The sequence below is a fragment of the Deinococcus sp. Leaf326 genome, from assembly GCF_001424185.1.
Taxonomy (GTDB): Bacteria; Deinococcota; Deinococci; order Deinococcales; family Deinococcaceae; genus Deinococcus.
This window is the reverse complement of record NZ_LMOM01000026.1, coordinates 1-55574: the sequence shown is the minus strand read 5'-3', so window position 1 is coordinate 55574 and position 55574 is coordinate 1. Positions and strand designations below refer to the sequence as shown.

59 protein-coding genes and 3 pseudogenes (1 of these 62 running past the window's edge) are annotated in these 55574 nt (G+C 63.5%); 50 read left to right on the top strand and 12 right to left on the bottom strand.

Annotated features, from left to right (window positions below):
- A protein-coding gene (gene recQ / locus ASF71_RS10035) for a DNA helicase RecQ (protein ID WP_056299031.1) crosses the window boundary here: on the bottom strand, positions 1-1796 show its 5' portion. It extends 598 nt beyond the left edge of the window; only the first 1796 of its 2394 coding nucleotides appear in the window; its start codon is at positions 1794-1796; its stop codon lies beyond the left edge, outside the window.
- 533 nt (positions 1797-2329) lie between these two features.
- On the opposite strand from recQ, the gene ASF71_RS10030 reads away from it, so the two are divergent.
- A complete protein-coding gene (locus tag ASF71_RS10030; protein ID WP_056299028.1) occupies positions 2330-2536 on the top strand; it encodes a hypothetical protein in 207 nt (68 codons plus the stop codon).
- 37 nt (positions 2537-2573) lie between these two features.
- Positions 2574-2840, top strand: a complete 267-nt coding sequence (locus ASF71_RS10025; protein ID WP_082505893.1) for a helix-turn-helix transcriptional regulator — start codon at positions 2574-2576, stop codon at positions 2838-2840.
- 89 nt (positions 2841-2929) lie between these two features.
- Here the strand turns inward: ASF71_RS10025 and ASF71_RS10020 are convergent, their stop codons facing one another.
- A complete protein-coding gene (locus ASF71_RS10020; RefSeq protein WP_235514303.1) occupies positions 2930-3328 on the bottom strand; it encodes a hypothetical protein in 399 nt (132 codons plus the stop codon).
- Positions 3329-3520, bottom strand: a pseudogene (locus ASF71_RS25730) (TetR/AcrR family transcriptional regulator); the annotation flags it as partial. It abuts the gene before it with no gap.
- A 102-nt stretch (positions 3521-3622) separates the two neighbouring features.
- On the opposite strand from ASF71_RS25730, the gene ASF71_RS10015 reads away from it, so the two are divergent.
- From ASF71_RS10015 to ASF71_RS09940, 16 genes are all read left to right on the top strand, one after another.
- On the top strand, positions 3623-4630 hold the full coding sequence (locus tag ASF71_RS10015) for a hypothetical protein (RefSeq protein ID WP_056299021.1): 1008 nt from the start codon (positions 3623-3625) through the stop codon (positions 4628-4630).
- A gap of 333 nt (positions 4631-4963) precedes the next feature.
- On the top strand, positions 4964-5344 hold the full coding sequence (locus ASF71_RS10010) for a hypothetical protein (RefSeq protein WP_056299018.1): 381 nt from the start codon (positions 4964-4966) through the stop codon (positions 5342-5344).
- A gap of 42 nt (positions 5345-5386) precedes the next feature.
- Positions 5387-7135, top strand: coding sequence for a hypothetical protein (locus ASF71_RS10005; RefSeq protein ID WP_056299016.1), 1749 nt, complete (start codon positions 5387-5389; stop codon positions 7133-7135).
- Between the two features lie 72 nt (positions 7136-7207).
- Positions 7208-7429 carry a hypothetical protein gene (locus tag ASF71_RS23655; protein ID WP_156372715.1) on the top strand — a complete coding sequence of 74 codons (222 nt, stop codon included), beginning with the start codon at positions 7208-7210 and terminating at the stop codon, positions 7427-7429.
- Positions 7426-7839 (top strand): type II toxin-antitoxin system VapC family toxin, encoded by a 414-nt coding sequence (locus ASF71_RS09995; protein ID WP_056299008.1) that lies wholly within the window; start codon positions 7426-7428, stop codon positions 7837-7839. The genes ASF71_RS23655 and ASF71_RS09995 overlap by 4 nt, the downstream gene beginning before the upstream one ends.
- Positions 7840-7874: 35 nt before the next feature.
- A complete protein-coding gene (locus tag ASF71_RS09990; RefSeq protein ID WP_056299005.1) occupies positions 7875-8252 on the top strand; it encodes a hypothetical protein in 378 nt (125 codons plus the stop codon).
- A complete protein-coding gene (locus tag ASF71_RS09985) occupies positions 8249-8485 on the top strand; it encodes a hypothetical protein (protein WP_056299002.1) in 237 nt (78 codons plus the stop codon). Before ASF71_RS09990 ends, ASF71_RS09985 begins: the two co-directional genes overlap by 4 nt.
- A gap of 40 nt (positions 8486-8525) precedes the next feature.
- Complete coding sequence (locus tag ASF71_RS09980; protein ID WP_056298999.1) at positions 8526-8996, top strand: single-stranded DNA-binding protein; 471 nt, start codon at positions 8526-8528, stop codon at positions 8994-8996.
- A 262-nt stretch (positions 8997-9258) separates the two neighbouring features.
- Complete coding sequence (topA, locus tag ASF71_RS09975; RefSeq protein ID WP_056298995.1) at positions 9259-11322, top strand: type I DNA topoisomerase; 2064 nt, start codon at positions 9259-9261, stop codon at positions 11320-11322.
- A gap of 40 nt (positions 11323-11362) precedes the next feature.
- On the top strand, positions 11363-13051 hold the full coding sequence (locus ASF71_RS09970; RefSeq protein ID WP_056298992.1) for a UvrD-helicase domain-containing protein: 1689 nt from the start codon (positions 11363-11365) through the stop codon (positions 13049-13051).
- Between the two features lie 264 nt (positions 13052-13315).
- Positions 13316-13636, top strand: a complete 321-nt coding sequence (locus ASF71_RS09965) for a helix-turn-helix transcriptional regulator (protein WP_056298988.1) — start codon at positions 13316-13318, stop codon at positions 13634-13636.
- A gap of 9 nt (positions 13637-13645) precedes the next feature.
- Positions 13646-14107: an arsenate reductase ArsC gene (locus ASF71_RS09960; protein WP_056298982.1), complete on the top strand. Its 462-nt coding sequence runs from the start codon at positions 13646-13648 to the stop codon at positions 14105-14107.
- Positions 14108-14110: 3 nt separating this feature from the next.
- Positions 14111-15412 (top strand): arsenic transporter, encoded by a 1302-nt coding sequence (locus tag ASF71_RS09955; protein WP_056298980.1) that lies wholly within the window; start codon positions 14111-14113, stop codon positions 15410-15412.
- 26 nt (positions 15413-15438) lie between these two features.
- A complete protein-coding gene (locus ASF71_RS09950) occupies positions 15439-15876 on the top strand; it encodes an arsenate reductase ArsC (protein WP_056298978.1) in 438 nt (145 codons plus the stop codon).
- Positions 15873-16589 carry a metallophosphoesterase gene (locus ASF71_RS09945; protein WP_056298977.1) on the top strand — a complete coding sequence of 239 codons (717 nt, stop codon included), beginning with the start codon at positions 15873-15875 and terminating at the stop codon, positions 16587-16589. Before ASF71_RS09950 ends, ASF71_RS09945 begins: the two co-directional genes overlap by 4 nt.
- 1 nt (position 16590) lies before the next feature.
- Positions 16591-17445: an NAD(P)/FAD-dependent oxidoreductase gene (locus tag ASF71_RS09940; RefSeq protein WP_056298975.1), complete on the top strand. Its 855-nt coding sequence runs from the start codon at positions 16591-16593 to the stop codon at positions 17443-17445.
- Here ASF71_RS09940 and ASF71_RS23650 read toward each other — a convergent pair.
- The 3 genes from ASF71_RS23650 to ASF71_RS09930 are packed head-to-tail and all read right to left on the bottom strand — an operon-like array spanning position 17437 to position 19129.
- Positions 17437-18042 (bottom strand): hypothetical protein, encoded by a 606-nt coding sequence (locus tag ASF71_RS23650; protein ID WP_156372714.1) that lies wholly within the window; start codon positions 18040-18042, stop codon positions 17437-17439. The genes ASF71_RS09940 and ASF71_RS23650 overlap by 9 nt on opposite strands.
- A 60-nt stretch (positions 18043-18102) precedes the next feature.
- Positions 18103-18615 carry a restriction endonuclease gene (locus tag ASF71_RS09935; RefSeq protein WP_056298969.1) on the bottom strand — a complete coding sequence of 171 codons (513 nt, stop codon included), beginning with the start codon at positions 18613-18615 and terminating at the stop codon, positions 18103-18105.
- A 28-nt stretch (positions 18616-18643) separates the two neighbouring features.
- Positions 18644-19129, bottom strand: a complete 486-nt coding sequence (locus ASF71_RS09930) for an arsinothricin resistance N-acetyltransferase ArsN1 family A (protein WP_056298966.1) — start codon at positions 19127-19129, stop codon at positions 18644-18646.
- 91 nt (positions 19130-19220) lie between these two features.
- On the opposite strand from ASF71_RS09930, the gene ASF71_RS09925 reads away from it, so the two are divergent.
- From ASF71_RS09925 to ligA, 6 genes are all read left to right on the top strand, one after another.
- The gene (locus ASF71_RS09925) at positions 19221-19679 is read left to right on the top strand and encodes a MarR family winged helix-turn-helix transcriptional regulator (RefSeq protein ID WP_056298964.1); all 459 of its coding nucleotides are present in this window, start codon (positions 19221-19223) and stop codon (positions 19677-19679) included.
- Positions 19664-20128 carry an arsenic resistance N-acetyltransferase ArsN2 gene (arsN2, locus tag ASF71_RS09920; RefSeq protein WP_056298961.1) on the top strand — a complete coding sequence of 155 codons (465 nt, stop codon included), beginning with the start codon at positions 19664-19666 and terminating at the stop codon, positions 20126-20128. Before ASF71_RS09925 ends, arsN2 begins: the two co-directional genes overlap by 16 nt.
- 39 nt (positions 20129-20167) lie before the next feature.
- Positions 20168-20494, top strand: a complete 327-nt coding sequence (locus ASF71_RS09915; protein ID WP_056298955.1) for a helix-turn-helix transcriptional regulator — start codon at positions 20168-20170, stop codon at positions 20492-20494.
- 154 nt (positions 20495-20648) lie between these two features.
- Positions 20649-21200, top strand: a complete 552-nt coding sequence (locus tag ASF71_RS09910) for a DUF6428 family protein (RefSeq protein ID WP_056298953.1) — start codon at positions 20649-20651, stop codon at positions 21198-21200.
- Between the two features lie 299 nt (positions 21201-21499).
- Positions 21500-23245, top strand: coding sequence for an ATP-binding protein (locus ASF71_RS09905; protein ID WP_056298949.1), 1746 nt, complete (start codon positions 21500-21502; stop codon positions 23243-23245).
- Positions 23246-23314: 69 nt separating this feature from the next.
- Complete coding sequence (ligA, locus tag ASF71_RS09900; protein ID WP_056298947.1) at positions 23315-25363, top strand: NAD-dependent DNA ligase LigA; 2049 nt, start codon at positions 23315-23317, stop codon at positions 25361-25363.
- 597 nt (positions 25364-25960) lie between these two features.
- On the opposite strand, the gene ASF71_RS23645 is transcribed toward ligA, so the two are convergent.
- Complete coding sequence (locus ASF71_RS23645; RefSeq protein ID WP_156372713.1) at positions 25961-26434, bottom strand: hypothetical protein; 474 nt, start codon at positions 26432-26434, stop codon at positions 25961-25963.
- A 61-nt stretch (positions 26435-26495) separates the two neighbouring features.
- The gene (locus tag ASF71_RS09890; protein ID WP_056298940.1) at positions 26496-27368 is read right to left on the bottom strand and encodes a DUF4394 domain-containing protein; all 873 of its coding nucleotides are present in this window, start codon (positions 27366-27368) and stop codon (positions 26496-26498) included.
- A 245-nt stretch (positions 27369-27613) separates the two neighbouring features.
- On the opposite strand from ASF71_RS09890, the gene ASF71_RS24505 reads away from it, so the two are divergent.
- From ASF71_RS24505 to ASF71_RS23640, 22 genes and pseudogenes are all read left to right on the top strand, one after another.
- Positions 27614-27886: a hypothetical protein gene (locus tag ASF71_RS24505; protein WP_056298936.1), complete on the top strand. Its 273-nt coding sequence runs from the start codon at positions 27614-27616 to the stop codon at positions 27884-27886.
- A 2-nt stretch (positions 27887-27888) separates the two neighbouring features.
- A complete protein-coding gene (locus ASF71_RS09880; RefSeq protein ID WP_056298932.1) occupies positions 27889-29100 on the top strand; it encodes a histidine kinase in 1212 nt (403 codons plus the stop codon).
- A complete protein-coding gene (locus ASF71_RS09875; RefSeq protein ID WP_056298930.1) occupies positions 29097-29717 on the top strand; it encodes a response regulator transcription factor in 621 nt (206 codons plus the stop codon). Before ASF71_RS09880 ends, ASF71_RS09875 begins: the two co-directional genes overlap by 4 nt.
- A gap of 247 nt (positions 29718-29964) precedes the next feature.
- On the top strand, positions 29965-30222 hold the full coding sequence (locus ASF71_RS09870) for a BRCT domain-containing protein (RefSeq protein ID WP_056298926.1): 258 nt from the start codon (positions 29965-29967) through the stop codon (positions 30220-30222).
- A gap of 134 nt (positions 30223-30356) precedes the next feature.
- Positions 30357-31562 carry a PRTRC system protein E gene (locus ASF71_RS09865; RefSeq protein WP_056298923.1) on the top strand — a complete coding sequence of 402 codons (1206 nt, stop codon included), beginning with the start codon at positions 30357-30359 and terminating at the stop codon, positions 31560-31562.
- A 79-nt stretch (positions 31563-31641) separates the two neighbouring features.
- Positions 31642-32199: a hypothetical protein gene (locus ASF71_RS09860; RefSeq protein WP_056298920.1), complete on the top strand. Its 558-nt coding sequence runs from the start codon at positions 31642-31644 to the stop codon at positions 32197-32199.
- Between the two features lie 46 nt (positions 32200-32245).
- On the top strand, positions 32246-32467 hold the full coding sequence (locus tag ASF71_RS09855; protein ID WP_056298917.1) for a PRTRC system protein C: 222 nt from the start codon (positions 32246-32248) through the stop codon (positions 32465-32467).
- Positions 32468-32701: 234 nt separating this feature from the next.
- Positions 32702-33736: a hypothetical protein gene (locus ASF71_RS09850; protein ID WP_056298914.1), complete on the top strand. Its 1035-nt coding sequence runs from the start codon at positions 32702-32704 to the stop codon at positions 33734-33736.
- Between the two features lie 98 nt (positions 33737-33834).
- Complete coding sequence (locus ASF71_RS09845) at positions 33835-34320, top strand: hypothetical protein (RefSeq protein WP_056298911.1); 486 nt, start codon at positions 33835-33837, stop codon at positions 34318-34320.
- Between the two features lie 44 nt (positions 34321-34364).
- On the top strand, positions 34365-35063 hold the full coding sequence (locus ASF71_RS09840; protein ID WP_056298906.1) for a PRTRC system protein B: 699 nt from the start codon (positions 34365-34367) through the stop codon (positions 35061-35063).
- Between the two features lies 1 nt (position 35064).
- The gene (locus ASF71_RS09835) at positions 35065-36069 is read left to right on the top strand and encodes a PRTRC system ThiF family protein (protein ID WP_056298903.1); all 1005 of its coding nucleotides are present in this window, start codon (positions 35065-35067) and stop codon (positions 36067-36069) included.
- 634 nt (positions 36070-36703) lie between these two features.
- A complete protein-coding gene (locus ASF71_RS09830) occupies positions 36704-38143 on the top strand; it encodes a replication initiator protein A (protein WP_235514302.1) in 1440 nt (479 codons plus the stop codon).
- A 72-nt stretch (positions 38144-38215) separates the two neighbouring features.
- Positions 38216-40567 carry a UvrD-helicase domain-containing protein gene (locus ASF71_RS09825; protein WP_082505885.1) on the top strand — a complete coding sequence of 784 codons (2352 nt, stop codon included), beginning with the start codon at positions 38216-38218 and terminating at the stop codon, positions 40565-40567.
- Between the two features lie 308 nt (positions 40568-40875).
- Positions 40876-41067: a hypothetical protein gene (locus ASF71_RS09820; RefSeq protein ID WP_056298894.1), complete on the top strand. Its 192-nt coding sequence runs from the start codon at positions 40876-40878 to the stop codon at positions 41065-41067.
- A gap of 791 nt (positions 41068-41858) precedes the next feature.
- Positions 41859-42251 (top strand): annotated as a pseudogene (locus ASF71_RS25070) (hypothetical protein); the annotation flags it as partial.
- Positions 42252-44056: 1805 nt separating this feature from the next.
- Positions 44057-45067 (top strand): annotated as a pseudogene (locus ASF71_RS25065) (hypothetical protein); the annotation flags it as partial.
- Positions 45068-45183: 116 nt separating this feature from the next.
- Entirely contained in the window at positions 45184-45696 is a 513-nt protein-coding gene (locus tag ASF71_RS09805; RefSeq protein ID WP_056298882.1) for a phage tail protein, read from the top strand.
- 1 nt (position 45697) lies between these two features.
- On the top strand, positions 45698-46213 hold the full coding sequence (locus tag ASF71_RS09800) for a phage tail protein (RefSeq protein WP_056298879.1): 516 nt from the start codon (positions 45698-45700) through the stop codon (positions 46211-46213).
- A gap of 36 nt (positions 46214-46249) precedes the next feature.
- Positions 46250-46765, top strand: coding sequence for a phage tail protein (locus ASF71_RS22555; protein ID WP_082505870.1), 516 nt, complete (start codon positions 46250-46252; stop codon positions 46763-46765).
- A gap of 38 nt (positions 46766-46803) precedes the next feature.
- Positions 46804-47970 (top strand): ABC transporter substrate-binding protein, encoded by a 1167-nt coding sequence (locus tag ASF71_RS09795; protein ID WP_056298877.1) that lies wholly within the window; start codon positions 46804-46806, stop codon positions 47968-47970.
- A 4-nt stretch (positions 47971-47974) separates the two neighbouring features.
- Entirely contained in the window at positions 47975-48460 is a 486-nt protein-coding gene (locus tag ASF71_RS09790; RefSeq protein ID WP_235514301.1) for a GNAT family N-acetyltransferase, read from the top strand.
- A gap of 268 nt (positions 48461-48728) precedes the next feature.
- The gene (locus ASF71_RS23640; RefSeq protein ID WP_156372712.1) at positions 48729-49061 is read left to right on the top strand and encodes a hypothetical protein; all 333 of its coding nucleotides are present in this window, start codon (positions 48729-48731) and stop codon (positions 49059-49061) included.
- Here ASF71_RS23640 and ASF71_RS09785 read toward each other — a convergent pair.
- The gene (locus tag ASF71_RS09785) at positions 48994-49401 is read right to left on the bottom strand and encodes a hypothetical protein (RefSeq protein WP_056298869.1); all 408 of its coding nucleotides are present in this window, start codon (positions 49399-49401) and stop codon (positions 48994-48996) included. The genes ASF71_RS23640 and ASF71_RS09785 overlap by 68 nt on opposite strands.
- Positions 49402-49490: 89 nt before the next feature.
- Between ASF71_RS09785 and ASF71_RS09780 the strand changes: the two genes are divergently transcribed.
- From ASF71_RS09780 to ASF71_RS25725, 3 genes are read left to right on the top strand one after another with little or no spacing between them, the layout of a single operon-like run.
- Complete coding sequence (locus ASF71_RS09780) at positions 49491-50120, top strand: hypothetical protein (RefSeq protein WP_056298865.1); 630 nt, start codon at positions 49491-49493, stop codon at positions 50118-50120.
- Positions 50105-51217 (top strand): hypothetical protein, encoded by a 1113-nt coding sequence (locus ASF71_RS23635; RefSeq protein WP_056298861.1) that lies wholly within the window; start codon positions 50105-50107, stop codon positions 51215-51217. Before ASF71_RS09780 ends, ASF71_RS23635 begins: the two co-directional genes overlap by 16 nt.
- A 2-nt stretch (positions 51218-51219) precedes the next feature.
- On the top strand, positions 51220-51369 hold the full coding sequence (locus tag ASF71_RS25725) for a hypothetical protein (RefSeq protein WP_369814988.1): 150 nt from the start codon (positions 51220-51222) through the stop codon (positions 51367-51369).
- A gap of 37 nt (positions 51370-51406) precedes the next feature.
- Here the strand turns inward: ASF71_RS25725 and ASF71_RS09770 are convergent, their stop codons facing one another.
- Both ASF71_RS09770 and ASF71_RS09765 read right to left on the bottom strand, forming a co-directional pair.
- Positions 51407-52147: an SDR family NAD(P)-dependent oxidoreductase gene (locus ASF71_RS09770; protein WP_056298858.1), complete on the bottom strand. Its 741-nt coding sequence runs from the start codon at positions 52145-52147 to the stop codon at positions 51407-51409.
- Entirely contained in the window at positions 52144-53466 is a 1323-nt protein-coding gene (locus tag ASF71_RS09765; RefSeq protein ID WP_056298853.1) for a family 1 glycosylhydrolase, read from the bottom strand. The genes ASF71_RS09770 and ASF71_RS09765 overlap by 4 nt, the downstream gene beginning before the upstream one ends.
- 443 nt (positions 53467-53909) lie before the next feature.
- Between ASF71_RS09765 and ASF71_RS22545 the strand changes: the two genes are divergently transcribed.
- A protein-coding gene (locus ASF71_RS22545; RefSeq protein WP_200939690.1) for an IS5 family transposase occupies positions 53910-54697 on the top strand; the annotation gives its coding sequence in 2 pieces (ribosomal slippage) (positions 53910-54270 and positions 54270-54697; 789 coding nt in all).
- A 304-nt stretch (positions 54698-55001) separates the two neighbouring features.
- Here the strand turns inward: ASF71_RS22545 and ASF71_RS25720 are convergent.
- Positions 55002-55418 (bottom strand): DUF5984 family protein, encoded by a 417-nt coding sequence (locus ASF71_RS25720; RefSeq protein WP_369814987.1) that lies wholly within the window; start codon positions 55416-55418, stop codon positions 55002-55004.
- Positions 55419-55574: the final 156 nt, after the last annotated feature.

Genomic DNA, 55574 nt, shown 5'->3' with positions numbered 1-55574 from the left:
GAGCGCACGATCCGCAACACCTCCGACCCGTACTCCGCTAGTCGGCGCTCCCCGATTCCGCTGATCGTGCTCAGCGTCTGCAGGCTGCCGGGGCGCAACTCCGCGACCGCCTTCAACGTCGCGTCACTGAAGATCACGTAGGGCGGCACCTTCAGTTGCCCGGCCCGCTCCGCTCGCCACGCCCGCAAGGCCAGGAACAGCGGCCGGTCGTGGGCGCCGATCGCCACCCGTGTCGCCTGCGCCCGCTCGCGCTTAGACGTACGAGGCTTCACGGTGTCCTCGCGCAGCAGCAGCTGTACCTCTCCCCGGAGAATGCCCCGGGCCCGCCCGGTCACCATCAGCCCCTGGTACGGCCCGGCCGTCAGGTACCCCAGGCTCACCAGCTGCCGCAGCACGCTCCGCCAGACCTTCACGTCGTGGCCCTTCCCCACGCCATAGGTGGGCAAGTGCCGATGCCGCTTGTTCTTGTCGTTGTCCTTCCCCAACAGGATGTCCGTCAGGTACGCCGACCCGTACCGGTTTCCCGTTCGAATCGCCGCCGAGAGCGCCATCTGTGCCTCCTGGGTCATGTCCCGCACCGTGGGCGGGTTCAGGCACACATCGCAGTTCCCACAGGGCTCTGGGAGCGTCTCCCCGAAGTAGGAGAGCAGCAGTTGCCGCCGGCACGTCGCCGCCTCGCAGTAGGTCAGCAGGGCATCGAGCTTGCCCGCCTCGATGCGCTTCACGTCCTCGGGCGCGTCACTGTCCGCGAGCATCCGGCGCACGTTCACCACGTCGGCCAAGCCATAGACCATCCAGGCGGTACTCGGCAGGCCGTCACGCCCGGCCCGACCCGTCTCCTGGTAGTAGCCCTCCATGCTCTTGGGCAGATCGAGGTGCGCCACGAACCGCACGTTCGGCTTGTCGATCCCCATGCCGAACGCCACCGTGGCCACCACGATCAGCCCTTCCTCGTTCAGGAAGCGCTCCTGCGCTCGGCTCCGATCCTGTGGGGGCATCCCGGCGTGATAGGCCACCACCGGCAGGCCTTGCTCTTGGAGCCACTCCGCCGTTTCCTCCACCGATCGCCGGGAGAGACAGTAGATAACCCCCGCATCCCCCAGGTGCTCGGCCTGAATGAACTCCAGCAACTGCTGTTTGGGCGTCGACTTGTCGGCGACCCGGTACTGAATGTTCGGCCGGTCGAAGCTGGAGACGAACTCCGGGGCCCGCTGAAGCCCGAGAACCTGCCGAATATCTGCCCGGGTCCGGTCGTCGGCCGTCGCCGTCAGCGCGATCCGGGGCACTTCAGGAAACTCCGCCGTCAGGACGCTGAGCTGCTGGTACTCCGGCCGGAAGTCATGCCCCCACTGAGAGACGCAGTGCGCCTCATCCACCGCGAACAGGGCAATCTGCGCCCGGTGCAGCCACTCCAATGTACGGGGCAGAAGGAGTCGCTCGGGCGCAATGTAGAGCAGGTCCAGACGCCCCGTGAGGACGGCCTGCTCGACCGTCCGGGCAGCCGCAGGGGAGAGGGTCGAGTTCAGGTATGCCGCCCGCACGCCCAGCTGGCGCAACGTGTCCACCTGGTCCTTCATCAGCGCGATCAGGGGCGAGACGACGATCCCGACCCCAGGCCGCAGGAGGCTGGGCAGTTGGTAGCACAAGCTCTTGCCCCCGCCGGTGGGCATGAGGACCAGGGCATTCCCACCCTCGGCGACCGTCCGCACGATGTCACCCTGCACGCCCCGAAATTCGTTGTACCCCCAGACTCGCTGCAGAACCTCCAACGCCTGGGGAAGTGCAGGACCCGTCATCCCTCCCAGTTTACCCCGTTCTGCCCAGAACAGAACAGGACGAGAGAGATGCCGCTTGACCACAGCAGACCCGCCCTCCAGTCCCTGACAGTCCCCACATCATCCGGCCGTACCGTGTCCCTCCCCCGTTGGGGAACGCCCCAGACATGCTCCTCGCCGGTCTGACCATCGCGTTCTCTCTGTTCCTGGCCCGGACGCTCTACCCCGAGCGCCCTGAAGCACCCCCCATGTCCCAGGTGCCAACCAGAACCGCCCGTACGCTCGAACTCAGGGCGACCCCAGCCATTCCAGGAGGATCCACATGACCCCACCGACCACTACCCCCCTCAGCCAACTGTCCGAGCCCCAATGGCAACAGTTCGTCCGGGACGCTCAGCTTCGCCTGCAGCAGTGGCGGCAGACCCGGCAAGGACACCTCACTGTGACCCCGACCGAAGTCCCCCGGCGGTGCGCGTAACCGGTCCTCCCGTGGAGTCGCCCTGAACCCTCGTCTAGCTTGTCGTCCGCTCGCCCCTTGTCTCCCAGGAGGTTCCATGCCCGCCCCCCAGACGACCCCCCGCCTCGACGCCGCAGGCGAGCAGTACCTCGCCGACATGGCCCGGCTCCGTGAAGAGGTGCGCGCCCGGCAGCCGACCTTGCGGGCCGTCCCACAGCTGCGCCACTACAGACGACGCCCCGCGCCCTGGCTCCTCGTGCTCGGGGGCCTGAGCGTCTTCTTCTGGGCCCGTGCAGGCACCTAGCACCAGCGAGGCCAGCCCGAGCGAGCCTCCTGAGTCCTTGACCACCCCACCGACCGTCTCGCGTCACCGCCCCGGCCAGAACCGGCGACACATTCTGGACTGTCTCCACGCCGGGCGGCCCGCCCTCTTCGAAACCGAACACCGACTCTGGGGTGCCAAGATCAGCCGCCTGACTGGGCTTCCCAAGGGCGCGGTGTACTACATGCTCCGCCAGATGGTCAAAGCCGGCACCCTGATCGCCGAACAAGCAGCTTTGGGGGATATATGGCGCGATCCAGCGACTAAGCAAGTAGACAGCAGTTGAAAGCGAAAGGAGAGTAAAGTCCAAACGGCTTACAATACTCTCCCTTGTAACATGTTTCGCGCCATGATTTCACCCCTATTCTTGGTAACTCATAGCGCGCCCCGAATGATCGAGGCGAAAGCTTGAGCGGCCTGTGCTTCGGTGTATTTGCCTCGTACGAGCGCGGTCGAGAGGGCCTCTCCAGCGCCGACCAGCCCGACACACCGTTCTTCCAGTTGCTGCTGGGGCAGAGCGCTGTGCGGCTCCAACACCGAGATGAATATCTGGACGCTGTTGTCGAGGAGTTCCTGATAGACCATCGCTTTTTCCTCGCTTCCGGCGAGCGCTGCACCGACGATGTAAAATTCTCCGTTGGTATCGGCGGCGCAGTGAATGTATGCGTCCGCGAGGGCCTGGACCATTTCCTCCGTACTCTGGGCGGTGGCCGTGATCGCACTCCGCAGCGCCGCCGCCTGCTGTGCATCGATCCATCTGTACAGCTCGATCAATAAGCCTGAGCGTGTCCCGAAGTGGTCGTACGTCACGGGTTTGGAGACTCCGGCCCGCGTAGCGAGGTGAGCTAGCGTGAGCCGGTCTGCCCCTTCTTCTTTCACAACCGTCAGGGCCGTCTCCAGGAGCTGGCGACGACGTTCGCCTTTCGAGAGGCGCTGCCGAGCTTTCGAGGGGTGCGGACTGTTCAAAGTGTGTTTCAGCTCTCCTTCACGGTGGATCGCAAACCTACCTTTCGTAGGTTGCGTGTGCTATCTACTCTTCGTAGGTTCGCACACGAAGGAGATCACAGTATGTCAACAGCTCCCATTTTACTTGTCGGCGGCTCTGGTCATGTAGGCCGCTGGACCGCCCGCTCCCTACGCCAGGCTCACCCGGATATTCCTCTATTGCTCGGTGGGCGTAACCTCGCCAACGCACAACGTGTAGCGGAGAAAATGGGTGGGGCAGAAGGCGTCGTCCTCGACCTCAGCGCGCAGGATCTGGGGCTCGGTCACCGTGAAGTCAGTGCGGTCGCAGTGCTATTGAGCGACGAGCACCGCGGCGCCCTCCACTTTGCCCAGTCGCGCCGCATTCCTCATCTCAGTGTCTCGCTAGGGATCAACGAAATCGCTCCCGAAGTGGCCGCCTACATGCGTCAGCCGGAGGCTGCTCCGGTTGTGCTCGGTACAGAGTGGCTGGTCGGCGCGACGTCAATTCCGACGCTCGAATTCGCCAGAGCGTTCAGCCGGATTCACGACATTACCATTGGAGCATTGCTGGACGAACACGACGCTGCCGGTCCAGCCGCGACAGATGACTGGGAACGGCAGACACAGACCCTGCCAGCAGCACTTGTTCGCCGGGACGGTGCTTATGTGTGGCGCATGGGCGATGAGATCAAGACGAGCTTCCGCGCCCTGGATGGGACAGAAATGGAAGCTACTGCGTACTCTCCCTACGACGTGGTTGGTCTGGCCACAGCGACTGGAGCGCCGAACGTGCAATTCCATGTCGCCATGGGGGTCAGTTCTTCCCGGCGGCGCGGCGAGGCCTTCTCCACAGAGATTCTGATTGAACTCAGCGGCGAGGATCAGGACGGTCGGCCGCTGCGCACTCGTCACGCTGTGGTTCATCCGGAAGGCCAGATGCCTCTGACAGGTCTCGGCGTCGCCATGACCCTGGAACGGCTCCTGGGTCTCGACGGGGGGCCGGTCACTCCGGCTGGCCTGTACTTTCCCCATCAACTGCTTCACCCGGCCGCCTATTGGCCGCGTTTCGAGCAGAGTGGCGGACAGATTCTTGAACTGAACGTGGACTAAGGCTCAGTTCTCAGCTGGTTCTGTTCTGCGGCTTGATACAGATCGATATTTGACATCTTGGTCTGCATCCTCATCAACCGGCAAAGCTTTGGAACTCATTATCGGTGCTCCGGCTCGAATAGGGCCGACTATCCCGGCCGTAGGCATGCCAGGGGTTGGAGAGCGGGGAAGGGTACGCTTGTTGCCTTCTCTTACTGGGTCGCGTCGCCCCAACGTTCCTTTCTGAGTGACGTCCCAGTGAGCTTGCACTCACCCTGAGAAGGTGAAAACCCGAAGATACCCCGCGCCTGCAACATCGGAAATACCGCCTTCACGTCCCGACTCGACTGGTCCATGAGCGAGCATGTCGCTCGCCTCGTCTCCATCAAGGGTACGCTCCTCAACGCCTGCGCGTGCAGCGGCTGGAAGTACGGGCGCATCGGCGAACTCCAGAACTGGAAGTTCGTCCAGGTGATCGCCCAAAAGGTCGACATGGACCCCGAGTACGCCGCCATGCGCTTCAACAGCAATTACGAGTCTCTCTTCGTTCCCTACGGCGCCTGGGGTGACGGCGAGCAGATCACCACCCTCGTCCCCCTCGGCGATGACGAGGGCATCTGGAGTGCTGCCCTCTCGGGATCCTTCGCCCCCAAGCAGGTCTATTTTGTCGGCTTCGAAGCGCCCAAGAATAACCCTGAGCAGACCATCGCCTGCTCCGCCCTCTTCACCCGCTGAGCCGCCTCTCCCTCGCCCCGTGACCGGGGCAGGCAGGGAGGCATGACTTCTCTCCTTCCTGCCCGGCCCACCACCGTCACGCCTCGCCTCGGTCCTGGCCTGCTCCGGGAAATCCCCCGGTTCTTCGGGGGCTTCGCCGCTGCCCTCCAGGAACTGCTGCAGAACAGCCTGCGCGCTGGGGCCACAGTGGTCAACTTCCACCTCGTCGGGCCCGTCCTCATGGTCACCGACAATGGCTGTGGCCTGACCGACCCCCAGGTCCTCCTGACCGCAGCCGAGAGTGGCTGGGGGGAGGGGATCGTCGAGCCCGCCGGTCTGGGGGCCCTCTCTATCCTCAATCCGGAGTTCGCACACCACGTCACCTACCGCTCGCATGACTGGTGTTTCCGTCTCACCCCCGAGGAGTTCGCCGAGAGCAAGGCCGTCCCCGTCGAAGCAGCCGAGCCGCTCATAGGCTTCCAGGTCGTCCTCGTCCTGAAGACGGAGCCCAAGCTCCGCGAGCTCCTGAAGGACCGGCGGGGATATGCCCCGATCACGGTCCGGTTCAACGGCGAAGTCATCCCCCCGCTAGAGCCCCAGGGCACGCCTCTCCCCACACCTGCGGGCACGCTCTATCTCCGGCGCAGAATCGGCGGGGCGAATGACACCGTCATCTGGGAGCACTTCGCCCTCCCTGCCCAGCTGCTCGCTCAGCGTCTCGGTCAGGCCGCTTCCCCCCTCACGGCCGCGCTCCTCAAGTTCGTCGAGTTCACGTTGGTCATCGATCCCGCGAGCGGCCTGCGTCCAAAACTGCCCGACCGCAACGCCCTCCTCGATGACGAAGCCTTCGCGCGTGCCGTTCAGGACTTGGCAACCGCCCTGGAGCGGCACGTCGAAGCGGAACTCGCCACGTGCATTCCGCACCTGGGCGCCGATCGGCTCACGGAAGCGAACCTCCACCAGGCTCAAGGGTACGGCCCCCACGTCCTCGCGACCTTCCTGCGACTCCAGGGCTATGTGCCGACGATCCTCAGCCACCCCAGTGAGATTCAGGCCTCTCTCGGCGAGGACCGGGATGACGACAGCTTCAGCGGCTGGACGCGGGACTGGATCAAACCCGAGTTGGGCGTCGTGTTCACGCCCTTCTCCGGTGAGGCCGCCGCACTCCACTTCCTCCGCACGCAGGGTTACTCCGTGCCTTACGGCACGACCGAGCATCTGGAGGCGGTCCCGGCCGTGCAGGTCCAGGGCATCCGCATGTTCCGAGAGGTCGAGATGTGGTCAGGACAGCGGCCGCTCCTGGGTCTCGCACAAACCTTGACCCTGGGAGGCCAGCCGGTCCCCTTCGCGGTCCAGGTCAACGAAGGGGAGGCGCTCGTCCCGGGGGAGGGAGACCGGACGTATGGCCTGATCCTGAGCGGCACGCCCGAGGCAGCGGAGGTCTACCTGCGCGCAAACCTGGAAGCCCTGGGCGGCTTGCTGATCCTGGGTCTCTGGGATACGCAGGAATTGCGCGACGCCGAACTGATTGAGGGCCCAGGCTCCCTCTCCGCGAGGGAGGTCGGGGACATCATCCTGCACGATTTCATCCAGGCCTTTTTCCCAGAGCGGGCTGAAGCGCAGGCCCAGGCTGAACTGCTGTCGCAGGTCTCGGGGGATCTGGCCGCCACGGCGCGACACCTCAATTGGGCCTGCCAGCGTCGACCAGGACTGGCCGAGGCGACGGCCACCTTTCAGGCCCAACTGGACGCCGAGCGGATCAAGGTGGAACAGGAACACCAGACCCTGGTCGACATGCACCGCCTCACGTAAGTCGGTCAAAGCGTTCTCAGACAACATCTTTCTTCTTCCACCCCCCCTACACTGAAGGCAGGAGGTCTATTCATGACGCGCGTCACTGCCACTGTCGACGATCAAGGACGCCTGATGCTCCCAGAAGCATTCGCCAGAACGCTCCAGGCTGGGCAGCAACTGACGATCGAGGTTGACCCACCCCCGCTCGATCTCGATGCAGCGCATCCTCTCTATGCCTTTATCGGCACCCTGCCCCGATTGGAGAGCGACAGTCGTACGCACTATCGCCGGGAACGTGGCCACGAGGAATGATCACCTGCGTCGACACGAACGTCATCAGCGCCCTGCTCCGCGATGAGCCGGGCGCAGTCCTTTTGGGAGGGCAGCTCATCCAGGCCGCTGCGCAAGGCTCCCTCTGCGTCCATGCCAGTGTGTACGCCGAACTCCTGGCCGCCCCTGACATGCGGGCCGAGCATCTGGAGGCCTTCCTGAAGTCCGTGCCTATCGAGGTGGACTGGAACACGTCCGTGAGCATGTGGACCGCCGCATCCTCGGCTTACCGTGCCTACAGCCGCCGCCGTCGAGAGAGCGGGGGAGGCCTTCCCCGGCGACTGCTGATCGATTTCCTGATCGGGGCACATGCGCAGCAACTCGGCGCGGTCCTGTTCACCCTCGATCCTCAGCACTACCGTCAGGGCTTTCCCAAACTCCTGTTGCTTTAGATCCCTCGCCCCGTGACCGGGGCAGAGGCCAGAGCATGAATCTCCACTCGCCGACCCAGCGCCCCGCGCCCCCTATCCAGATCATCACCCCCCGGCGCCGCGAGAGCACCGCCCAGCTCGAATACTCCGCCCACCCCGGCAGCCTCCTGGGGGGCGCCTTCTCCTGCACCCCACGCCAGGGCTGCCAGACCATCCCCCGCCTCCAGCTCGCCGAAACGCACCTGGCCTACCTGCGCGCCGGCTATAAGGACAAGACCAGCCCGCTGCGCCAGGAGCTCGACCAACTCGCCCGGACCTACCGCTTCGGCCACAACCGGCTCGCTGTCTACGCCCACGACGAGGACATCGCCCAGAACATCATCCGGGCCATCCAGGGCATCGCGGCGACGCTCTCCACGCCGGACGAAGAATGATCGACTTCGAGTGCCGCTGGCGGAACGGCGCCCTGGCCATCCGCCTGAGTGCGATGGACGCCACCCAGGCCGGACAGGAGGCCGCGCAGGTCATGGCCGAGTTTCACGTCCTACCGCACACGCCAGTCCTCGCCACCCGACTCACGGACCGGAGCGTCGGGCTCTACCAGCCCGTGACGGGGGAACTGCTCGCCTTCATCACGACGAGGCCTGCACCGTTTGAGTTGATGTAGGGCTCCGTCCCTCTCCCGCTCACGCGGGAAGATCCAGAACATGTTGCAACTTGAATTCAGGACCGATCTCGGCGCCAAAGTCACCGTCGAGGTGCCCAGCCCCGACAAACTCCTCGAAGTCCAGGCCTATTACGGCGCGCGCGGCTGGACCAGTGGCGAGGTCCCCAGTGGGGGCTACGTGTTCCCCTACGACAACGAAGCCGACTTCAACTGGTCCCTCATCGGTGCGCGGCCATTCAGGAACAGCGAGGGTGAGATCATGGTCATGCACCGTGGGCACGCCTATCGCCGCCGGGAACTCGAAGCGGTGGACAGCCGCAAGATCAAACTTCCGGCCGCCATCAAGTACAGCCGGGGGGCCAAGAACACCGACCCCCCCAGCGTGCGGGAGAAGGCCGACGGCGACTTCGAGTACGTCTCGCTGTGCATCTTCCGAGGCGGCAAGCGCCAGGAGCGGTACGCCGGGAAGGCGAGCCTGGTCGCCCAGCCGCAGGCCAACGCTGCTGATTGAACCACCCTTGGGGGCCCCGTCTGGGGTCCCCTTTTCTGCTGTCCCGGCAGGAGGAGAACGCCTTCACAGTCCCCGGAAGCAGGCCGGCACCCCACCGGCCAACCAGAACGCCCCCCACAGTGGAGAGATGCCGATCCACCCTCCATGTCGTTCCTGCCTACCCATGACCCTGCCGTGTCCCGTATGTTCTGAGGCATCCCGACTCGTTCTGTTGCTAACATAATCCTATGGCCTCGCTCGTTGCTCTTCCGGAGGCACCCTCATGCCACTCCTGATCGTCGAATCCCCCAAGAAAGCCAAGCAGATCGCCTCCTACCTCGGCCGGGACTGGACCGTCAAGGCCTGCTTCGGCCACGTGCGTGACCTCCCCGCCACCAAGGCCGACATCCCTGAGAAGTACCGCGATCAGGCCTGGGCTCGTCTCGGCATCAATGTCGACGCCGGGTACACCCCCCTGTACGTCGCCCGCGCCAAGACCGGGGTCCTCACCGACCTGCGCGCCGCGACCAAGGCCGCTGGAGGAGACGTCTACCTCGCCTCCGACCCCGACCGGGAAGGGGAGAGCATCGCCTGGCACCTCAGCGTCGTTCTCGGCCTCAAGGACGCCCGCCGAGTCACGTACCAGGAAGTCACCAAGACCGCCATCCAGAAGGCTATTCAGAACCCCCGCCCGATCAACCTCGCGCTCGTGGCCGCCCAGGAGAGCCGGCGCATCCTCGACCGCCTCGCAGGGTATGGAGTCTCACCGCTCCTGTGGGACGCCATCGGGGGCCCACAGTCTGCCGGGCGAGTCCAGTCTGCCGCGCTCATGCTGCTCGCTCAACGCGAACAGTCCCGCCTGAGCTTCATCCCCTCGGCCTACTGGCGCGTGACGGCCCGTGTGGGCACTACGCCCCCCTTCAACGCGAGCGTGCAGGCCATTCGGGGTCTCCCGCTAGCCACGGCTGCCAGCTTCACTGCCCAGGGTCAGCTCAAGGAAGGCCTCGAGGTCGCCCAGCTCGATGCCCAGAAGGCTGAAGGCCTGCGCGGGTATCTGGAAGGCCGAGAAGCGGAGATCACGAGCATCGAGGTCAGCCCCATTACCCGACGGCCACCGCCCCCCTTCACGACCTCCAGCTTGCAGCAGGCCGCCGGTGCCCGGCTGCATCTGGGCGTCGAGACCGTCACCCGCGCGGCCCAGTCGCTCTATGAGCAGGGTCTGGTGACCTACATCCGCACGGACAGCCCGGCGCTCTCCGACGAGGCCTTGCAGCTCGCCCGCGCGGCCGTCGCTGAGCGCTTCGGCGAGGACGCCCTGTCCCCAAGTCCCCGACAGTACGCCACCCGCAACTCGAATGCCCAGGAGGCCCATGAGGCCATCCGACCCGCCGGCGCCTTCCTCGCCCCGGAAGCCACCGGCCTGAACGGCGACGAGCTTGCGCTCTACACCCTGATCTACACCCGCACCGTTGCCAGTCAGATGCAGGACGCCCTCGGCGAGAAGACCACCATCACCCTTCAGGCCGGCGTGGTCACGCTGGGCGCGACGGGCACCCGCCTGACCCGGCGCGGCTTCACCGCCCTGTACGACGATGACCAGAAGGACGAGGACGATCAGGCCCTCCCCGCCCTCACGGTGGGGCAGCGCGCGCCCCTCAGCGGCGTCAAGGCGGAGGAGAAGAAGAGCAGCGCCCCCGCCCGCTTCAGCGAGGGCAGTTTCGTGCAGCTCATGGAAAAGGCCGGCATCGGTCGCCCGAGCACCTATGCCAGCACGCTCAAGACCCTGCTGAGCCGCAACTATGTGGCGATCCGCGCCCGCAAGCTGCACGTCACGCCTCTGGGGCTGTGTGTGGCCCTGTACCTCCTGAAGCAGCTTCCGCAACTCGTCGACGCCCGGTTCACCGCGCAGATGGAGCAGGACCTCGACGCCATAGCAAACGGGGAACTGAAGCGCCTCGACTACCTCGACCGGGTGTGGCGTGATGCGCTGAAGCCCGCCATCGCGGGTGCTCAGCGCACCTCGCCGCGGATCAAGGTCCCTGGCCGCGAGGCCGTCTTCGAGGTCCGGGACGGTCAGGTCACCCTGCGCACCGCTGAAGGGGCCGCGCTGCTGCCCGTCGAGTTGCTGCCCGAGGATCTCGACGAGCGCAGCATCCCCGCTCTCCTTGCCGGCACCTGGAAGCCCGGCGCCAAGAGTACGCGCCGAACCGAGGAAAGCCCGGGTCGTGCCCCGACCGCGCCGGCCAAGCGCAAGGGCAGCACGACCCCCCGGAAGAAACGCGACAGCACCGCCAGCCCCCGGAAGAAGGCCAGCACCTCGGGCACCCCCTCCAGGCGGAAGTCCTGATGCGCTTGTCCCTCACCCCTGACGGGGTAGGAGCCCCCTCATGAGCCTCTTCGAGCACATCGACAACGCCCGTTCGCGGGCCGCCCGCACCAAGAAGAGCAAGCCCCTCCCCGAACCCGACACCTATCAACGGGTCATCCGGGACGACTTCCGGGCTGGTCTGCGCGCCATGTGTGTGGACGCCGCACCTGGCAGCGGCAAGACCACCCTGCTCCAGATGCTCGCGGAGATCATCCTCCAGGACGAGCTCCTCCCCGAGGGCGAGAAGGCCGTATTCCTGGCCTTCAACACGAAAATCGTCAAAGCCCTGAAGAAGGTCCTGCCCGACATCTTCGACATCCGCACGGTGAACAGCCTCGGCCAGCTCATCTGCAAGGAGAACATCGAAGGCCTGCAGTTCGAGCCGAAAAAGTACGAGGACCTCATCCGGCGCATCGTGGACGACGAGAAGATTCCCTCGCCCGCCAAACGCCGGGACCTGCTCGAGCGTCTCACGGCCTGCACCGAGCTCCACGTGGGGCACAACCTGGGCCTGAACATCCCCCGCGACGAGTGGATCGAGGTCATGATCGGCGTGGACGCCCCGGTCCTGGGCGCGGAGACCGCGCTGTACCAACTCACCCTGCGCGTGCTGCGGCAGGGACTGAAGATACTCCAGGACGAAAAGATCGTCAGCTTCCTCGATCAGACCCTCGCACCGAGCGTCTTCGGTTGGCGGCTCGCCCAGCCTTACCGCTACCTCCTGGTGGATGAGCTTCAGGACCTCGACCGGGCCAGCCTCAGCCTCCTGCAGGCGGCCACCACGCCGGAGAGTCGCATCGTGGGTGTAGGCGACCAGCGCCAGTCGCTCTACTCGTTCAAGGGCGCCGACGCCAACGCCATTGACCACTTCGCCGAGCTGTTCGGGGCTGAGCGCCGGCCCCTGTCCATCTGCTACCGCTGCCCAGCCAATCACGTCGCCTTCGCCGCGCCCTACACCGACAACATCGAACCCGCGCCCCAGGCGGTCGACGGTGTGCTGGAGGACATCGAGCACGACGACCTCATCCGCCGCGCCCAGATTGGAGACCTGATCCTGTGCCGGGAGAACGCGCCCCTCGTGACCGTCTGCTATGACCTCATCCGTCAGGGCACCCCCGCACTCATCCAGGGCCGGGACCTCTCCCGGACGCTCGTGGCCTTCGCCCGGGACGCAGCCACCTGGGACGGGCAGAAGGTGGACCGTACGAAAGCCAGTGACGGCCTGGCCCTCGTGGAGATGTTCGAGAAGATCAACGCCTACGGAGAGTTCCTGTACAAGAAGATGCTGCGCCGGGCTGAGCGCGATGGGCGGCCGGCTGACATGCAACTTGCCGGCCTCGCCGACAAGATCTCCGTGCTCAGTCTGGTGCTCGAGCAGGGCGGGGCACAGACCCTCGGGGAACTGATCGACGACATCCGCCGCCTATTCCGGGGCAAGCCCGAGGAGAGCGTCGTCCTAGCGACCATCCACGGCGCCAAGGGGCTGGAAGCCGACCACATCTACATCGTTGCTCCAGAACTGCTGCCGCATCCGCGAGCCAAGACGCCGCAGGCACAGGAAGCCGAGCGGTGCGTGATGCTCGTCGCGTTCACTCGCGCCCGCAAAAGCCTGCGGATCGTCCGCCCCCAGGACGGCGAGGACCCCGGCAGCCTCATTCCCGAAGCGCTCGTCCGCCACGAAGAGACCGTCACCGCCCAGGCCAGCTAATTCGAAGCTGCTCCACCGCGTTATGAAGTCATCCTGCCTCTCGATGATCTGCCATTAGACAGAGCGTACTTTCGATGTGCTCCTTCAGGTCCTCTCTCGTCACACCATCTGCACAGATCTGGGCGACGTCATGCGCTCGGGAAGTCACACCTGGGCATTGACCACGCGGTGACCTCCTGATGGATCAGCCAGGGCGGTTCTCCCATTCACTTCAGCTCAAAGAATCATTCTACAGAACGGGAGATAACCGATTAGACTGGATGGGTGATCACGCTGACCGCGCCCTCCGTACTCGACCAGCTCAAGGCGCTCGCCCAGGACACGCGCTATGACCTCGTCCGCCACCTCGCTCTGGGCGAGCATTGCGTCTGCGACCTGGAGGCCCTCCTGAATCTGCCCCAATCGAAGGTCTCCTACCACCTCAACATCCTCAAAGAGGCGGGGCTGGTGACGTCCGAGCAGCGCGGCAAGAACATGTACTACACCTTGAACCGGGAGCCCCTCTTCCGCCTGGGTGGTCAATTGCTGGTGGACCTCTTCCCTGAGTCATCTCACCTGACACATCAACCGAAATCGGTATGTTAGCTTGCGCGCATGCTCCGTGTTCTGATTCTCTGCACTCATAACTCCGCCCGCTCCCAGATGGCCGAAGCCCTGACGCGCGATGCCGCCCACCGCCTGGGCGTCGACCTGGACGTCCACTCCGCTGGCACGGAAGCCACCCAGGTCAAAGCCGACGCTGTCACTGTCATGAATGAACTGGGTCTAGACCTCTCGACCCATACCAGCAAGACCCTCCACGATGTCCCTGATGCGCAGAACTTCGACTACGTCGTGACGGTCTGCGACAGCGCTGCCGAGGCCTGTCCGATCTACCCGGGTAAGACAACGCGCCGGCACTACCCCTTCATCGATCCCAGTGGTGGCAGCCTGGAGCGTTGGCGGACCGTCCGCGACCAACTCAAGGTGCAATTCGACGCCTTCGTCCAGGCGCTCCAGGAAGGCCGTGACGTCCCGCCTACCTACGAGGAAAGTCCTGCGATCGAGACGAAGTAAGTCATGCTTCTCGCTGCACTGATCTTCCTTCTGACCCTCGTCCTCGTCATCTGGCAACCCAAACTGAAGTGGCAACCCGAAGGCCTGGGCATCGGCTGGAGCGCGACCTTCGGCGCGCTTCTCGCTCTGGTGACGGGCGTCGTCAGCACCGCTGACATTCCCGTCGTCTGGGACATCGTCTGGAACGCCACCGTCACGTTCGTGGCCCTGATCATCATCTCCTTACTCCTGGACGAGGCCGGCTTCTTCCGTTGGGTTGCCCTCCACGTCGCCCGCTGGGGCGGTGGAAGTGGCCGCAGACTCTTCACGCTGGTCATCCTGCTCGGCGCCGTCGTCAGTGCCCTCTTCGCCAACGACGGCACCGCACTCATCCTGACCCCCATCGTCCTTGCCATGTTGCTGGCCCTCGGGTTTTCCCCGACGACCACGCTGGCCTTCATCATGGCCACGGGATTCATCGCCGACAGCTCCAGCCTGCCCCTGGTGATCAGCAACCTCGTCAACATCGTCACCGCGGACTTCTTCAACCTGAGTTTCGGGGAATACGCCAGTGTCATGGTCCCCGTCGATCTGGCCGCTGTCCTGGCCAGTCTGGCCGTGCTGTTTCTGTACTTCCGGCGAGATCTGCCCCGCCTCTACGAGCAGTCGAAACTCGACACCCCAGACAGTGCGATCCGGGATCGCCGTGTCTTCCAGACCGGTTGGGTCGTGCTGGCCTTGCTCCTGGTCGGGTACTTCGCGGCTGGTCCACTCGGTGTTCCCGTCAGTGTCGTAGCCGTTCTGGGTGCCGCACTGCTCTACATCGTCGCGGCCCGCGGGCACGTGATCGTGACCCGGAAGGTCCTACGCGGTGCGCCCTGGCAGATCGTAATCTTCTCGCTGGGGATGTACCTCGTCGTGTACGGCCTGCGCAACGCCGGCCTGACCGACTCTCTGGGAAATGTGCTGAGCCGATTCGCCGAAGGTGGCCTGTGGAGCAGCACCATCGGCACAGGATTCGTGATGGCCCTCATCTCCAGCGTGATGAACAACATGCCGAGCGTGCTGATCGGCAATATCGCAATCGACGACAGCACGGCCACCGGCCTCGTCAAGCAGGGCATGATCTACGCGAATGTGGTCGGTAACGATCTGGGACCCAAGATCACGCCCATCGGGAGTCTCGCCACGCTGCTCTGGCTTCATGTCCTCTCCCAGAAAGGGATTCGAATCGGGTGGGGTCAGTATTTCAAGATCGGGATCGTCCTGACGCTGCCGGTGTTGCTCGTCACGCTGGTTGCCCTGGCCCTCCGCCTCTCGCTGTAACTCCCTGATCCAGAAGGAGCACCGATATGACCCAGAACGACCCCACCAGCAAACCCCGCGTCCTGTTTATCTGCTCCGGGAATACGGCCCGCTCCCAGATGGCCCAGGTTCTGCTCGAACATCATGGGGGTGAGCGCTTCGAGGTGACGTCTGCCGGGCTGGAACCCGGTCTCCTCAATCCGCTGACCGTGCGCGTCCTGCAGGAAGCTGGATTTCCCACCGCTCATCTGAACCCGAAGAGCACCACTCCACTCCTGAAGGGCCATTTCACCCACGTCATCACCGTCTGCGACCGCGCAGAACGCAACTGCCCGATCTTCCCGTTCGCGTTCAAGCGGGAAGCGTGGCCCTTCGAGGACCCTGCCGCGGCGACAGGCAGCGAGGCGGAGCGGCTCGAAGTGTTCCGCCGAGTTCGCAATGAGATCGACGCGCAAGTGCGACGGTGGGTGGAGGAACAGGCATGAAAATTGCAGTGTTTGGGGATGTCCACGGGAATCGGTTCGCCCTGGATGCTGTGGTACAGGATATCGAGCGGTGTGAACCGGACGCCTGGGTGAACCTTGGGGACCAACTCTTCGGTGGCGCGGACCCCGCTGGGGCATGGCAGGTGCAACAAGCGCTTAAAGCGGAGCACGGCGTGCTGGAAGTCCGGGGAAACACGGATGAACGCCTGGGGGAAGTCCTGAGCGAGACCACAGAGAAGCGCGAGATGTTGACGTGGCTCCATGAACAGCTGCCTGAAGGTGCGGGGGCCTACGTCGCGGGGCTCCCCACCTCCGTTGCTCTGGCGGACGGTCAAGTCCTGGCGGCGCACGGCACGCCCGAGAGTGCCTGGACCTATCTCCTGCGCGAGCAGAAAGCCTGGGCCAGTGACGAGCAGGTGCTGGCGCGCCTGGGAGACATCAAGGAGGCGAGGGTGATCATCGTCGGTCACTCCCACCTGGAGCATATTCGGCAGATCGGTGCCCTCACGGTGGTCAATGCGGGCGCCGTCAGTCGTCAGAAGGATGGTCACCCCTCGGCCCGCTGGGTGCTGCTGGAAGGGGAAGCAGGCTGCTGGAGCGTCTCGTTCCGCCGAATCCCCTACAACGTTGAGGCAGCAGCCCGTTGGGCGGAAGAGCATGCGTATCACGGCGCGAAAGAAGCCCAGCAGCTCCGAACTGGGCGAGGAGGTTGAAATGAAGACCTACGATGTCGCCATCATCGGTGGCGGTCCCGCCGGCCTGACGGCGGCCATCTACACGGGCCGCGCCAACCTCTCGACCGTCATTCTGGAAAAGGGGCTGCCCGGCGGCCAGGCCATCTACACGGGCCGCGCCAACCTCTCGACCGTCATTCTGGAAAAGGGGCTGCCCGGCGGCCAGATCGCCCAGACCGAGGAGGTCGAGAACTACCCTGGCTTCCCCGATCCGATTCCGGGCATGGAACTCGCGCAGCGCATGCAGCAGCAGGCCGAGAAGTTCGGCGCGAAGATCGAGATGGACGAGGTGCAGGGCATCCGCCACGACCCCACGTCTCACCCCTATCCCTTCACGGTGGCGGGGTACGGCGGCGAGTACCGCGCCAAGAGTGTGATCCTGGCGACCGGCGCCAACCCCAAGCGCCTGAACGTGCCCGGTGAGGAAGAGTTCTGGGGGCGCGGCGTGAGCACCTGCGCCACCTGTGACGGTTTCTTCTACCGCGGCAAGAAGGTGGTCGTGGTGGGCGGCGGTGACGCGGCCGTCGAGGAAGGCTTGTTCCTGACCAAATTCGCCGACGAGGTCACGCTGATCCACCGCCGCGACAGCCTGCGGGCCAACAAGGTGGCCCAGGCCCGCGCCTTCGCGCACCCCAAGATGAAGTTCATCTGGGACACAGTGGAAGTCACCGAGGAGATCTACACGAGCGTGCCGATGCTGTTCGCGGCCGGCGACGTGAGCGACTACGTGTACCGCCAGCTCGCCACGAGCGTGGGCGCCGGCACCCGCGCCGCCATGACGGTCGAGCGCTCGCTAGCCGCTTTGGGAACCGGAGCTGAGACCTCCTTAGTTTGACGAAGAATCCAGCGCGTTCTCTTCCTTAGAAAGGTTTTGAAAGAAGGGAACGCGCTTTTTGGGATCAGGGTTCAGAGTGTATTGATGAGTCCAGCTGGTAAATTCCAGTCTTTGTTTCGTCTCTGCGGAGATCAGCCTGCCCTGACTATCAGCTTGAATGTATAAAATGGGTAATTTGTGGACAACATCGCCAGATTCGAGAATTCCAACAACGCGTTCAAGTGGTAACAGCGTTATGGTGACCAGCTCGGCACGTTCTGGGTGAGCAACATTACCTTGCCATAACTGATAACGCTTTCCCGCTTCCGAATCGATGATCCGATCTGGTCCCTCAAACAAGTCAGTCTGGGTGACGGGAATATTGCTTTGATCCAAAACGTCCCATGCCCCTGAATCCGTTACGGCATAGGCGAGTTGTCGTTTGAGCTCAATGACGAGAAAGTGCTGGGGATGAACGAAACTGACTCTGAAAATCCCCCAGGGAGCGACCCTGTCAAAATCTGGAACTCGACTGACATACGGGTACTCCGTACACTCCGCATCCAGGAGTAGAACTTCTTGATCTATTTCACCATTCTCGCTTTTAAAAGCACGCAAGATCCGTTTTCGTAAAGCCAGACTCGCCCTGAGCTCATTTTGTTTCGAGCGCTTACGGGTCTATAAACTGATTCCAAAGTATGCGAAGAGTAAGTGATCATTCTTCGGCTGGAACAGCATGTCTTCCAACTCAGCCTTGCCCCACAGATGGAACTCCTGTACGCCAGTCCCGATGAGAGCCAGCCGGAAGGCGTCATAGCCTTTCTTGCTGAAGTCGCAGGCCGCCGCGAGGATAAAGCCGTAAGGCGCGTCGGGGTCCTGCACACTTTCCTCCACATAGCGCCGGACTTGTGCAGGACCGATGCGTCTCTCCCGCTTGCACTGGATGATCCATAACCGTCCAGGGTTCACGGAGAGGAGGTCCTCGTCTTCGTCACCCTCTTCTAACGGACGTGCACTGCCCGGCTCGAACGCCCGGATATCGATGCCATCGTCGGCCCCACCTCGGCCCGTAGCCTCGATACTGCTCCAGGGTCGGTACTCGTAGGCCAGCTGCCGGACCAGGTCCTCGAAGCGGTGAGGTTCCAGATCTTCGAAGTGCAGGGGGTTGAGCGTCCGGGTGGCACGGGCCATGTCTCATTCGAGCATATACAGGCCAGGATCACAGCAGTTTTTCGACGATTACTACGTCCTTCCAGAATCCATCGAGCTGGCCATGCCGTTCATAGAGGCCGACTTCACGGAAACCCAGAGAGCTCAGGAGCTTTCGGCTTGCGGTGTTCTCCGGAAAAACACGCGAGAGCAATTTCCAGTACCCAGCCGCCTGTGCGTCCGCCAGGAGCGCCTGCATGGCCGCCTTCCCAGCCCCCGTTCCCCGGGCGGCACGGTCGACATACACACTGAATTCGGCAATCCCGGCATAGCACTCGCGGGGCCGGTACAAACTGGTACTGGCGAAGGCGATGACCTGTCCCTGCCGTTCCACGACAACGATCGGGTGTTGACCATCAAACCAAGAGGCGACGTCGTCTGCTGTACGGGGGCGGGTCTCGAAGGTACTGCTACGGTCTTCAATGCCCTGGGTATAGATCCGGGCGATCTCCGGGGCATCGGCTGGGCGGGCAGGACGGGGTTCGTTTAGGACCATAGTGACCTCCAGATTGTTGCGGTTGACAGCGACACTTCACCACAAGTACGGTTTTGGTAGATCGTTGTCAAGTACAACGAAAGGAGTGTAGATGACTCAGGACCCGACTGGACTCCTCCGGCACATGACTCGTCTCCACACCGCCCTGCAACAGAAGACCGCGAAGGAGTGCGGCATCCAGAGCCTGGCACGGTGTCAGATCCTCACCCTTTTGGAACGGGAAGACTCACGGACGCTCGCCGAAGTCTCCCGTGAGCTGGGAACCGACAAGGCCTGGATGAGCCGGAACGTCGAGGCGTTAGTCCAGGATGGTCTGGTGCAGAAGCAGTCCCAGGCTTTGGACCGGCGGATGGTGATGCTCACCCTGACGGAGAGGGGGCAGACACAAGCGCAGGCGCTCAATGGGAAGCTGAGCCAGCAGTCGGCCCGCCTTCTGGACCGGATCCCAGCGGAAGAGCAGGCGGACGTGCTACGGGCACTGGAGCTGCTGATTGGGGCGCTGGAAGCGGAAACACGAGCTCAGGAGGCTGTGGCGTGCAGCTCGGCCTGACGGTCCGGGACGCGCGGCGCGCGGATTGGCCGAGAGGCGTGACGTTGTTGCGCGCGGCTGAGTTGCCCCTGGCGGGCATCCCAGACGATCTGGCAGGGTTCATCGTTGCCGAAGAGGGGGGCGAGGTCATCGGCCTGGCAGGGCTGGAACTCTATGGACCGGTCGGGATGGTGCGCTCGGTCGTGGTGCGCTCTGACCGTCGAGGTGTCGGGTGTGGGGAGGCACTGATGCACGCCACGCTCGAGCGCGCGGCGCGGCAGCGCCTGGAGACGCTTGTGCTTTTGACCACGACGGCGGCGGACTGGTTTGAGCGCTGGGGCTTTGGCCAGACGTCTTGGTCGGAACTGCCGGAGGAGGTACGGTGCTCACCTCTGGTGCAGAGCGGCTGTCCAGGATCGGCGGTGGTGATGCGGCGGGTGCTAGAGCGAGAAGGGACGGCCTTTCGCTGATCCATTGATATTCTTCGATGTATCATTTAGGATGCATCTATGGATTTCGATGGAACGGCTGCGGTGTTCAAGGCGCTGGGCGACGTCCACCGCCTCAAGGCCCTGCACTTCCTGGCCACAGCGGACGCGGGATGCTGCTTGACTGGGCAGGGCATCTGCACCTGCGACGTGCAGGAACGGCTCGGGCTCAGTCAGGCCACTACCAGCCATCACATGAAAATCCTGGTCGACGCTGGGTTCGTCACCGCCGAGAAGCGCGGGCGATGGACCTATTACACCCTGAGTGAGCGGGGCCTGCACTTCGCGCGCACGGCGCTGGATGCGCTGCTGACGCAGGTCCCGATCGCGCAGAAAGAGGCCATCTAGGGCTGTTCGTTCTGGAACAGCGCTCAGGGCGGTACTCCGCGGCCTCCAGAGCACACCCTTAAAGAAGTCCAACTGGATGTCACTGGCTTTGCCAGCTGACGCTTCCTCAAGCCCTACCCCTATTCATCGAAGAAAAACGATAAGGAGGACCCACATGAATCAGTCGCTGTCGCCCGTAATCCCCGGCCTCACCGAGCAGACCTCCACCGAAGCAGTGATTTCTGCGCTGCGCACCCTGCCACAGCGTCCCCTCCAGTTCCATCTACAGGGCACGGTGCTTGTCCCTGCGGGGTACCACGTGACGGAGGTCAAGGCCGTCACCATCGAGGCGATAGATTGTGGCGGCAAAGCCAACACCTGGCGTGAGACGGTCATTCAACTGATGGACGGCAGCGCGGATGAGGCGAAAGCCGGTTTCATGACGAATCGGAAATTCCTGGCCATCTATGACCGCGTGATCAAGCACATCCCGGTCCGCCCTGAGGCAGAGATTCGCTTCGAATACGGAAATACGGCGCTGCCAGCAATGCAGTATCACGTCACCCATGTAGATATTGCTTCCGAGCAGATCGTCGTTCACCTCAGCACTCCGGGGGTGCAATGCAAGGCTGGAGCGGCGTGTGGTCTGCCTGCTGAGGCTTCCACAGAAGAATGCGCGCCTGAATCTGGCTGTTGTATACCCCAAGCCCCGATTCTCCTCAGCTAACCCTTCCTTTTGACCCGGAGGGTCACAGGGGCAGCTATGCAGCGCATGATCCTTTTTGCCTTTACCCAGACCCCAAGCGTCTGTAAAGCGTCTGAGCCCAGGACAGCGTGAGACCCCGGCAACCTCCTGCTCGAAGCTCCGGTGCGTCACGAAGAACCGTCACCGCCCAGACCAGCTGACCCCTTCCGTCCTCCCCCGGGAGGCTCCCTCCCCGCCCTTCCGGGCGGGATTTCTTGTGGCATTCAGGTCCTTCACCTGGACCGGGCCTGGACAGATCGCCCAGCGCCATAAGGAGCCACATGATCACACCAGTCCCCACCCGCCGCAGCTTCTCCGTCAGCAAGAACATCATCATCCAACTGATCGCCGCCCAGTCCGGCAGTCTCGGCAAAGCCCTCATGGAAACGATCATGAACGGCATCGACGCCGGCGCCACCCGCATCGACATCACCCTCGACCGCAAGGGCTACGTCGTGCAGGACAACGGCAAGGGTTTCCAGAGCTCTGAGGAGATCGAGGCCTACTTCGCGGTCTTCGGCTTCGACCATGGCACCCAGGAAGAAGCGGGCAAGCGCCTGTACGGTGAGTTCGGCATCGGCCGCGGTCAGCAGTGGAATTTCGCCCGCACCACCTGGCGCACCCGCACCTTCGAGATGCACGTCGACATCCGCGCCAACGGCCTGGACTACGACCTCCGCGAAGGCCTCGCCGATGAGCCCGGCACCACCATCACCGGCACCTTCTACGAACCGCTCAACACGGGGGAAGTGCATCAGCACGTCAAGCACCTGAGCGATCTCGTGAAGTACAGTCCCGTGCCGGTCTTCGTGAACGGCAAGCAGGTCAGCACCCACCCGGACACCCTCACCACTTGGACGCACGTCACCGACGAGGCCTGGATCCTCTCGAAAGAACACGGCGGCCTGAAGGTCTACAACATGGGCATGTTCGTCGCGGAGCTGACCCACCATGTCGGCTGTTCGGGCATCGTCGTCACGAAACCCGGCCACGCCCTGCAGCTCAACATGGCGCGCAATGACATCCTCACCACACCGGACGGCCTCTGGCGGCGACTGAAGGCCAAGCTCAAGCAGATCGGTGAGGAGCGTGTCCGCAGCAATGCCACCCGCCTGACCGAAACCGACCTGCGCCTCTTTGCACAGAAGGTCGTGATCCTCGAAGCTGATTACGCGGACTTCGAGAAACTCAAGCTGTTTACCACGGCGGCGGGCAAGCACCTGACGCTCGGGCAGCTGACCATCGATCTCAAGAAGACCGGGGTCCTCACCGTCCACAGTCCCGCCCACGCCAGCCTCAGTCGCCGCGCGATGGACAACCGCATGGCCACGGTCCTCGATGCCCGCACCCTGGAACGCTGGGACGTCGACACCCTCCGGGAACTGGGCGACGTGCTCATTCGCTACCTCAAGCAGGCGTATCAATTCAACGTCGTGGCGGCGTTCGATCCCCGTCATACCCTTGAGAAGACTCGGATCGAGGATGACATCACCCGTGCCGTGCCCCAGCTCCGGGGCTTCTACACCCTCTCGCCCACACCCAAGGGCTACCCCCTGGCCGTCCTGAAAGGCCTACGCACGGTCAACAGCGACCTGCAGACGACCGTCTGGCGGTACCGCCGCGAACAGGACGCCAACACCCTGCCCCGACCGCGAGAGCTCGACCTCCTCGCCGGACAGAGCGATGTCGCCGACGCGTGGACGGACGGCGTGCGGTACATCGGCCTGCACGATGACGCCCTGACCGGCGCCACCACGCTCGGGGACGTGGAACGGCTGGTCATGATGCTGCTCCGCCTGCTGTTGCTGGGCAAGAACTCCATGACCGAGGCGCTCGACGAGACCGCCGATGAAGCCCTCCTGCGCTTCCTAGGCGCGGAGCCCCGCCTCACCGAATGGACCCTGAAGGCCGTCCAGGGCATCGTGGCGGCCTGCACCGATCAGCACGTGAAGGTGCCCCACCGGATGGTGCAACTCCTGAGCCGTGCCGAGGATCTGGAGCCGGCCGAGCGCGCCCACTCCGCCTGACCCTCTTGAGGCAGCGCCTATTCTGGCGCTGCCTTTCGTCATCTCCCCGTACCCTGATCCGGAGTGCCCATGACCCAGACCCCCGCTGACCGCTATGCCCAGCTGCGCGCCGAAGTGGCCGAGCACAACCGCCGCTACTACGAGCAGGATGCCCCGACCGTCACCGACGCCGAGTACGACCTGCTGGCCCGTGAGCTGCGCGCCCTCGAAGCCGAACATCCCGAGTTCGTGACGGCCGACTCCCCGGCGCAGACGGTCGGCGGCCGCCCGAGCACCCTGTTCGAGAAGGTCCGGCATCCCTCGCCCATGACGAGTCTCGACAACGTCTTCAGTGACGATGAGCTCGCCCACTTCGACGAGCGGGTCGCCCGCGCCCTGAACCTCCCGCTCGGCCAAGCCTTCACCTACACCTGCGAACTGAAGATCGACGGCCTGAGCATCAACCTGTACTACGTGGACGGTCGACTCCAGTGGGCCGCGACCCGGGGCGACGGCGAGACCGGCGAGAAGGTCACGGCGAACATCGAGGGCATCCCTGGCATCCCCCGCGAGTTGCCGGGCCTGAAGGGAGAGCTGGAGGTGCGGGGCGAGATCTACATGAGCAAGGCGGCCTTCCTGGCTTACAACGTCAAGGCCGAGGAAGAAGGTCGGCCGCTGCTCAAGAACCCCCGCAACGGGGCTGCTGGGGCGTTGCGGCAGAAAGACCCAGAAGAAACCCGACGCCGGGGGCTGGAGGTCATCCTGTACGCCCTGGGCAAGCACGACGGCGTGCCCGTGCGGACGCAATGGGACGTGCTGCTCTGGCTCCAGACGCATGGCTTCGCCACGAGCACGTACTCCCGGCACGTGACCGGTAGCGTGGCCGCCGCCGCCTATCACGCCGAGATGACCGCCCAGCGTGCGGCCCTGCCTTTTGACGCGGACGGGACAGTGATCAAGCTCGACGATCTCGCCCTCCAGGCGGAGGCGGGCTTCACCAGCCGGGCGCCGAAGTGGGCCGCCGCCTATAAGTTTCCGGCCGACGTCGCGCAGACGGTCGTGCAGGGCATCAGCATCCAGACCGGGCGTACAGGCAAGCTCACGCCGGTCGCGGACCTGGCGCCAGTGCAGCTCGAGGGGACGACGGTCAGCCGTGCGACCCTGCACAACGAGGACTTCATCCGAGGCCTGGACCTGCGCATCGGGGATACCGTGCGACTGCACAAGTCGGGGGGCATCATCCCTGAGGTCCTGAACGTGATCCTGGAGGAGCGGCCAGCCGACAGCGTGCCGTACGCGTTCCCGACGCACTGCCCGGTCTGTGGGCACGAGGCCGTCCGGCACGAGGGGGCAGCAGGAACGTTCTGCACCAACCCCGTCTGCCCGGCGAAGTCGACGCTCCGGGTGCGCTACTTCGCCTCACGCGACGTCATGGACATCAAGGGCCTGGGCGAACGTCTCGTCGAGCAGTTGGTGGCCAGTGGCCTGGTGAAGGACCCGGCGGACCTCTACGCCCTGACCGCCGAGCAGGTCGAGCACCTGGAAATGGGGGAGACCACCACCGGGAGCGTGCGTCGGGTCGGCAAGAAGAACGCCGAGAAGCTCGTCGCTGAGATCCAGGCGAGCAAGAGCCAAGAGCTGTGGCGCTTCATCCGGGCCCTGGGCCTGCCGTTCGTCGGCGAGGGCACGAGTACCCGGATTGCGCGGTTCTATCCGTCGCTCACAGCGGTGCAGGAGGCCTCGGCCGACGATCTCGCCAGGATTCCGGACGTGGGGCGGCAGACGGCCGAGAGCATCGTGGCGGGACTGGCGGAGCCGGACATGCAGGCCTTCATCGCCCGCCTGTTCGCGGCGGGGATCGCGCCACGGCCGAGCGAGGACGTGCAAGCGGGGGAGCAACTGGCGGGGCTGACGTTCGTGGTGACGGGGACGCTCTCGCAGTCGCGGGAGCTGGTCAAGGCCCACCTGCAACGGTATGGGGGCCGGGTGGCCGGGAGTGTCACGAAGAAGACCAGCTTCCTGGTGGCTGGGGAGGATGCCGGCGGGAAGCTGGAGAAGGCGAACGAGCTCAAGGTACCGGTCCTCGACGAGGCGGGGTTAAACAGTTTGTTGGAGAAGCGTCGCGCACCTTCCATCTGAGGCCAGAAAAGAGACGCTCTTGTGCCTCAAGGGAGTGAGGGCCTGGCAATGTTGGGAGCGTCATTGCAGGTGGCCATCCAGCGGGTACCACTGAAGGCACCTGTCGCGGCAACCCGCTTGAAATCAGCGAAACCGTACTGGCGCTCAGCCTGGAAGGTGACCGTCCCACTGCTCTGACGGGTGCCTGTCATGTCACTCCAGTTTCCAGTGACCCGCGGCCCCTTCCGTGTCCCATTGAACACAGTCGTCCAACTCTTGCCGTCCTTACTCCGCCCTAACCCCCAGACCTGGTTATTGATCTGGCGAAACACATATGTGCTCCCATCGTCGGCTTGCCAGACCCCATTCAGCGTCAAGGGTACGGCGCACATCGCCGCAACTTGAGGCGCAGCCTTCGCCTGTGCGGGTAGCCCAAACATCACCAGGGCGAGCGGCGCGAGCAAGGACAAGTGACACGCATGCTTCTTCATTGAAAACCTCTTTCTCAGAATTACTGGCTTCGGGCGTAAACATCAAAAGTTTACGCCCTTCCTGAAGACTGAAGCTATCCATCAAACGTCATTGCTCTCGATCTTCCTACGATTGAACTACTTCACACTATTTGAAGAGTTTCAGCTTGTCTGGATTGTTGGGGACATCATCGCAGTTCGCAATCCAACGCATACCCGTGAAACCACCTGTCGACGAAGTCCGCTTCAAATCCGAAAAGCGATAGTCCTTGTCCCCCTGGAAAGTGACTGTCCCGTTGCTCCTGCGTTTCCCATCGACGTCGACCCACTTCCCTGTGATGAGCAGGCCTTTCTGGACACCGTTAAATACGGTCGTCCAGCTTTGACCGTCCTGACTCCGCCCTACCCCCCAGATCTGAGTACCGATCTGACGAAAGGCGTACACGCTCCCATCGTCACCCTGCCAGAGTCCATTGAGGTTCTCAGGCGCAGCGCAGGAGGCCGCGACAAGGGGAGTAGGCGACGAGGAACTGGTGGAGGTAGCCTGTGCATGATTTGCCAGACCCACTGCTCCGGTCAGGGTCAACAGGGTAAGAACACGAACATTACGAATAGAAGTCATGAGAAGCTCCAGAAAGGGAGAAGGCAGTAGGAAACTGTAAACGTAGAGGAAATGGATCCGTTCAACGGTTGGGAAGCTTGAGGGCAGGCGCCTTGAGGCTCACGCCGCTGAGGGTGCTGATGGCGGTCGCGGCATTCGTCGTGCCCGTCGCTCCCAGGTTCACGCGGTAGAGCGTCGTTCGGTTGTTCGTCACTCCCGTCAAGTAAGCGTCACTCGCCCCGGCAATGTCGAAGCCCGTCAGGCCGGTCCCTACATCTACGCCCAGCTTGGCGCGAGTGACCAGGGTGCTGAAGGCTGGGCTGACCGTGTTCTCGACCAGCGTGTCGGCGGCCGAGTCAATGGTGTAGAGGGTCGTCGCCGCGTTGCCAGGCACCGTGCCTGTTGCACTGTCGTTATACGAGTTGGTATAAGCCGCCGCCGTCAGCATCGGGATCTTGCCGAAGTTCGTGTCACCTGTTGCGTAGGCGAAGGCGCCGTCTGGGATGACCTCACCCTTCGTCGAAGTCGTCGGTACAGGCGTACTATTCACGGTCAGGCGATAGTTGTCGTTGGCGTTGCCCACCATGCGCAACCGGTTGGCGACTGGGTTGAAGTCGATGGCCTGCGTTGCCTTCCCCACCGAAGAGCCATCCGCCGTGGCGGCACCTGTGTTGGGATTGATGACGTAGATCTTGCCCGTCGAGGTGGCCGCGTACAACTTGTTGTCGGTGTTGCGGAAGTCCAGGTCCACGAGTGATTCGCTACTGGCGAGGCCGGTCACGCTGACCGTACGGTAGCTCGCGGCGGCATTGGTGGTGCCGAAGGTGGCGAGCTGGTTGCCACCAGCGAGGCCGTAGGCGGTGACGCCCTGGGGTGCAACGGGGATGACGGAACTGGTGTTGCAGGCAGACAGCACGAGGGCAGACAGAACGGTCAGGGCAGCGATTCGTTTCATGGAACAACCTCTCAGGGGATGGACGAGTGGAAATACAGCATTCTTCGTGCAAGGAGAGGACGCCCCTGGCGTCTCTCGGGAAGGAAATGCGGAGACGCCGCTTTCAGGGGCTCTTGGGAGGCGGCTTCTCTCCGGGTTGGTACTATGCGGGGACGCTCTGAAATCTACATCTGGCAAAAGATATAGGTCGGGAATCTGTCTTTTGGGAGACGCGCCCGCATGCGCTGAGGCGATACAACCACGCCATGCCCGCGTACCGTGACATGTTCTGGCCAGGTCTGCTTCTGCTGTATGTGCTGATCCTGGTTCTTGCTGGAATCCTTTGGAACGTGCTGTTACATGCACAGATTCCATGGCTTCCCGTGTGGTTGACCATCATCAATTCAAGCCTGGGATGGTGGTTGTGGCAACGGGAACAGCAGAAGGCGGCACGGTATGCTGTGGGCCTGACGCTTCTTGGCCTCTTCGTCATCTGGTTAGGACCTGCCTTCTCCTGGCTTCCCCGGGTTTTGCACTGATCATGCTTTCGCTCTTCTGGCTGTCTTATTCACCACGCGCCCGTGCTGTGGTCTTGTTCGCCGGGCTCGGACTCCTCTCGACCCTCATCACGTCCTTGGTCTTCTCCACCAACTGGGAATACCTGTACACAGAGTCTTTTAATTGGCCTTTAGCGCATCCCTGGCTCGCCCTGGCTCGGATCGGCGTGGCCTTCGTGACCGCATTCGCGATTCTCTGGCTGGTGCGGCCAGGTCGACGCCGCTGGGGAGAGACGCTCCTGTGTGGGAGCTGTCTGCTCGCATATGCCAGCTTGGTGGCCTATTCGTACAATCTAACCGGGGTCATGCTCGTCATCCCCATCGTGTTGCGGTACTGGTACAAGCCGCTTGCCACCCTGGGGTTGAGCCTTCCGCTGATCGGCCTGGGCATGTGGCTGAGTCCGGGCTATCTCTTCGGATTTACCCAGCCTGCCAGCAGTCTGGAGACCTTCTGGCAGGCCACCGTGTCCCTGTTCGGGCAGAGCGTGTTCGCCTTCATTGCGTTCGAACTGACCTTGCGGCGGGAAGAGGACCGGGCGCACCTCCGGGAGGCGCTGCTGGAACTGCGGCGATACCGGGATCTGGAGCTGCAACACGCCACACTGGAAGAACGGACGCGTCTGTCCCGGGATCTTCATGACACGTTGGGACACGAGCTGACGGCGTTGCGCTTGGAAGTGCAGCGGGCCAGAAAGGTGCAACGTGATCCGCCTGCGCTGGCTGAATCGCTGGACCGGGCGCTGGACCGGAGTGCGGAGTCGATGGGAAGTCTACAGGCCGCCGTGAAGGCCTTGAGGCCCCAGAGATTAGGCACTTCGCTGTTGGGGTCAATTCAAGAATTAGCGCGGGCGTGGCCCTCCACGGTGACGCTGGCCTTGCCGGAGCGTGAGCCCGCATTGAGTCCGGCAGCTCGACTCGCCGCGTTCCGTTGTGTGCAGGAAGGCTTGACCAATGCTCAGAAGCACGCTCCAGGAACTGCGCTTTCAGTGGATGTGGTGGTCCAGCAACTTGACGTGATGGTCACGCTTCACAACGTCTATTCTCCTCCAGCAGTCGGGAAGAGGGGTGGTGGGGGTGGCCTGGGGCTCAAGGGATTGACGGAGCAGGTCGAAGCGGCTGGAGGAGATCTCCAAATCAGCACCGAGGGGGGAGCGTTCTGCCTACAGGCCACCTTTCCACTTCTGGAGCTGCGATGAGGGTGCTGATCGTCGACGACCAACCGTTGGTCCGCAATGGCCTGTCTGCGCTGCTCTCCCTGGAAGAGGGCGTGACGGTCGTAGCGACCGCGGTGGACGGTGCAGAGGCTGTGCGGTGGTGTGCGCAGGAGGCAGTGGAGGTTGTGCTGATGGATGTCCGGATGCCTGGGATGGATGGCCTGGAAGCCACGCGGCGATTGCGGGATGTAGGAGGGCCACCTGTGGTACTGCTGACTACTTTTGAGGAGGAAGAAGATATGGTGGCGGGGGTACAGGCAGGAGCAGCGGGGTACCTCTTCAAATCGGCGGAGGTAGACGAGATCATGCGGACGCTGGAACGGGTATGTCGTGGGGAACGGGTGTTTCATGCCCGGGTGACGCAGGCGTTGGCTGAAGCACTTTCGGCGCCACAGGTAAGACCACAGCAGGTGCTGACCGTGCGGGAACTGGAAGTGCTCCGAGCACTGGCCACAGGATGGTCGAACAAGCGCATTGCGGCCCAGTTGCAGATTAGCGAGGGTACCGTAAAGATCCATGTGAGTAACATTTTGGGGAAGTTAGAGGCGTCAAGCCGAACAGATGCGGTGCGGATGGCGTATCAATCTCGCTTGCTCTGAACGGACTTGGGAGAATTGAGCCGCTGCTTTAGCCCGCCCGAGCAGAAAGGAGACAGCGTATTAGAGCTGAAGAGTATGGAGAGCTTTCGCTGGATGGAGCAGCTATCCGGCTCTCTCCTCGCCATAGAGGGAAGATGTACGGAGACAGATGGCGGCGAGCAGCGTGGCCGGGCTGGCGGAGCCGGACAGGCAGGCCTTCATCGCCTGACTGTTCGCAACGGGTATTACCCCAAGGCCGAGTGAGGATGTGCAGGCAGGCGACCAGCTGGCCGGATTGACCTTCGTGGTGACGGGTATGCTCTCGCAGTCACGCGATCTGGTCAAAGCTCACTTGCAGCGCTACGGGGGCCGGGTGGCAGGAAGCGTCACGAAGAAGACGAGCTTCCTCGTCGCCGGGGAGGATGCGGGCGGGAAACTGGAGAAGGCGAACGAGCTCAAGGTGCCGGTCCTCGACGAGGTGGGCCTGAAGACGCTGTTGGAAACGCGAGGGGCTCCCCTGCTGTAGGGCGGCGATCCGCAGAGCTGACCGGCAGATGGAGGCGTCGTCTGCCGGTTCTTCTGCGCTGGGGGTGGGACCCTCCCCGCCCGCTGGGCGGGAGCAAGGGCGGTACTTCAATGCTTCACCACAGGAGACTGCCCATGTCCAACACTGCCACCCCGCTCGATGATCTCTTCGCCGCCCGCACGCTCGCCGATGTCCACACGGATCTGAAAGACGTGATGGGTGACCTGAAGGTCAAAAACCTCTCCCTGTGGGAGGAAGCGCGCGACCTGTTCAAAGAGAATCAGGCGGCCAAGACCGACGTCGAAGCGGCTGAGGACCTGCTGCAGCAGATCCACAATCTGGGCCAGCCCGCCAAGGCCAACCTCACCCTAGCTGCTCAGGATCTTCCGGCCGTGGGTCCTCACCCCGTCCCGGTGGAAGTCGAATCTCCGCTCCCCGTACAGCAGAGCGCTCCGGTGGAGACGCCTCAGGACCTTCTCAACACCCCAGCATCAGGCCTTCTGCCAGATGAGCCTGTGGTCGAGGACGAGGCGACTCCGGACAGTCCCTCGGACACCCCGGAAGAGGATCTCCAGCAGGCGGAAGCCGCTGCCGAACCGGAGGCTGAAGACGCCCTGGAAGAAGGCGAGCTGCCCGGTGAGGACGAACCTGACGAAGCGCCGGACACCGAGGCCACCCTGGCGCCCACGCCGGTCCTCCCCGTCGCGACCATCGAGTGGCCGGAAGGCACGCTGGGTGAGGGCCTGTTCAGCCAGCTGGCCGCTACCCTCGCGGCCGGCGAGAGCCTGAGCCTGGTCCTGGCCCGTTCCAAGGGCAAGCCGCAGCTCCTCGTCACCATGCAGCCTGTCCCGATCGCCGGCGAACTGAACGCGACCGCCGTGCCGCTCCAGATCAACGGGACCCCCGCGAGTCTGGATGACCAGCTCATCCCGCAGATGACGGCCTTCCGCGCCGCCCGGGCCGTGGCCCGCGAAACCACCGACTACCTCGCGCAGGTCAAGGCCGCCGCCGAGCAGGCGAAGAAGGCCGCCGAGGACGCCCGCAAGAAAGCCAGTAAGCCCGCGTCCTCGGCGACTGCGGCGGCGAAGAAGCCCGCATCGGACGGCAGCCTGAAGCTGGAAGTCGCGCCGGCCGACGCCATGATCGTGCTCACCGACAGCGCCGGGAAGACCCACCCCGTCAAGCACAACAAGGACGTGTCGCTGCCCGTGGGGGAGTACACCGTGATCGTCGAGGCGGACGGCTACACGCGCCAGGAGGACAAGATCACCATCCGCTCGAACGCTCAGACCAAGAAGGGCGTGGTCCTGCTCAAGGCCTCGGCCGAACGCCTGCTCTGAACCCCATCTCCCACCTTCCCAGGAGAGCGCCCGGTCGAATCGGGCGCTCTCCTTTTTTCGTCTCACCCCAGGAGGATCTATGCCGTTTCTCGTCGTCTCTGCCACCACTCCCGACGCCCCGCAGGCCTGGAGCAGCCATCTCGACTACCCCGAGGCCCTCGCCCGGTACCGCGAGCAGGAACGCGCCCTGGTCGCGTCCGGCTTCGTGCTCCTCGCCGACTGCCCCACGTACATCTCTGACTTCGAGACCTACGCGCAGTTGCTCTCGCCGGACCACATCCTTGTCCTGCGCAGCGCTCTTGGGGAAGCCTATGCCCAGCCGTACCTCAAGCACGTCGAGATTCACTGCCCCCTCAATCAAACCGGATTCGCCCAACTCAATCGCCAGAAATACCTCCTGCTCGCTCTCCTGAGCGGGCAGACCCTCTCGCCAGTAGAACTGGACGCGATCGGAGGTCTGGTCTCCCTTCTGGACACCCTGCAAGACCACGCCAGTGATCAGGGCGTCCCCCAGGGCATCGTCTGGCCCAACGTGCCCTTTGGCCAGGCCGTCGACGAAGAAGCCCGGTTGTGGGCCGAGCAGCCCGACGTTGCTCGCGTGCTTGTGGGACAGGTGTACGCCGAGCCGCCGACCTGAAACACCCTTTTCCCTCCCCCGGCTCACGCCGGGGATATTTGCCCGTATGACGACCCCCAACAAGATCAGCGTGACCGAAGTCCAGCGCAAGTTCATCTACGAAGGCCGCGAACTGGCCGACTTCAATCCCGAACAGGGCGCCGAGGACATCAAGAAGATGCACGCCCTCACCGTCCCCGAACTCGCTTCCGCCGTGGTCGAAGGCCCGGAACTCAAGGACGGTTCCCATGTCTACACCTTCAAAAAGCGCCTCGGCACGAAAGGCTAAGGCGCAGATCCCATGCAGTCCCTCAAGCGTGGCCGAGTGGCTCCGGAGCAAAGCAGCCACTCTGGACGACCTACCCGAGCTCCCGCCGGATCCCGGCGGCCGGCAAGACCCTCTCGTCCGGGCCCTGAGCCAGCTGACGCGCGATCCTTCCCCTCTCCCCCTGGAGCCGGGCGATCTGCCCCTGCTCCTCTGAGCCTCGCCGCACTGGGTGCCGGTGGCCTCGTCCTCCAGGGCGTGCCCCTCACCCTCACGAGGGGGGCGCAGGAGGCCCAGGCCGACCTGGAGGTGTTCTCCCTCCTCATCGAGGAAGGCCTCCTCCCCCTCTTGCCCCCAAAGCAGCGGGAGTCACTCCCACTCTATCTTCAGCGCCTGGCCGGGATTCCCCTCCCCTACGAGAACCACGAGTTCCGTCTGCAACTCCAGTCCTGCTCCCCGTCGACCGCGTATGACGAGAGTGTCGATCAGCGCGGCCCAGGCGAGTTGCAGATCACCCTCCGCGCGGAACTGCAGGCGAATGCCTACAGCTGCACGGCCGCCCGGCGCAACCTCGGCCGCATTCACCCCCGGCTGTTCGGCAGTCTGCTCGTGCACCTGCGCAACATCACCAGCTGCACCTGGCCGGTCATTACCGCCAGCGACGCGCTGGAGATCGCCGAGATGTTCCGGTACGAGGACTGTCCGAAGACATTCTGGAAAGGCATCCACGAGGAAGCCCGCAAGAAACTCGGCCGCCGCCCCACCCGTGCGGAGCTGCACGAACACCTCGAGCACAACGCCCCACGCGACCTGTACCGCGCGATCGGTATCGACGAGGTGCTGCCGGCGCTCAAGCCCAAACTCTGCTTCAGTCTCGCGGAGATCCGCCAGCGCTGTGAGGGCAGCCCCGAAGCCCTGGCTCCTCATGCCCTCTCCATCGTGGAGGACCTCGAACGTCTGCAGGTCCTCACCACCCAGATCAAGGCCCTGGAAACGCCTCTGGAGCAGGACACGCTCTATGCCCTGGGGGAGATGCGGCGCTCCCCCATCCTGCTCCTGTCGGGGCAGCAGCGCTCCATCACTGTCGTGGAGAATGGCGGCTCTCTCCATGAGGTGCAGGAACTCTTCGAAGAAGAATGGCAGGGCGTGGCGCAGGGCGAGGGCTACTGCCCCAACTTCGTTGTGCGGCTCTTCACCCGAGAGGACATCCGGCGCGCCGCCAAGCTCCTCCCCCTCTACGCGCAGAGCCTGGAGCTCACCCGGCACATCGCCGAACAACTCATCGACGACTAGGGCGGTTCCGCTGGGCCACACGGCCTGGACGGACCGCCCTCTTCTGCTGTCCCGCGCTTCCCTTCCCGAGCCCCCCAAGATTCTTCAGGAGTCTTCCCATGTCCACCTGGAAAGGCCATTTCCGCACCAACTCCATTCGCGTCCGTGACGAGGCCGCCTTCCGCGCCTGGGTCGACACCCTGATCGTCGAGGGGAAGATTCACATCTTCGAGGGCGGCACCTCCAAGCTCGCCGGGCTCCTCAGCCTGGGCGCCCACACCGCGATTCCGCGTGACCGGCAACTCTCCTCCGCGGAAATCCACGCGTGGAATGTCGCTCACCCCGACCATCCTCCCCTGGACCCTGACGACGAGCTCCACCTGACCGCCCTCCACCAGATGGGCCTCGACTTCACCGCCGAACTCGCGGCCCATCTGGTGGAAGGTCAGATCGCGGTCGTGCAGGAGATCGGTGGAGAACAGCTACGCTACCTCACTGGCTTCGGCTCTGCCTTCAATCATCTGGGGACCATCCTGACCCGCAGTGACATCGACGATGCCCTGAATCTGCCCGGTGGATACCGCACCACGACACCGACGTCCTGACCTGAGCGCTTCCCTCCCCGCTGACGCGGGAGACGCCAGGGCATATGGATCTCCACATCGCCGACCTCAACAGCGTGATCGCCCGCTACGCCCTCGTCGTCTACACGGACCCCATGGGCAACACCGGCTGCATCATGCAGCATGCCCTGAGTGCCCACGACGGTCAGCCCGCTCTGGCAGAAGGCATGCCCGTCACCGGGGCCGTCATCAAGAACCTGATGCAACTCAATGCCGTCAAGTCCCTGCAGTTCCTCCCGGCCCACCTGGTGGCCCTCGGCGTGAACTCGATGGCCTGGGTGGAGGAACGCACCACCCGGCCGCTCCTCTTCGGCGGCGCGCTGGACCAGGCCGTAGCTGCCCTCGACGGTTGCCCCCTCCCCCAGCCTCGCCTGCTGTTCGTCGTGAAGCAGGGGAGATTCTCGGTCTATGCCCTCCGCGGGCAGGAGCGCCCCACCGCCGAGACCAAACTGGCGTTTGCGCCGTACTACAACATCTTTTCCAGTCATGAAATCTGCACGGGGAGCATGAGGAAGCCGGCGCAGATGCAGCCGAGCGATATTCCCGCCTGGATGGACAGCTTCTTCTACAGCAACTTCGTCAAGCCCGCCGACACGAACAAGCGCTGGGCCTTCAGTGGCACCTACCGTGAGCTCTGGGACGCGGCGAGCGCTGCTGGCGAATTCAAAGACGAGTGGCTCGTCGACACGAATTACACCCTCGGGCAAGTCATCGGAGGCAACTGACATGCACCACCTGCAACGCGGCATCCAGGACCTCCTGAACACCAACAAGCCCATCAGCGTGGCCGTCGTGGGCGTGGGCGGCACCGGCAGCGAGGTCCTCATCGGTCTGGTCCGCCTTCACGACGCCCTGGTCGCCCTGGGCCACGCGGGCGGCCTCCAGGTCACGGCCTTCGACCCGGACACGGTCAGCCCCTCCAACCTGGTGCGCCAGCGGTACTTCGCCACCGACCTGGGCCGCAACAAGGCCGAGGTGCTCATCGGCCGAATCAACTTCAGTTGTGGCGTCGTCTGGCGCTCCTGCCCGCAGAAGTTCAACTCGGACCGGGCCCGGAAGAACTGGGACATCGTGATCAGCTGCGTCGACACGCGCAAGTCCCGCAAGGAGCTGCATCAGGCGGCCTTCTCCAAAGGGTTCTACACCTGGCGGTACTGGCTCGATTGCGGGAACGACCTGAGCAACGGGCAGGTCATCCTGGGCACGCCCAGGAGTACAGCCCGTGACGCGCTGCCGTGCGCGACCCAGCTCCACCCGGAACTGATGGACCTGAGCCTGCCCGAGGACGACACGCCAAGTTGCAGCGCGGTGGAGGCCTTGAGCCGCCAGGACCTGTACGTCGGGAAAGAAGCGAGCCTGCACGCGCTGAACTTGCTGTGGCGGTTGCTGCGGGACAAGGAGTTAGCGGATCACGCGCGGTACTTCGACCAACGTCAGGGCACCCTGGGTGTGCGGCCATGTGCGCCTAAGCCCCGGGCGAACGGGCGACTTGACAAACAGCCAGAACTTCGGCCTGAAGTCACTGCTGAGGCGCCGGCCCAGCTGGAAGGTCTACCGGTGGTCCAGGCACAACCGCGCGAGAATCTGGAGCTTGTGGAAGCAGAAGCTAGGCGCAACCTGCTTGCTCACTTCCTGGCTGGGTTGACGCCCGCAGAGCTCCTGGCCCTTCAAGCAGAGGTGACAGCGCCCCCTGTAATTCAGGTTGCAGCACAGCTCCAGACCTTTCACTAAAACGCTGAGGCTTCTGCTCGGCGTTCTCTCACTGCCTCCTTCGAGAGAAGGAGTCTAGACATTCTTAAAGTATTGTCTAGACATAGATGCGTAAGCTGAAAACATAAAACTTTCTGTCGTTACTGCTTTTGCCGCGTGGTAGTTTGTTCAAATCTCCCCTCCCGCCATGCGGTAGTTCGTTCAAACATGCTCTTTCACCATGCGGTAGTTCGTTCAACCATCTCCAGGGCCCATGCGGGAGTTCGTTCAAGATTACGTCAATAGCGTACTAGACTTCCTAAATATCGCCATCAACCATGCGGGAGTTCGTTCAAACGGGCTGGCCCATAAGCGGTAATTCGTTCAAAAGCGCCGTCCCACCATGCGGTAGTTCGTTCAAACGACCCTCCCACCATGCGGTAGTTCGTTCAAACAGCCGCACAAACGCCGTCCAGGACAGGATTTATCCCTCCCCCTTGTTGTTGCAGGTTTTTAGAGTCTTTAAAAGCTTTTAAAGACTTTGCATTTCAACAACAGCCCCGATCACGTCCGCTCGCCCGCTGGTTCTCAGGATTCCCGGGTCCTAGCCGGACGAGATCGACCCGTGCAACCAGAACCCCGGTGACAGTGCGAATATGGGATCTACACTGAACACATGCGTCAGGAGAACAACGTGACCCGCTTCGGTCTGGATGAGCGCAATATCGCGCGCCTGAATCCTGTCCTGGCCCTGAGTCGCGTTCACCTCTCGATGACCGCCTGGAAAAAAACGACCCTCCTCAATTCGGGCGCGGTCAGCCTGACCTGTGACGCTGGGAAACATCAGGTCCCGCATGGTGTGGATGCCGACGTCATTTTCGCTTTGCTGACGGCGTACCATCTCCAGGGCAGACCCGACGACCACACCATCCACATGAGTGTCGGCTACCTCTGTGACCTGGTCGGACTCGACCGGAGCGCCTCCAAGTACCAGCGAATCCAGGAAAGTATCCAGCGACTGAAAGCCGTCCAGTTCAAAACGGAAGCCTTCTGGGGCAACCAGAACAAGAAGACCTGGCAATGGACGAACATGGAGTTCGGCATCATCGATTATCTCGGCGCAACCGAGGAATTTGAAGATAGCCGCGATATTTCCGGAAAGTACAGCAAGAGAACGTCTCTGACCATCAGACTCAACAAAGAACTGGTCACGTCGATTCAAAATGATTACACCAGAAAAATAGATCTGGACTTCTATGCCAAATTGAACTACCCCCTCTCCAGACTGCTGTACAGGCTTCTGGAGGAACAGCGACAGATCGTCGGAAAAGATGTCTATCAGGTACCAGTCATAGGCTGGGGTGAGCATCTGGGGTTCTGTGAAGTCGACACTTCTATTCCTCTGGGTCCAAAGGACATTCCCGTCACGAAGACCTTTGGTGCAAGTCGAATTCGGCGTGCGCTTCAGCCCGCTCATGAGGAGCTGCTTGCAAAACACTATCTCTCCGATGTCGTCTACTGCGGCTATGCTTCCCAACAACAGCTGATTTACACCTTTTCCGGCGAGAGCGTCACCAATCCCGTAGACATCGACCTTGTCGGCAAACTTATCAGCAGGGGAATTGCCAAAGAAGCCGCCAAGAAATGTCTCGTTTCCCACGGTTCCGAAGTCATCAAGAGAGCCGTGACGATCTTCGATACTCGCCTAGGCGGTGGGTATACTCCGAAGAACAAGAGCGGCTTCATGATGGACATCATTAACAATCCTGATAAGTACGCCAATGTCATTGATGAGAGCCAGGAGCTTCATAAAGTCCTCAACGATTCGAAAAACATCCAGACGAACTCTAGCCAAGAAAAAGCGCTTGTACCCGTGCTGGATGAGAAGACAGAAGAACTGTCAGGGCCGACGGAAGAACAAGGGAAAATGCTCAGAGGGATGCTGAAGAAGCTCTTGCTGTCTGAAGCCACCGTCACCCGGTTGCTTGACGCTGTCATGGCCAGTCAGCTCCCCTTGTCTGAGGTAGCGACCCTCACCGTCTATAAGGACACCGCACTGTCTGCCAAGGTCGAAGCACTGCTCGCTCGGCTACCCAGCTCTGATGGTGACCATTGACCCTCCCCCAGAGGGGAAAGGCAAGAGAATGCCCGTAGTGAATCCATCTTGTTTCAGTGGGGTGAAGAGACCATGACCTCCTGGCCTGCTCCCGCTCGTGACATCCCGGCCTTCTTCACGCCACAACAGCAGCAGTTCATGACGGCGGTGCGGACCACCCGCCAGCACATCTTCCTCCGAGCGACGGCTGGGGCAGGGAAGACCACCACCCTCGTCGAGGCCGCCTGGCACCTCCCCCAACCTGGGGTCTTCTTCGCCTACAACAAGCACGCCGTCGCCGACCTCCAGCCCCGCCTGCCCTCCCGGATGCGTGCCCGCACCCTCCACGCCCACGGTGTCATGCTCCTGCGCCAGGCCACCGGGCGCGACGTCATCCCCCACGAGGACAAGGCCCGTAAGGTTGCCCTCCTCGCCGGCGAACGCCGTCATACCTACGTGGCCGCCCTCGCCTGGAGCAAAGCCCGCGAGGAAGGCCTGCGCACCCTCGACGTCGATACGGCCGCCTACCTCACCAGCCTCGTCGAGTGGCCGGGGTCTCCGGAAGCATTGATTCATCTGATCCCCCGGATGCATGAGATCGGTCAACGGCTCTGGGAGCAGCAGGACCTCGCGGACTTCACCGACTTCCTCTGGCTGCCTGCCACCAATGGCTACGGTGCTGCCAGCCTGCAGGTCGCCCTGGTGGATGAGGCCCAGGACTTGACCCCTCTCCGGCAGGCGTTCATCCTCCAGCTGCTCGGCTTACCTCGGGGGGCGACCCCTGGACGCCTGATCTTCGTAGGTGACCCGGATCAGTCTGTTTATCAGCACGCTGGGGCCGACAAAGAGGCTCTGGAACGACTCAAAAGCCGTGCGAACGCCATCGAGTTGCCCCTGTCGGTCTCCTTCCGTTGTCCCCGCGACGTGGTCGCCTACGCGCAGGCGTACAGCACGTTCATCCGCCCCGCGCCGGGCGCCAAACCCGGCACCATCGAGCACCTCAGTGCCGAGGAGGCCACCTTCGAGCGCGGCGACGTCGTGCTCTGCCGCACGAACGCCCCCCTCATCCGTCTCGCCCTCCAGCTCATGGTGCAGGGCCGCTCCGTCTCCGTCGTGGGCCGGGACCTGGAAAAGCGACTCGGTGAAGGCCTGCGGGACATCCTGCCGGCGACGGGCACCTACCTGAACGACGACGTGACCGAGCTGGTCCGCGGGTACTACCACCCCAAAGCGGACCCCCTGAAGGAGCGCATCCGGCAGGGCGACCGCCCGGCCAAGCGGATCCTCACCGAGCTCCTCGACCTCAGCAAGTGCTTGCGCTTCCTCGCCTGGATCGTGTCCCGCAAGGAAGGCAACGCAACGCTCCAGCAGGCGTTGACCCTGCTCACCGCCCTATGCCGGGAACAGGCGGACGCCGAGGTCATCCTGAGCACCGTGCACCGCGCCAAGGGCAAGGAGTGGCCGCGCGTGACCCTCCTGTACCCCGAGATGATGCCCATGGCTTCGGGCGACCCGGAAGAGGAGACGGCCGTGCAGTTCGTGGCCGTCACCCGTGCTCAGGACACGCTGCGCTTCGCGTACGGCAAGGAGTCCTGGGCCACCGGATGGCGGGTGAAGCCGGGGGGCCAGGTGCAGCCCGCGCCGCCCTCACGCAGCCGGGAGAACGAGGACGACACTGCCCTGTTCACGGGTTCACCCCCAGGGGTGTTCTCCTCCCAGACTGCCCCACCCGTGAGGCAAGAGCCGGCACCCCAGCAGGAGGGCGAGGCGCTGGACTTCCAGGCCCTGCCGTCCTTGCCTTCGGTCGCGCCCATGGCGGCCAAGGGCACGGTGCTCCCGGGTCAGGGGCGCACCCGCCTGAAGCTTCAGACCCTGCCGGTGGAGACGGGCTCGCCCCACCGTTCTCCGGAGCCTGCCCAGCCTGAGCGCACGCCTCCGCCTTCCAGGTGGACCCGGATGGTCCCCAAGCCTGTGGACACCACCCAGGCCCCAGCGCTCCCCGAGGATGATCGGCTGTGGGCCCTGTTCGGTGGCCCGGACAGGCTGGACCGTCAGGATCTCCGGGAGCGTCTCGACGCCCTGCAGGAGGAGCCCCGCCCCTTCCTGAAGCATTGGGCGAAAACCAGCTTGGACCTGCTGTACCGGAGCGTAGGGGAGACCGTATCGGTGCGGCGCGAGGTGCTCGATCAATTCGAGCAGGCCGCCCGGCTGGCCCGGCTCGTGATGGCTCCACCAGCCATGACAGCGGGCCAGCTGCACGTGTGTGTCTTCGAGGGGGGCTTGGCTCGGATTCGGGTGGGGCGGGTTGTGCGGCGGCATGTGCGCTTCCTGCGCCTGGAGGTCGACGGGCAGGAGCTCGTCTTTGAGCGGCATTACGGGGAACTGCTGGAGGGTGGGACGCCACTCACCCCATTTATCGTGACGACGCCTCCAAGCGTGAGATGACTGCCCTCTGGTGCGTTCTCCTTACAGCACCGCATCCTGAACTTCTCGAAAATTGGCATTTCTACCCCGTAAGGCAAGGGCAGTGACCGCTGGGGGCTCCTCTAGAGAAGAAGGCTGATGCTCATGCACCATCTACGCAACAGCCTTATCCATGTTATGTGCAAAAAGCACATTCGTGATGTAACGGTGAGATAACGGTAATAGTTTACCTTAGTATAGTAAGGTATTAAGCTGGTGTAAAGAAAATCACACAGCATCTTGTCATCGCCTCATTGCGGCCTCAGTTGAGCGCAGCCCCTAGGAGCCTCATGAATCAGCGTCCTGTACTTGCCGAAGACCCCCGCACCGTTTCGCAGACCCCCGGAGAGGATTACCAGCCCCCCAAACTCACGGACCTCGGCAAGTGGCAAGCCGTCACCCTCGTCATCAGCCTTCCTGTGGGGCCAGGCAGTAATGCCTTCAGCGAGCCGGACAGCTTCTTCAAGAAAGTGCAATGGTAGGCCGTCCTCTGGCGTTCACACTCTCCACTGCTCAAGGAGGCCCTATGTTCCGTACTGCCCTCTGGCTGGCGGGCGCTGCCCTCACCGCGCTCCTCAGCGGCTGTATGTCCACGCCTACGGCGCAGGCCCCGGCTCCAGCCCTGCGCTCGGTCGGACTGGTCGAACTGAGTATTTCGGGCCTCAGTCAGGGGCAGCAGGGCCTCACCCAGCCGGTCGCCCGGATGACGTCTATGTCGACCAGAAGTGGACTGCAGGCCCTGGCCCTGGCGGACCAGGCCGACAGCATCCAGTTCGATCCCCTGAGCGTCAGTGTCTTCAACACAGGCACGCGGGGCGCCGGGGGGGCGCGGTACGTCACTGCCACCTTCCGCGTCCGCAACGCCGACCAGCAGAACACCCCGGTCGCGCGGGACCGCAAGAACGTCACGCTGCTCGCCGTTCCGGTCGCGGACAGCCTGGGCACGACCGCCTTTCGCGCCGTCACGACCTTCGGTGGCTCGCCGGTCGCCGCCGGGGTGGCCCGCACCATGACGCCCTCCCACGCCATGCGCTACGACCCCCTGAGTGCCCAGCCGGTCCTGTCTCCGGGCGGAGAGGACCTGCAGGTGTTCTCAGAGAACGACGTCCTGCCGGCCAACTTCTCCAGAAATGGCGCACCCACCACCTACCAGGCACTGGGTGTGACGACTGTGCTGCCCTACGGCTTCACCGTGCATACCCCGGCAGGCGGCCGGACCCTCCCGGCCAGTCCGGCCGCAGGGGTCTACAGCGGCCGGGTCACCCTCTCGGTNCTGCCCTACGGCTTCACCGTGCATACCCCGGCAGGCGGCCGGACCCTCCCGGCCAGTCCGGCCGCAGGGGTCTACAGCGGCCGGGTCACCCTCTCGGTCAAGCTGCCCCTGCAGGCCACCCCAGCCGCCGATCCGTGGGCCTTCCGCATGAGCTTTCTGGTCATCGAGGACAGCGTGACCGCCGTCACTCAGTCCCTGGAGGAGCAGGCGCTCGGCAACACTGGGGTCAGTACCCGCGCCTCCGCCGTAGGCGCGACCGTTCTCAATGTATTGCCGGGCACCACCCTCACGGCGGGGCCAGCGGGAACGACCCTGCGCAGGATCTGTCAGGTCCGCACGGCCGGCGCCGCCGGTGAAGCCGGCGCCGCCTACCTCGTCAATACCTGCCCCTGAACCAGGAGAACAATATGAGTGACGACCTTCGTCCGTTCCCCCGTCCGGGGCGCCGCGCCCTTCGGCCCGCAGCTACACGATTGAGCTTCCTTCTCCCTGCGGTTTTGCTAGCGGCCTGTTCCGCCCCGCAGCCGCCACCGGCTGTCACTTCTGCTCCCACGCCTTCTCCAGTCGTGGGGACGATGCCCGGCGCCCCGGCAGAGACCGTTCCTGTCCCGGCTGAGCAGCCGAAGCCCCTTCAGGCCCTGGGGCTGGTGGAGATCAAGCTCAGCGGGCTGAACGATGACGGTACCGTCACCGCCAGCGTGCAACCGGCAGCCGGTCTGGGCGCCCAGGCCCTCAGCAACCTCGACTCGGTCCAGGCGGATGTGGTGTCCACCGGCTCGTTCACGGTGGGGCGCCGCGGCGCCGGCGGGGCGCGGTACGTTTCCGTGACCTTCCGGATTCGCAACGCCTCCTCGGCGGGCGCCGCGTCCACAACGGCCCGGCAGAACCTGACCCTCCTGGGCGCGAGTACGCCCAACACCATCGGCCAGACCCCGTACAGCCAGATTTCACGCTTCGACGGCACACCCGCCGACCCGTCCATCGCCCCCACCATCGTGCCTACGCCGGGCATGGCCTATGACCGGGCGACCGATACCCCACTGCCCCTCGCAGGTGCACAGGACCTTCAGGTGTTTACCGAGGGCGAAGTGGGTGCGCTGGGCAACGTTACCGGGACGACCCGCGTGTTTCCCTTCGGGTTCGTGGTTCGCAACCGGACCCAGACGGCCACCCGCACCCTCCCGGCCAATCCAGCGGCCGGTCAGTACGATGGAGTCGTGACGGTCGGCCTGAAGTTTCCGCTTCAGGCCGACGCGGCCGCCGATCCCTTCGCGGTCACGGCGATGTTCGCAGTGGTCGACGATCCGGTGACCCGCGTGACGCAGAGCACCGAAGAACAGGCCGTCGCGGGCAGCGTTCAGGCGCGTGCCGCGGCCCTGGGGGCGAATACCCAGATCGCCACGTTGTGCGGCACTACCCTGGCCGGGGCCAATACCCTGTTCGTCGGTTCGGCCACGACGGCCGGCAACACCGGTCGCCTCGCGGGGATCGGGGGCAATGTCGCCCTGAAGACCCCGCCGACGGCGCGAAGTGCGATTGGCAACACCACGCTGAACGTCCCGGCGGCGCAGGGTCTGGCGTCCTTCTACTCGGTCTATTCCTCTTCTACCCTGAGTTTCGCGGGCACGGGCACGGCGCGTGGGGGTACGGCGACGGTAGCGAGCGACGGCGGCTACAGCTTCACGTCGAAGGCGGGTGACGGTGTCAGCAGCACGGCGACGGCTGACAGTCTGAATTACGCGGTCAGCGACGGCGCAGGCTGCATCAGCCCCGCGCAGACCGCCCCTGTGAATGTCAACCAGCGGGTCTGGTACGTGAACAACGCGGCGAATGCCACGGGCGATGGCCGTCAGACCACTCCCTTCCAGAGTCTGGCGGCGGCGCAGTCGGTCTCGGCCGCTGCGGACACCATCTACGTCTTCCGGGGCAACGGCACGGTCAACGGCCAGAACGCGGGCATCGTCCTGAAGGACAATCAGGTCCTGATCGGCGAGGGCAACGAACTGAAGGTCGGGGAGGTCAGCGTGCTGCCGGCCGGCGCGGCGCCTGCCAGCATCGGGAACGCTTCTGGCGTGGGGCTGACCCTGGCGAGCAACAATACGGTCCGGGGCCTGAACATCAGCGGAACCACGGGCGGCATCGCCGGCACGAACTTCGGGAAGCTGAGCGCCACCCTGGGCAATGTGACGGCGACGGCNTTGACCCTGGCGAGCAACAATACGGTCCGGGGCCTGAACATCAGCGGAACCACGGGCGGCATCGCCGGCACGAACTTCGGGAAGCTGAGCGCCACCCTGGGCAATGTGACGGCGACGGCCGGTCCTGCCCTGAACCTGACGACCGGAACCCTCGACGCGACGGCCGTCCGTCTGGACGCGACCAATACAGCGGCGGCTGGTGCAGGTGTGGATCTGACGGGCGTCGGTGGCAGTCTGAAGGTTCTGGGTGCAGGGAGTGCCGGCACTGGAGGCACCGTTCAGGCGACTGGGGGCGTGGGGTACAGAATCCGCCCAGGCAGTGCTGACCTGACGCTGGGCCTTGCCCGTGTTCAGGCCCAGGGCTCGCTGAACGGGCTGCTGTTCAGCACGGCGGCGGCGGATACGGGCCGTGTGGGCCTGACGGTGAGCGACAGCGCCTTCACGAACAACACCGGTCGGGCGGTCTACCTGGAGTCCAAGGGAGCTGGGGCCAACAGCTTCCTGTTCGAGCGCAATACGGTGAGCAACACGTCGGGCACCAGTGGGATCGTCTACGCCGCTGAACGGACGGCGACTGGAACCAATGTCGACCGGGGCGTCTTCCGGAACAACACCATCGCGATCGGGAATACGTACGCGGGTGGGGGCAGCGGATTCAGCATCGTGGCGAACGGGAACAGCCGGGGTCAGTTCCTGTTGGAGAACAACACGGTGAGCAGCTTCAATACCTATGGGATGGAGCTGCGGGCCGGACAGCTCACGGAAGCGTCAACAGGGACGGCTAGTCTGGACCTGACGGTGAGGAACAACAACATCTCGACACCCAACGCGGCGGCGAGCGCGCTTGTGTGCGAACTTGACGGGCAACACGGTCAGTGGGCAGAACGGAGGCACGAACGGCCCGCAGAGCTCGGTCGTGGTGCGTCAGCGTGGGGGGACGACCTTCATCCTGACGGGCCTGAGTGGCACCGGAGCAACGGGCACGACGAATACCATCGCCTCACGAAATAACGGCGCCACGACTCGTATCCGCAATTCGACGACCCTCACCCCCGTGGCCGGCACCTGCACGGAACCGAGCCTCTAAGGTACGAGCACACCAGTACGCTGACATTTCAGGAGCATCTATGGACCCATTCATTGGTGAAGTTCGTCTAGCCGGCTTTGGATTCCCCCCCAAAGGCTGGGCGCTGTGTAACGGACAATTGCTGCCCATCAATCAGAATCAGGCGCTGTTCTCCATCCTGGGGACGACCTACGGTGGCAACGGGGTAACAACGTTCGCCCTTCCTAACTTTCAGACCCGTGTCCCGCTGGGGATGGGCGCAGCACCGGGTGGCTCGTCTTACCCTCTGGGCCAAACGGGGGGAGAGACAGCCCATACCCTGACCACGCCGGAGATGCCCCTCCACAGCCACAGCCTGACAGCCAGCACTGCGGCGGCTGCGGCTCTTGGGCCGGCGAACAATCTCCTGGCGGCGCCTGTGGCGGGGGACGTGTACGGTACGGGCGCCGACGTCTCGCTCTCTTCGACGAGCATCACACCTGCGGGAGGGAATCAGGCGCACGAGAACATGCCCCCCTACCTCGTCATCAACTACATCATCGCGCTGGTGGGTATTTTCCCTTCGAGGTCCTGAGATGAGTGAGTCCTATATCGGCGAGATTCGGATGTTCGGCGGAAATTTTGCACCAGAGGGTTGGCAATTCTGCGACGGCCGTCTCTTGTCCATCAGTGAGTACGAGACGCTATTCACTCTCCTGGGCACGACGTATGGGGGAGACGGCCAGAACACGTTCGCTGTCCCGGACCTGCGGGGCCGGTGGCCGGTCCATCAGGGGACGTTGTCTGGTGCGCCTATGCTGTTGGGTCAGTCGGGCGGAAGCGAGAGCGTGACACTGCTCGCGCAACAAATCCCCGCACACACACATGCTTTCAAGGCGACGGCGTCCCCAGCAACCACCAAGAGTGCTGTGGGTGGAACGCTCGCGCAGACCACAGGATTATCCCTGTATCTCGACGATACGCCCAACGTGTCGCTGTCACCCAATACCCTTTCCCCAGCGGGGGGGAGTCAGCCGCACGAGAACCGGTCACCCTATCTGGCCGTGAATTTCATTATCTCGCTGTACGGCATCTATCCTAGTCCAGCCTGACTTGTTTTAAAGAAGAAAGAGGGTAAGGGAGAAACTATGGATCCTTTTCTTGGTGAGATTCGGATGTTTACGGGCAATTTTGCCCCTCGGGGCTGGGCATTCTGCGACGGCAGCATTCTGAACATCCGGCAGTACACAGCGCTCTATGCCCTGTTAGGCGTCGCCTATGGCGGCAATGGCAGTACCACCTTTGCCCTCCCAGACCTGCGGGGCCGGACACCCATTCATCAGGGTCAAGCACCAGGCCGCTCGAGCTACCCTCTGGGGAGTTCGGGTGGCGTCCCCTCGGTCACGTTAGTGCCTCAGCAACTGGCGGCACATGTGCACTTTGCACGTGCGGCCAGCGATGTGGGCGAAAGCAACAACCCAGCTGGGAAGGTCCTGGCCCGAAGCAGTGAGGGTGCAGCGTACGGACCTGCACAGGCGATCAGTCCAATGGCTTCGGCTGCGATCGAGAACACCGGTGGAAGTCAGCCTCACAATAATCTGCCGCCCTTCCAGGTCATTAATTTCATTATTGCCTTGCAGGGTGTTTTCCCTCCTCGGTCATAATTTGCGGCTCCAACGCCTCTCCTCCAAGGATTTCTCAAATGCCAGAACTGCTTGATACCGACGTGCCCTCTTCTCCCGCGCAGGCCACTCGCCGGGGTCTGCTTAAGACCCTGGCCGTCCTGGGTCCGGTATTCCTGGGTGGGGGTGGGGTGGCTGCCGCGGTATCTGCTCCGAAGCTCGCCCCGCTGAGCGTTGCCCTGCTTCTGCCTGAACGCAGTCCCTATCCCCAGTTCGCTCAGGCGTTCGAGCGAGGGTTCCGGCAGGGCTGTGCGGCGCAGGAGATGACGCTGCGCCGCTACTCCACAGGCCCAGGTCCGCGTCAGGTGCAGGCGGCGGCGCGCGAGGCGCTCGCTTCCGCGCCCCAGGTCCTGGTGACTCTGGGGGACGGTCTGGGCGAGACCCTCACACCCGTGCTGGCCCAGCGGGACGTGCTGCATCTCAACGCCGAGGTAGGCGTCCTGATGGCGCGGCCGCAGCACCGCCATCCCCTCACCCTAACGACGTCACTCCATGCCTGGGAGGCGGAATGGGCACTTGGCGCTTCTCTGGCTCACAGTGGGCAGAAGGAAGTGCACCTGCTGTTCTCTATCCTGGACAGTGGCTATGACCTGCCCTACGCCTTTACAGCTGGGCTGCAGAGCGCTGGGGGTCAGGTCACGGGAACGACGTTGCTCGGCGAGATGGATACCCGGGCCGAGGCCCAGCGAGTCGTGCAAGGCCTTCAAGCGGAGAACGTACGTACTGTTCACGTCGTGGCCAGCGAAGGCGCGCCGGCGCTGTTGGCTGCCCTCCGCCAGGCCGGCATGCGGGTGAGTGCCAGTGGTCTGGGGCTCGGTGCCGGAGCCCCCGCCGGGACGGTGGGCGCGCTGGGCAGTCCGGTACAGCTCAGCGGTGTGGCGGCTCAGGCTTCGCAGCCCTCGCCTCTGTTCGCTCTGGGATTCGATACCGGGGCTTGGTTGAGTCGTGCGCTTGAGGCCGGAACACCGCACCTTCCCCTAGCTCTGATGGCCGCCATGTCCACCCAGAAGTTCACGGGCGTCCGGGGGCCGGTCGTACCGGACCTTCAGGGCCATCTCACTGCGGCTTTGCATCAGATGGGAGGCCAACCGGGTAGCCTGCAGCGGCCGCTTGCCACTCATCCCGGGGTGATTGCCCAGACCCAGGCTCCTCGCAGCGGATGGCAGAACACGTTCCTGCATGGTTGAGCACATGCCCTGGACCCTGCGGGACGCGGAGGAAGGAGACCTGTCTTTCCTCCGTCTCCTGTATGGCTCGGTTCGTCAGGACCTCCAGCGCCTTCCCGATGAAATGCGGGAGCCTCTGCTTGAACTTCAGTTTCAGGCCCAGCGCCGGGGCTATGGTGCGCAGTACCCACAGGCCCGCCAGGAACTGATCGAGGTGGGTGGGATGAGCATAGGCCAGCTCCTGACGGCGAGGTTGGCGGCCGATCTGGTCCTGGTGGACTTCAGTCTCCTGCCGGACTGGCGAGGGCAGGGGATCGGTGGGGCGGTCCTCCAGACCCTCCAGACCCGTGCTCAGGCAGCCTCTTGCGGAATACGGCTTCAGGTGGCCCGGGACAATCCCGCTCTTCATCTGTATGCCCGTCATGGCTTCGCGACCTTCGCTGGTGATGAGTTGCGCCATGCTATGCGCTGGGACGGGAGCCATGAGAGCCTAAACGGCACTTCCGCCTGAGCTGAGGCGTCCATTTCGTAGGATAAACGGCTGGTCCCGGAGTGGGGTCTAAAGTTGCGGTGCTGCGCTCAGGCGTCGGCGTCCTCCAGAGTAAGGGCTACCCTGTACCGCCAGGAAGAAATCAACCCCCAAAGAGAGGGCTGCGGTTGCGCCACAGTCGACCTTGACAGCTTGCTGGGGAGGGACATCCCAACCCCCTTTATCGTCAGAACATCCCCACGCTGAGCCCTCACGGCGAGCCCAAAGCGCTCGCCGTAGACCCTGGGGCATGTCCCCTTCTCTGCAACGACTGGCCGGGCGGCTGCGCGCCGCCTACGGCTTCCAGGCCCACACTCTGTTCGTGCACTGGAACCGCAAAGGTCTCGGGCTTCAGGTCTTCACGACGTCAGGCACCCTTCTGGAGCCCAAAGACGAGGTGCCGTTCGAGACGCTGCTGGGGCTGCTCGACGACACCCTGTTCCTCCTCGGAATCGATTGGCACATTCTCCCGCCCTACGTGGCCGCGGAGGACGACCCCCTGCTGCCTTGGACCCTCACGCCAGACGAGTTGCTGGGGCAGGGCGCATCCACTGGAGGTGCACCTGGAACAGCAGCGGCGTAAAGGTCAGGCGCTCCGGCGTCAGCAAGAGGGGCCAGTCCAGGGTGGGACGCGGCCGCAGAAAGATCACCAGCGACCCGAACTGGTAGACCCGGCGGTGCCGCCAGGGAATCCGTACTCGGGATTGCCGCTCGGTCTGATGCAGCCAGAGGATCGGGTGCAGCGCCGGCGAGCGCCAGGCGGCCCGCTCGCGCCGTGCCCAGGACATCACGCCGGCCACCGGCCAGAACAGCAGGATGAACAGCGCGCCCCACCAGTGCGCTGACGTCAGGCGGGTCTTGCTGCCCAGGAGGCTCAGGAAGAAGGCGCTCAGGCTGATGATGAGGTAGTGGTCGAAGGTCATACTTCCATCTCTGCACCATTACGCTCTCAACATAAGGGTTTAAATTATATTTCAGGCCGGACAACCAGAACGCCCCACACACTGAAGGTATGGACCCGTTTCCCTCTCTGCTCGCTCGGTTGCGCCGCCTCGTCCAGCAATTGCACGCCTACCTTGACCTCGATGCCCTGCAGCGCCACACCCAGCCGGACCTCGCCTGGATCTCGACCGCCGATCTGGACGCCCTGCTGTGCACCACAGAAGTCCTGCACGCCGCACTCTGCATTCTCCCTACCCTGGAGGACGAGCCCAGTGCGGCCGACGAAGACCTCCTCATGCTCATCCAGGACCTGACCCGCACCCTGGCCGAACGCCACGCCCCCAATCACCAGCTGAGTCGAGATCTCGAAGAGGCCTTGCAGTGGGACATCCGACCCAGTGGCGTGGCCCTCACCGTGGAGGAAGTCAGTGGCGCCGCCGCGTTCCTCACCGCGCACTACCGAGGACATGGCCTGGAGCAGGCCTTACTCGGCCCCCTGGGTCTGGTCTTGCCTCCTGCGCCTCCCTGCTTCCCACCACGCACGAACCCGGCCACCCGACTCCCCCGTGGGGCCCAGCACCATCCGCAGCTGCACGCCCTCGCCACCGGGCCGAAGGAGGACGTCGCAATCTGTGCAGCCTGCTGCTCTGGTGCCTGCAACGCCACGAGGAGCCGGAGATCGAAGTGCTCTCCCTCCTGACCGCCGCCCGCAATCTGATCAGCGTGATCCAGGACCGGGCGCGCGCGCACAAGCCGCCGCCCCAGGAGGGCGCGTTCCTCCTCCAGATCTGGAAACAGATCCACGCGGAACTGGGTCAACCCCGCCTCGTCTGCGGCAAGATGCCCGTCATCCGGCAGGTGTTCCAGGAGCGCGTGCAGTGGGTCGCGCTGAACGAGGTCCGGCGGGCCTGGTTGACCGCCCAGGGCTGGAAGACCGCCGCCGCCCGGCAGATCGACACCGTCATCGAGGATCAATTCGCGCTGCTTGAAGAAGTCCTGGGCCTCCTTGACCTCCCCGAGGACATCGAGCACATCCAGCGCATGTTGCAACTGACGACCATTCTCGTCTTGAGCCGCACCCCCCGCGTGCCCGGCCAGCAGCTGCCGGTGCTCGTCGAGCTCCTGTGCGATTTGACCAAGACCGATCCCCTGTGGGACTGGACGGGCTTCGATCATGCCTACCTCGACCCCAGCGTGACGAAGGACGAGCGGGAGCATCGCCGGCAGAAGGAAACGCCACAGGCCCGAGCGAACCTGTCCCTGCAATGGGCGCTTCAGGCGGTGCACCCCATCCTCGACCTCTACCCGCGGGCCCATGAGACGCATCTGGAGGAGATGTGCTGGCTGCTGCAGGAGAGTTTCGGACACCTGTTCGCGTGTGCCCGGCAGCGGGGCGTGCGGATTCCGGGGGAGGCGCAGTGGCGCGTCATACTCGAACCGCTGGGGAGGATGCGCTCCTCCCCGCTGACCGTTCAGGAGCAGGAGCAACTGCGTGCGCGGTTGAATGCCTTGTCAGCCATCATCAGGGCCGCTGCACTCCAGGCCCAGGAAAAAGAGGAGCCCATGCTCGAGGAGGAGGTCGTCTCCACGGAGGCTTCCGAGTGGCCAGCCGACCCAGAGGACCGGAGACCAACCTTGACGGCGCTCAACGAGCTCGCGGAGCAGTTGCAGCCGCAGGCCGCTTCATCACGCCCAAAAGCGCCGCACGTGCTCCAAGCTTGGGCCTTACTTTCCGGGCGACCGATCACCCTCATTGGAGGGGTGCCTTCCGAGCCGCACGAGGTGGCGGTCAGCTGAATGTGCCTGTTGGGTTGGGCGGTGTCGTTGCCGTTTCGGGAGGTTCCCTTCATAGTGTGGCACTGAAAGCGAACGGTACAGTTGTCGCTTGGGGTAGAAATGACTCTGGGCAGACCAGTGTTCCTGATAATTTGACTGTACTGGTGCCCTGAGCTCAGGAGTTCACGTTTTTTAGACGCACTTTAGTTCTCAGAGATGGTCGAGTCGTCCGCCGTCCACCACCATCCCGGTGCCTTGCACGAATGCCGCGTCGTCCGAGGCGAGAAAGGCGATCGCCGCCGCCAGGTCTGTGGCCTGGCCCACATCGGCCGGGTTGATCTTCTCGACTCCGCTTTGCACATTGGGGTTGTCCCACAGCATGGGGGTGTCCACCGCCCCCGGCAGCACAGCATTGATCCGCAAGCCGCGCGGCTTGCCCTCGATGGCCGCGCTGCGGGTCAGGGACAATAGCGCCGCCTTGGCCGCTGCATAGGGAGCGACCAGCGGCTCGGTCTCCCGCGCGTGGATACTCGACACGTTGACGACCGCGCCGCCCGGCTTCATGTGCAAGAAGCCCTGTTGGATGAACAGAAACGCGCCCAGCAGGTCAACCGCCAGCACCCGATTCCAGTCGTCGAGGGTCAACTCGGCCAAGGGCTTGAAGGTCATCAGGCCCGCGTTGTTCACGATCACGTCAAGACTCCCGAAGCTGGCAAGAGTCTGCGCCACGCAGGCCTGCACCTGCTCCGCCTTGGACACGTCGCACGCTATCCCCAGGGCGCCAGAGGCGCCGGCCGCCTTGACCTCCTCAGCTGCCTTCTGGGCTTGGTCGCCGTGCAGGTCAGCAATGACTACACGCGCGCCTTCCTGGGCAAAGCGGGTGGCGGCGGCGAGGCCGATGCCGCTCGCCGCCCCGGTGACGATCACGGTCTTGTGTTCAAAACGCTTCATTCTCCCTCTCCTTTCGAGGCGTTGGTGTTCGAGGGGGCAGTGCGGAAGCGGCGCTCGCGCTCACGGGCGCTGTCCTCCACCCCTCGCAGCACGGGCTCCTGCTGCTGGCTGGGCGCGAAGATCGGCAGCGACAGCACGACACTCTGGGTGGGCAACACGTCGCGCCACTGGGTAATGAGATCTTTGTACGCCTGCCCCACGGGGCGCAGGTTGCGCTCCAGGTCGTAGAGCCCCAGCGGGTTGACGGTGCCCCGGTTTTCGCGCAGGGCGCTGTCCCAGTCCACCTGATCGGTGAGCGAGTACCACGTGAAACCCACGATGGGCAGGCCATCGTTGCGCACCCGCAGCACGTTGGCCCACTCCTTGCGCAGCCAGCGCGCCGCCTCGTCGCCGGCCGCGCCCTGGGCCAGATTCGTCTCGGTATGCATGACGGGCAGGCCGTAGCGGACGTAGTACTGGTTGGTGATCACCGAGTACCCGTAGATTTCTCCTGCCGCCTCAGTGCGGCCGTCCGGGTGCACCAGATGCTCATTGGTGACGTAGTAGTCGTTGCCCATGATGCAGTGGTGCTTGAGGTTCTCGTCGAGAAAGAAGTGGTATTCCTCCCGCGTCATACCGTTGTCGAGCAGGTACTCGTACATCTCGGAGGAGACCCGGTGCCCGTAGTTGAGGTCCAAGCTGAGAAAGCGCACCTCGTTCATGATCTCGGCCGGGCGGATAGCCGCCGGGTTTTCTGCGTGAAAATACTCGCTGGATTCGCTCTGGATAAAGATGGCGTCGGCACGCACTTCCAGGATGGACCGCATCGCCAATACGTTCGCCCGGACAATATGCTTGAGGGCTGTCACGAAGCCGGCGTCGGTCGTGAGCTGCTCATTCCACCAGCCGTACTTGGCTGAGAACAGGGCGCAGACGTACATCTCGTTGACGGGCGTATAGAGCTGTACCCAGGGGTAGCGCCGGGCGAACTCGCGGGCATAGCGGGCGAACTGCTCGGGAAAGTCCGGGTTCTGGAAGTTCCCAATCCAATCAGGAACCCCGAAATGGCACAGGTCAGTGATGGGCGTGAGGTCGCGGCGACGCAACTCGGCGTAGGTCTCGTCGGCGAAGCTCCAGTCGTAGCGGTCGGGGCCCAGCCAGGTCCGGTGGATGGGCGGGCCGTAGCGTAGGTAGCCGATGCCCAGTTCCTGCACGAGCTCGAAATCCTTTTTCCAGAAGTCGTAGTGGCGGCATTTCTCCATTTCGTCCATTCGGACCCGGCCGCCCTGGATGGTGGGATACGAGTTCTCGATGCCGGTGGCGAACATGAAATAGATCATGGTGAATCTCTCCCGTGCTGTCTCGGAGGGTGGAAAGTCGAGAAATCTCGCCGCGCCATCAGTTGCACCCCAGGCTGATCTAACACCAGCCTAAGAGAGTAGAGGGCCTACTCCCTGCGAAGCTTGTTGCTCCCCACGCGTCTGAAGCGTCAACTATATGTTTCTCCAATCCCATTCATCTCCTCGGTCCTACAGGGAAGATGAAAGTGACCAAGATCACTTTTTTGATAACGTTGTACTTCTAGTTAACTTGACGATATCGGCAATGTATATAACACGCGAGTGATCGTTTGGGTTCCGGTACCTGATAGTTTCTATAACGCCATCTGGTATAGTGTTAACGGCTGAGTAAGAGATGGAAAGTTTACAGCAGTCTGCGGTTCTGACCAGTCTAGAAGCCATCCCAAAAACGGGAGGAGGGTAGTCGGGCTGCTCCATACCTCATGGAGTCCCCACAGCATGATCCAGTGGAGTTGATTGATCAACACTGGGATCTTATTGCCCCTTTTTTCTCAGACCCGCCACGCCGGGCTGATGGCAAAGGCCGCCCGCGCGCTCCAAATCGCCCGATCCTCAAGGCGATCTTCTGGATCCTCCGAACCGGGGCTCCATGGAAGGACCTCCCTTGTCATTACCCCTCACGCTCGACGGTTCACCGCCGCTTCCAAGAATGGAACCGTTCGGGTGTGTTTAACGGCGCCTTGCAGGCATTGTACGAGCGACTCGCCGAACAAGGGCAGCTCAACCTCAGTGAGTGCTTTATCGATGCGACCTTCGCCAGCGCAAAAAAGGGGGCCTGGACGTGGGCAAAACCAAGCGCGGCAAGGGCACGAAGATCATGGCCATTACAGACGCCAGCGGTCTCCCCATCGCCGTTCATGTGGCCAGCGCCAGCCCGCATGAGGTCACACTGGTGCACGACACACTGGACGCGACGTTCGGGTTTGACCAACCAACCCGGTTGATCGGCGACCGGGCCTACGACAGCGATGCGCTTGATGCTGAACTCGCCAGCGAAGGCATCGAGATGATTGCGCCGAATCGCCGCAACCGCTCAAAGACGCAGGATGAGCGGCCTTTACGCCGCTACCGTCGCCGGTGGCGCGTGGAACGTTTGTTTGCCTGGCTCCACAACTTCCGTCGCCTCGTGGTGCGCTGGGAAAGGCATACCGAAAATTCCCTCGGCATGGTGCACTTGGGGATGATGGTGCTTCTGTTGCGACACCTGTAGAACCGGAATGCCAGCCTCAGATGTCAACCGTGACCTCACGCGCCTACTGTGTACGGGTGTCCCCCACATAGAGGCCTGATCTGGTCTCGAGCTGCTCCACCATCACCTGAGCCTCATCCCAGTCTGGGACCTCTGGGCGCCCCTCATCACGCAAGGTGTTCTCGTGCTGCCGATGGAGGTTCTCCAGCTGCTGCTCGTTCAGCAGCCCGAGAGCTTTGACCTCCTGCAGGTGACGCCGCATGTCGGCGTCGAGCCGATCGCGAAACTGGGCGACCTCGCTCTCAAATTGTTCGAGGCTGTAGCGCTACTGCCCAGCCGTCTCGACCCAGGCAGGCACGCCGTCAATCACACACCCTCGAGTCTCCCAGTCCAGGGTCACCTGGTCGTTGACACGCCAAAAACGGATGTCTGGGGGCGCCAGAAGATAGCCCAGGTCAAGGTGGCGAGCATTCCACCACCGCTGCGCCATCCACAATGCATCCGCAGTCTGGGGAGCAGCTCGACGCTCCTCAACGTCCAACGAACGCCACCAGGTGTTGACCCGCTGAATCCACGGTGACCATGCGCCTGCTTCTACCCAGCGTGAAAAAGGTTCTGGGAGGGGAGTGAGAACCGCCGGGAGAATCTCCTGGAGATCCATCCAGAGGCGCGCCACTTGATAATCCACATGGACAGCCGACTCGTCTGTGAAGTGATGCTGCCGCGCAAACTGGGGATGCACTGTGGGGACATCACCGCTCTGGGTACTCAGCCAGTACCAGCCGAAAGAGAGGGAATACCCTCAGTAGAGGACAACTTCAGTTTTCCCTGTTCTGAACAGCCTCAACAGGTTTGGGGATCGCCAAAAATGACGAAAGGCGGTCTTCTGGAGGTGTGA

Coding starts and splice junctions, on each gene's coding strand:
- ASF71_RS09855 (WP_056298917.1), top strand. CDS start 32,246: ATGACGACCCCCAACAAGATCAGCGTGACCGAAGTCCAGCGCAAGTTC.
- ASF71_RS09840 (WP_056298906.1), top strand. CDS start 34,365: ATGGATCTCCACATCGCCGACCTCAACAGCGTGATCGCCCGCTACGCC.
- ASF71_RS09980 (WP_056298999.1), top strand. CDS start 8,526: ATGTTGCAACTTGAATTCAGGACCGATCTCGGCGCCAAAGTCACCGTC.
- ASF71_RS23645 (WP_156372713.1), bottom strand. CDS start 26,434: ATGACTTCTATTCGTAATGTTCGTGTTCTTACCCTGTTGACCCTGACC.
- ASF71_RS23655 (WP_156372715.1), top strand. CDS start 7,208: ATGACGCGCGTCACTGCCACTGTCGACGATCAAGGACGCCTGATGCTC.
- ASF71_RS09780 (WP_056298865.1), top strand. CDS start 49,491: ATGGACCCGTTTCCCTCTCTGCTCGCTCGGTTGCGCCGCCTCGTCCAG.
- ASF71_RS09880 (WP_056298932.1), top strand. CDS start 27,889: ATGCTTTCGCTCTTCTGGCTGTCTTATTCACCACGCGCCCGTGCTGTG.
- ASF71_RS09950 (WP_056298978.1), top strand. CDS start 15,439: ATGACCCAGAACGACCCCACCAGCAAACCCCGCGTCCTGTTTATCTGC.
- ASF71_RS10030 (WP_056299028.1), top strand. CDS start 2,330: ATGCCCGCCCCCCAGACGACCCCCCGCCTCGACGCCGCAGGCGAGCAG.
- ASF71_RS09890 (WP_056298940.1), bottom strand. CDS start 27,368: ATGAAACGAATCGCTGCCCTGACCGTTCTGTCTGCCCTCGTGCTGTCT.
- ASF71_RS09935 (WP_056298969.1), bottom strand. CDS start 18,615: ATGGCCCGTGCCACCCGGACGCTCAACCCCCTGCACTTCGAAGATCTG.
- ASF71_RS09765 (WP_056298853.1), bottom strand. CDS start 53,466: ATGATCTATTTCATGTTCGCCACCGGCATCGAGAACTCGTATCCCACC.
- ASF71_RS09830 (WP_235514302.1), top strand. CDS start 36,704: ATGCGTCAGGAGAACAACGTGACCCGCTTCGGTCTGGATGAGCGCAAT.
- ASF71_RS24505 (WP_056298936.1), top strand. CDS start 27,614: ATGCCCGCGTACCGTGACATGTTCTGGCCAGGTCTGCTTCTGCTGTAT.
- ASF71_RS09795 (WP_056298877.1), top strand. CDS start 46,804: ATGCCAGAACTGCTTGATACCGACGTGCCCTCTTCTCCCGCGCAGGCC.
- ASF71_RS09875 (WP_056298930.1), top strand. CDS start 29,097: ATGAGGGTGCTGATCGTCGACGACCAACCGTTGGTCCGCAATGGCCTG.
- ASF71_RS09930 (WP_056298966.1), bottom strand. CDS start 19,129: ATGGTCCTAAACGAACCCCGTCCTGCCCGCCCAGCCGATGCCCCGGAG.
- ASF71_RS09955 (WP_056298980.1), top strand. CDS start 14,111: ATGCTTCTCGCTGCACTGATCTTCCTTCTGACCCTCGTCCTCGTCATC.
- ASF71_RS09960 (WP_056298982.1), top strand. CDS start 13,646: ATGCTCCGTGTTCTGATTCTCTGCACTCATAACTCCGCCCGCTCCCAG.
- ASF71_RS22555 (WP_082505870.1), top strand. CDS start 46,250: ATGGATCCTTTTCTTGGTGAGATTCGGATGTTTACGGGCAATTTTGCC.
- ASF71_RS09905 (WP_056298949.1), top strand. CDS start 21,500: ATGATCACACCAGTCCCCACCCGCCGCAGCTTCTCCGTCAGCAAGAAC.
- ASF71_RS09940 (WP_056298975.1), top strand. CDS start 16,591: ATGAAGACCTACGATGTCGCCATCATCGGTGGCGGTCCCGCCGGCCTG.
- ASF71_RS09805 (WP_056298882.1), top strand. CDS start 45,184: ATGGACCCATTCATTGGTGAAGTTCGTCTAGCCGGCTTTGGATTCCCC.
- ASF71_RS09985 (WP_056299002.1), top strand. CDS start 8,249: ATGATCGACTTCGAGTGCCGCTGGCGGAACGGCGCCCTGGCCATCCGC.
- ASF71_RS09790 (WP_235514301.1), top strand. CDS start 47,975: ATGCCCTGGACCCTGCGGGACGCGGAGGAAGGAGACCTGTCTTTCCTC.
- ASF71_RS09925 (WP_056298964.1), top strand. CDS start 19,221: ATGACTCAGGACCCGACTGGACTCCTCCGGCACATGACTCGTCTCCAC.
- ASF71_RS09910 (WP_056298953.1), top strand. CDS start 20,649: ATGAATCAGTCGCTGTCGCCCGTAATCCCCGGCCTCACCGAGCAGACC.
- ASF71_RS09990 (WP_056299005.1), top strand. CDS start 7,875: ATGAATCTCCACTCGCCGACCCAGCGCCCCGCGCCCCCTATCCAGATC.
- topA (WP_056298995.1), top strand. CDS start 9,259: ATGCCACTCCTGATCGTCGAATCCCCCAAGAAAGCCAAGCAGATCGCC.
- ligA (WP_056298947.1), top strand. CDS start 23,315: ATGACCCAGACCCCCGCTGACCGCTATGCCCAGCTGCGCGCCGAAGTG.
- ASF71_RS09860 (WP_056298920.1), top strand. CDS start 31,642: ATGCCGTTTCTCGTCGTCTCTGCCACCACTCCCGACGCCCCGCAGGCC.
- ASF71_RS23640 (WP_156372712.1), top strand. CDS start 48,729: ATGTCCCCTTCTCTGCAACGACTGGCCGGGCGGCTGCGCGCCGCCTAC.
- ASF71_RS10005 (WP_056299016.1), top strand. CDS start 5,387: ATGACTTCTCTCCTTCCTGCCCGGCCCACCACCGTCACGCCTCGCCTC.
- ASF71_RS09785 (WP_056298869.1), bottom strand. CDS start 49,401: ATGACCTTCGACCACTACCTCATCATCAGCCTGAGCGCCTTCTTCCTG.
- ASF71_RS10010 (WP_056299018.1), top strand. CDS start 4,964: ATGAGCGAGCATGTCGCTCGCCTCGTCTCCATCAAGGGTACGCTCCTC.
- ASF71_RS10015 (WP_056299021.1), top strand. CDS start 3,623: ATGTCAACAGCTCCCATTTTACTTGTCGGCGGCTCTGGTCATGTAGGC.
- ASF71_RS09915 (WP_056298955.1), top strand. CDS start 20,168: ATGGATTTCGATGGAACGGCTGCGGTGTTCAAGGCGCTGGGCGACGTC.
- ASF71_RS09825 (WP_082505885.1), top strand. CDS start 38,216: ATGACCTCCTGGCCTGCTCCCGCTCGTGACATCCCGGCCTTCTTCACG.
- ASF71_RS09970 (WP_056298992.1), top strand. CDS start 11,363: ATGAGCCTCTTCGAGCACATCGACAACGCCCGTTCGCGGGCCGCCCGC.
- ASF71_RS09835 (WP_056298903.1), top strand. CDS start 35,065: ATGCACCACCTGCAACGCGGCATCCAGGACCTCCTGAACACCAACAAG.
- ASF71_RS09945 (WP_056298977.1), top strand. CDS start 15,873: ATGAAAATTGCAGTGTTTGGGGATGTCCACGGGAATCGGTTCGCCCTG.
- ASF71_RS09820 (WP_056298894.1), top strand. CDS start 40,876: ATGAATCAGCGTCCTGTACTTGCCGAAGACCCCCGCACCGTTTCGCAG.
- ASF71_RS09770 (WP_056298858.1), bottom strand. CDS start 52,147: ATGAAGCGTTTTGAACACAAGACCGTGATCGTCACCGGGGCGGCGAGC.
- ASF71_RS09800 (WP_056298879.1), top strand. CDS start 45,698: ATGAGTGAGTCCTATATCGGCGAGATTCGGATGTTCGGCGGAAATTTT.
- ASF71_RS09845 (WP_056298911.1), top strand. CDS start 33,835: ATGTCCACCTGGAAAGGCCATTTCCGCACCAACTCCATTCGCGTCCGT.
- ASF71_RS09995 (WP_056299008.1), top strand. CDS start 7,426: ATGATCACCTGCGTCGACACGAACGTCATCAGCGCCCTGCTCCGCGAT.
- ASF71_RS09865 (WP_056298923.1), top strand. CDS start 30,357: ATGTCCAACACTGCCACCCCGCTCGATGATCTCTTCGCCGCCCGCACG.